Below are 45169 nucleotides of genomic sequence, written 5' to 3'. Positions count from 1 at the left end.
CCGGAGTGGGTGGTGCGCATGAGCGAGCTGATCCTTCCAATCGCGAAGTCGCAGTGGCCGTCATTGGCGCGAAAGAAGCGCCGCGTCTCTTTCGACGGCGCCGTGCGACTCGACCAGTGTTAGCGGCGGAAGAATCCGCTGGCAAAGGTGTGACCTACTACCGGAAGCCGTTGTCCATGCCCACCAATTGGCCGTAGATGTCCATTTCAGGCCTTTGGTCCTCTACGGCGTTGCATCGCACGTGATCTGGCTCTCATGGGCGGGCTCACACCCTGCCCCCCGATCGCTCACGGGGAGCATCGCCCGGTGACACCTCACGGGGCGTCCCAGAGGGCGGTGTTGTGCGCCCCGACCAGTGCCCCGACGCGCCGGAACACCTCCTCCGCGGGCAGCGGATCCGGGCGGCGGCCGTCGCGCAGGCGCAGGGCGATCAGGTCGCCGGCCGCCTCCCTGGGGCCGATCACCGCCTGGTACGGGACCAGCCGGGCCGCGCGGATACGGGCGCCCAGGGTGCCGTGCTCCGGGCCCACGGCCTCCGCGCGCAGCCCCCGGTCGAGGCAGCGCTGCACGAACGCCTCGGCCCGGGGCACCTCCGCCCCGGTGAGCGGCAGGACCGCCAGCTGGGTGGGGGCCAGCCAGGCGGGGAAGGCGCCGCCGTGCAGCTCGATGAGGTGGGCGACGACCCGCTCCATGCTGCCGATGACCGCGCGGTGGACCATCACCGGCCGGTGCTTCTGCCCGTCGGGGCCGGTGTACTGCAGCCCGAACCGCTCCGGCTGGTGGAAGTCGACCTGGACGGTCGACAAGGTCGCCTCACGCCCGGCGCTGTCGGCGACCTGGACATCGATCTTGGGACCGTAGAACGCCGCCTCCCCCTCGACCGCCTCGTACGGCACGCCGGAGGCGTCCAGGACCTCGGTCAGCAGGGCGGCCGACCGCTCCCACAGAGCGGGGTCGGCCACGTACTTCCCGCCGGCGCCGGGCAGGGAGAGCCGGTAGCGGGCCGCGGTGATGCCCAGGGCGGCGTACGCGCGGTCGATCAGTTCCAGCGCTCCGCGCGCCTCGTCGGCCACCTGGTCCGGGGTGCAGAAGATGTGCCCGTCGTTGAGCTGGATGGCCCGCACGCGGGTCAGCCCGCCCAGCACGCCCGAGAGTTCGGAGCGGTACATGCCGCCCAGTTCGGCCATGCGCAGGGGGAGTTCGCGGTAACTGTGGGGCCGGGAACGGTAGATGAGGGCGTGGTGGGGGCACAGGCTCGGCCGCAGGACGACCTGCTCTCCCCCGAGGTCCATCGGCGGGAACATGTCCTCGCTGTAGTGGGACCAGTGGCCGGAGATCTCGTAGAGCTCCCGTTTGCCCAGGACCGGCGAGAAGACATGCCGGTAGCCGGCCCGGCGCTCCGCTGCGCGGATGTACTCCTCCAGGGCGTGGCGCACCGCCGCCCCGTCGGGCAGCCAGTACGGCAGACCCGCGCCGATCAGCGGGTCGGTGTCGAACAGGTCGAGCTCGCGCCCGAGTTTGCGGTGGTCGTGCATCGCGGTCTCCTCGCGTTCGTCGGTGCGAGTGACCACACGGCGAAGCCCCGGGGCACTCGCCCCGGGGCTTCGGACACAGAACAGATGTCAGCGCGCCGGGACACTCTCCGGCGTCGTCGTCATGGCAGAACCAGCGCGCTTCATGTCCCTCACCGTAGCAGACCGCTCAACCACCCGGCGCACAGCGGCCGATGGGCCCCCGTGGCTCGGCCGTCATCGGCAGGGCGTCGGGGCGCAGGACGTTGCTGCGGACGCAGCGGATGCGGTGCTCCGGCACCGGGCGCAGCCGCCAGGCACCGGCGATGGTGCACAGGGCGAGCGTGGCATGGGCCGTTCCCAGGGTGCCGCCGATGCACTGGTGGTCGCCCGCCCCGAAGGGCAGGAAGGCGCCGCGGGGCAGCGTCCTGGCGCGCCCGGGCAGCCACCGGTCCGGGTCGAAGCGCAGCGGGTCGGGGTAGAGATCCGGGTGCCGGTGCAGGGCGTGGGGGCAGAACGCGACGTCCGCCCCGTGCGGCACCCGGTAGCCGGCGAGTTCGATCTCGCGCAGGGCACGGCGCCCCACCAGCGGGGCCCCGGCGAGCCGCAGCACCTCGGTGACGACCCGGCCGGCGTATGGCAGGCGGGCCAGGTCCTCGTGGCGTGCGGGACGGCCGCCGAGCCGGGTGTCGATCTCCTCGTGCAGCCGGTGCTCGACGTAGGGGTGGCGGCCCAGTTCGTGCCAGGCCCAGGCGAGGGTCATGCCGGTCGCGACGGCACCGGCGACCAGCATCTCCAGGGCGTGGTCGAGGACTTGGCGCCGCGACAGCCGCTCGCGGGTGGTCCGGTCGCGGACCTGTGCCAGGACGCCGAGCAGGCCGGCGGGTGTGCTGCCCGGGGGCGGGAGGGTGTCGATCGCGTGGACCAGCATCCGCCGCAGCAGCGCGGCGGCGCAGCGGTACCGGCGCCGGGCCGATGCGGGTGTCCGGGAGAGGAACCCGGTCTCCTCGACCGCCCCCCGGTCGATGTCCAGGATGCGGCGGGCGGGGTCCGAGACGGGCATGCGGGCCGGCCGCTCCCCCGTCAGGACGGACCACATGGCCTCGGCCGCGCAGGCGACGGACTCGTGGACCATGTCGAGCGGCCGCCCCGGGCTCCAGCCGGCGGCGAGACGTGCGGCCACCGGCCCGATGACGTCGGCGTGGCACGCCACCAGCTCCTGCCGGAAGGCCGGTTGCAGCATCCGCCGCCGCGTCCCGTGGGCAGGGCCGGTCGCGCCCAGCAGACCCTCGCCGAGCAGCCGGCCCGGTGCGCCCTCGCGCACGCGGTCCAGCGCGTCCCCTTCGAGGGCGAGCGCCTGGCGGACCGGTTCCGGCTCGGTGAGCAGGTAGACGTCCCTCGGCCCCAGCCGCAGCCGCTGGACCGGTCCCGCCCCGGCGCAGGCGGCGAGCAGTCCGGGCAAGTCCTTCAGGAGCGGCCGTACATGGCCGAGCACGGCACGCGCCCCGGGGGCGACGGGCGGTTTCATCCGGCGAGGCTACCCGTTGCGGAAGACGGTCAAGCGCCGTGCCGGGGCCCGGGCGGGGTGAGCGTGAGGCGCAGGAAGCGCGGGCGGTAGAGGTCCGCGCGGCGGATGACGTCCTGCGGGACGAGGCTGTTGACGTTGTACGAGACGACGAGCTCCCCGCGGCGTTCCAACTCGGGGTGCTCGTGCGGGTTGTAGGCGATGACGTTCGCGTTGCGGTAGGTGCCGTACGGTCCGGCTTCCGGTGCCCTGTACACCGTCCGCGCGTTGCCGAAGGGGCCGAACGGCGTGCGGGACCAGGCCACTTGCAGCTCGGCGCTGAACGGCTGGTCCGTCCGCTGGGTGAGCAGGGCGTACCAGGGGCCGTGCCGGACGACGCTGAGCTCGTCGGCGGTGCGCAGGGCGGTGCCGCCGGGCCCGGTCAGGCGGGCCGCGTCCGCCTCGCGGGCGGACCAGGTGCCGCGGGCCGTCCGGTACTGCCAGGGCCGGCGCAGGTCGGTGCCGGTGACGCGGGCCAGGTGCAGGAAGTTGCCGCCGGAGGGCGCCCGTTCGGTGCCGTAGACATAGATGTGCCCGTCCTGCCGGAACAGCCAGGCGCCCCAGGCGATGCGTGCGGACGACGGCAGCGGGGTGACCGACACCGGCCGGCCGAGCCGGCCGGTGCGGAAGCGGGCGAGCGCGTTGCCGCGCCAGGCGATGTCCAGGGGGCCGGTGCCGGTGGTCTCGTAGCGTGCGTAGACGACCTCCACCGTGCCGGGGCCGTCCGTGGTGCCGGCCCGGGCCCAGTACCAGCCGGATGCGGGGGCGACGAGCGAGGCGGGGGCGCCGTCCGGGTCGTGGCCGACGGCCGTGTGCGGGCCGGAGCGGTTCCAGAGCACGAAGCTGTTGTGGACGAAGGGTGCCGGGGCCCGTGAGCCGTCGGGGTGCACGGTGCCGAGGAACGTGTCGGAGAAGACCCAGAGTTCACCGTCGGCGGTCGGTACGGAGTAGGTGCTGTCACCGCCCGTCCAGTGGGCGGGTGCGGTGCCATGAAGGGCGTATCCGCGGAACGCCTCGGTCAGCGCCGTGTCGGGTCGGGCCTGCGACAGCGCGGGCGGCTCCGCGACCGGTGCGGGGGCGGCGGGCGGTACGAACGCGCAGAGCAGGGCGAGCAGGGCGGAAGCCGCGGGCTTTCCCGGGAAATGTCGCACGGAATCCCCAACGAGCGGGATGTATCCCTTGTTTCCCCCATGGTCCCCCGCAGGCCCGGAACCGGTGCAACGGGGGCCCGGGGAGCCCCCGTTGGTACAGGCGGCGTGTCGCGATGCCGCAAGGCGACCCTCCCCGGTGCGATGAACCGCGCCGCGCCGGGGTAGGCGGCAGGGGCGCCCGATTCCCTGCGAGAGGACGTCGACGATGGTCCTGAAGCATCCCCGCCACCACCGCCATGCCGCCCGGGACATGGAGATCAACCCGGTCTTCGCCCGGGAGCCGGTCCACGTGCCCCGGTACGCCCTGCCGCACGGGGAGATGGGACCGGACACCGCGTACCAGATCGTGCGGGACGAGCTGATGCTGGACGGCAACGCGCGGCTGAACCTGGCCACGTTCGTCTCCACCTGGGCCGAACCGCAGGCGCTGCGGCTGATGGCCGAGTGCGCCGAGAAGAACATGATCGACAAGGACGAGTACCCGCAGACGGCGGAACTGGAGACCCGCTGCGTGCACATGCTGGCCCGGCTGTGGAACGCCCCCGACCCGCACCGTGCGGTCGGCTGCTCGACGACCGGTTCGAGCGAGGCGGCGATGCTGGCGGGCCTGGCGCTCAAGCGCCGCTGGCAGCACCGGCGCCGCGCCGAGGGCGCCCCGACCGACCGGCCGAACCTGGTGATGGGCATCAACGTCCAGGTCTGCTGGGAGAAGTTCGCGGACTACTTCGAGGTCGAGCCCCGGTACGTGCCGATGGAGGGCGACCGCTACCGCCTCGATGCGCAGAGCGCCGTCGCACTCTGCGACGAGAACACCATCGGCGTGGTCACGGTGCTCGGTTCGACGTTCGACGGCAGCTACGAGCCGGTCGCCGACATCGCCGCCGCGCTGGACGAGCTGCAGGCGCGCACCGGCATAGACGTGCCGGTCCATGTGGACGGCGCCTCGGGGGCGATGATCGCCCCGTTCCTCGACCCCGGGCTGTCCTGGGACTTCCGACTGCCGCGCGTGGCCTCGGTCAACACGTCCGGGCACAAGTACGGGCTGGTGATGCCGGGGGTCGGCTGGGCGCTGTGGCGGGACAAGGACGCGCTGCCGGACGATCTGGTCTTCCATGTGAACTACCTGGGCGGGGACATGCCGACCTTCGCCCTGAACTTCTCCCGGCCCGGTGCCCAAGTGGTCGCCCAGTACTACAACTTCCTGCGGCTCGGCCACGAGGGATACCGGCGGGTGCAGCAGACGTGCCGGGACGTCGCGGTGCGGCTGTCGACGGAGATCTCCAAGCTCGACGCCTTCGAGCTGCTCACCGACGGAAGCGAGACACCGGTGTTCGCCTTCCGGGTGCGCGAGGGCATCGAGGCGTTCACGGTCTACGACGTCTCCGCCGCGCTGCGGGAGCGGGGCTGGCTGGTACCCGCCTACACCTTTCCGCGGAACCGTACCGATCTGGCCGTCCTGCGCATCGTCGTCCGCAACGGCTTCAGTCACGATCTGGCCGATCTGCTGCTGGAGGACCTGCGCCGGATCCTGCCCCGGCTCGCCGGCCAGGACAGGCCCTACCGTGGAGAGGACGACGCGGGCGCCTTCGCGCACGGCGTGGAGACCAAGTGCCCGCGGACCCCGGGACCCCACGAGTGAGGAGCCCCCGATGTGCCGTCTGTTCGGCCTGAGCAGTGCTCCGCGGCGCGTGCACGCCACCTTCTGGCTGCTGGACGCGCCCGACAGTCTCAGCGTCCAGAGCCGGCACGAGCCCGACGGCACGGGGCTCGGCCACTTCGCCGCCGACGGCAGACCGGTGGTGCGCAAGGCGCCGCTGGCCGCCTGGCAGGACCGGGAGTTCGCCCAGGAGGCCCGGCGGGTGGAGTCCAGCACCTTCATCGCGCACATCCGCTTCGCCTCCACCGGCGGTCTGCAGGAGCGCAACACGCATCCGTTCGTGCAGGACGGGCGGCTGTTCGCGCACAACGGGGTGATCGAGGGGCTGGACGCACTGGACGCCGAACTCGGGGAGGACCGGGCCCGGGTGCTGGGCGACACCGACTCCGAGCGGTTCTTCGCGCTGGTGAGCCGGGAGATCCGGACCCGTGACGGGGACGTGTCGGCCGGGATCGAGCACGCCGCGCGGTGGGTCGCCGCGCATCTGCCCGTCTACGCCCTGAACCTCGTCCTCGCCACGGCGGACGGGCTGTGGGCGCTGCGGTATCCGGACACCCACGCGCTGTACGTGCTGCAGCGCCCCACGGGCGGCCACCACGGCTGCCGGCACCTGGACCACAGCGGCAGCGCGGGCCGGCTGCGGGTGCACTCGCAGGACCTGGCCCACTCCCCCGCGGTCGTGGTGGCCAGCGAACGCCTGGACGACAACCCGCACTGGCGGCCGATGGAGCCCGGCGAGCTGCTGTACGCCGGTCCCGGCCAGGAGGTCGTCCGCCGCGTGGTGCTGCCCGGAGAGCCCCGTCACCGGCTGGCGCTCGCGGACCTGCGGCCCGAGGCGGCGGCTTCGCAGCATGCGGCCTGACACCGGCCATGCCCGCCACCCGGAAGTGTGAGGCAAATTAAACCCAAGGCCCTGTCGCGGGTACCCTCGGTCACCGACCCTGGAGGGATGTCGCAGAACATATCAACGGCAGCCCTCCCGGCTCCTTCCCCTGCCCGCACGGGGGACGGCGAGGGCCGCCGCACGGGGGCGGGACGGCTGGTCGGTGTGGACCTGGCCCGGGGACTGGCGGTCTTCGGGATGTTCGCCGCCCACGTCGGCCCGGATCCGTCCACCGGGGGGACCACCGGGTTCCTGATGGAGCTCTCGCACGGCCGGGCGTCCGCGCTGTTCGCCGTGCTGGCCGGGTTCTCGCTCGTCCTGATGACCGGCCGGCGGGTGCCGAAGACCGGCCGCGACGGGCAGGTCGCCGTCGCCCGCATCCTGATCCGCTCCGCCGTCCTGCTCGTCCTCGGCACGGCACTGACCATGACGGGTACGCAGGTCGAGGTGATCCTCGCCTACTACGGGCTGTACTTCGTCCTCGCCCTGCCGCTGTACCGGCTGGGTGCCCGCACCCTGGCGTGGCTGGCGGCCGGTGCGGCACTGGTGCTGCCGCAGGCGCTGTACCTGGTGCAGGACTCCATCAGCAGCGGCACCTGGGCCGAGCGGGTCGCCGCTCACGATCCGCTGGCCCGCATCAGCGGCACGGACGGGCTCGTCGACCTGTTCTTCACCGGCAGCTATCCGGTGCTGACGTGGATGCCGTTCGTCCTGGCCGGCATGGCGGTCGCCAAGCTCGACCTCGGCTCACGCGCGGTGCTCCGGCGGCTGGCCGCCGCGGGCGGCGCGCTCGCGGTGCTCGGCTACGGCGGCTCCTGGCTGGCGCTGAACCTGTTCCACAGCATCTCGGCCGCCGTCGGGGCGGTGGGCGACGGGCCGGTGATGTCGGCCTGGTGGTCGGACGCGGTGGGCGACCCGACGGGCGACACCCCCGCCTGGCTGCTGGTGGCCGCCCCGCACAGCGAGACCACCCCGTCCATCCTCGGCAACACGGGGGTGGCCCTCCTGGTGCTCGCGGCGTGCATCGTGGCGGCGGACGCCCTGCCGCGCTTCCGGCGGGCGGCCTGGCCCGTCGTCGCGGTCGGCAGGATCTCGCTGACGGCGTACGTCCTGCACATCGCCGCCATCTGGGCACTGGGCATCGGGGACGTGCCCGGCTCCCCGCTGCCGGTGCTGCTCGGCTTCGTCGCGGCCTTCATGCTGCTGGCCGTCGTCTGGCTGCGCTTTTTCCAGCGAGGCCCGCTGGAGTACCTGATGTACAAGATCACCGGGCTCGCACGGCTCGTGCCCGAGGTCCCGGCGCAGCCGGCCGGGACGCGGTGAGGAGGTCCGTGACGCCGGGGGCCGGTGCGGTGCCCTGACGGGTTTCGCGCCGGTGGTCAGTCCGGGGGCTCGTCCGTCTGCGATTCCCGGGAGCCACCCGTACCGCCGGACCGCTCCCCGGCGTTCCCGGCGCTCTTCGGTTCACGGGGAGTCTCCAGACCCGCCGGGCCCCGCTGCGATGCGGCGCCCGCCTGCTGGTCCTGCATGTCCCGGGGAACGGCCTTGCGGCGCCCAGGAGCCTTCCCGCCGCGTCCGGCGTTCACGACTGGGTCCTCTTGCCGTGCGCCTCACCGCGCGTCCGTTCCTTCTCCGCTCTCCCGCCCCGTGCCCGCACTCCTTCGAGGGCCTGGTCGCGCGCGGTGCCGCCCTCGGTCCGGTAGCCCTCCTGAGCGCTCGCCGTACCCGGCACGGAGCGCTCGCGCGCCTGGCTCTCCCGGCCGGAACGGGCTCCCGGCCCCTTCGGTTCCCGGGACGTCTTCCTGGGCTGCTGACGAGCCATACCGGCCACCTCCGTGGTCCTGAGCGTGCGCCCACCCCGCGGATGCGGGGGGAATCCCCGGGTACCCGCGATCCGGTCACGCATGCGATACCGGCGTAACCGCGCCCCCTATCTCGCCGCTGCCGCCTCGATGCGGTGCAACGTCACTTCCGTGAGCTCGCCGCCGTCCGCCCGAGCTGTCATGTACGTGCGGTAGGGCTGACGGCGCCGGTCGGTGGGCGAGCCGGGGTTCAGCAGGCGCAGGCCGCCGGGGGCGGTGGTGTCCCAGGGGATGTGACTGTGGCCGAAGACCAGCACGTCGGTGGAAGGAAAGCGTTCGGCGCAGCGCTCCTCGCGGCCGCGGGCCGGGCCGGTCTCGTGGACGACCGTGAAGCGCAGTCCGGCGAGCTCGGCGTGGGCGATCTCGGGCAGCCGGGCGCGCAGGCCGGGTCCGTCGTTGTTGCCGTGGACGGCGATGAGTCGGCGGGCGCGGGCGGTGAACAGCTCCAGCGTCGCGATGTCGGTCCAGTCGCCGGCGTGGAGGACGACGTCGGCCCGGTCCATTGCGGCCAGGAGGGGTGGCGGCACGTGCCGGGCCCGGGTGGGGAGGTGGGTGTCGGACGTCAGGAGCAGCCGCATGGACCGCACTGTAGCCATCACGTGCCGAGCGGCCCCGGCACTCGTCCCAGCAGGTGGTCTTGCCGGGTGAGCGATGCACCGCACCGTCCGCAGGGTACGTAGAGGCCCGACTCCCCGCAGACGGTGATCGAAGAGGACGGCATGCCGGCATCCAACCCCCCGCAAGGCGCACACGGCGGGGCCGGCCGCCCGCGGGAGCCACGTGCGGAGCGCGGGCTGCGGGTGCGGCCGGTGTCCTCGTGGTGCGCGGCCGGTTTCAGCGTCGGGCTGGGCCTGACACTGGCCTATCTGGCGGTGCAGACCGTGCTGCGCATCAGCGGCGTCCTCACACTCCTGCTGCTGGCCCTGTTCGTGGCGATCAGCCTGGAGCCGGTGGTGGCCTGGCTGGCCCGGCGCCGTATGAGGCGGGGGTGGGCGGTGACCCTGGTCGTCCTCGCCCTGCTGGCCGTCCTGGGCGGGTTCCTCGCCCTGGTCATCCCCCCGGTCTCCGCCGAGGTCGCCTCGCTCGTCCACACCGTGCCCAAGTGGCTCGACCAGCTGCACGACCACCATTCCTTCCTCGGCCGCCTGGAGGACCGCTACCACCTCGTCTCCAAGGCCCGCCGCCAGTTCGGCTCCGACCTGGGCAAGGCCGTCGTCGGCGGCCTCCTGGGCGCCGGCCACGTCGTCATCAACGCCGTCACCGGCACCGCGCTGGTCGTCGTGCTGACCGTCTACTTCATGGTCGGCATGGAGCAACTCAAGTGCTTCGCCTACCGGTTCATCCCGCTCAGCCGCCGGGCCGGGGCGGTACAGCTCACCGAGGAGATCCTGCTGCGCGTCGGGCGGTACATGCTCGGCAACGTCGTCACCTCCGCCATCGCCGGACTCGCCACCTTCCTCTGGTGCATCGGCTTCGACGTGCCCTACGCGGCGGCGCTCGGCGTCTTCGTCGCGCTGATGGACATGGTGCCCGTCATCGGATCGACCATCGGCGGCATCGTCGTCAGCCTCGTGGCCCTCTCGGTGTCCTTCCCGATCGCGGTGGGCACGGCGTGCTTCTACATCGGCTTCCGGCTCGCCGAGGACTACCTGATCATGCCGAAGGCGATGCGCTACGCGGTCAACGTGCACCCCATCGTCACGGTCGTGGCCGTGGTGGTCGGCGGCGCCCTGCTGGGCATCGTCGGGGCGCTCATCGCCATCCCGGTGGCGGTGGGGATCGGAATCGTGCTGGACGATTCGGTGTTCCCGCGGATCGATGCGGCGTGAGCGCGTCCGCGCAACTGGGCGCGTGCGGGTCACTGATCCGCTTGGGTCCTCGCTCGGATACCGGCCGGGCGGGGTCCCTTTCTCATGCCCTTGGGCGACCTCTGGCATGCACCCAAGAGCATGCCCGGCCGGCGTATCGGCCCCGGCGCCGCCGCACTACCGAATCACCAGGACCGCCCGGTACGGCCTACGGATCCAGTACCGTCCTGCATGACGGACCACGGAGACACCGACCCTTCTCTGTCCGACGCCCAGCCGACACAGGACGACTCCCAGGATTTCGACTACAGCCCCTCCGATGGCGAGCCGGGGCTGTGGCAGCGGCTCAAGGCAGCGTGGCGTGGGGAGATCGAGCGCTAAGCGGCTCTGCCGAAGTCCGCTGCTGATCCACACCTGCGGTACAAACCTGGCCGCCCTTGGTGAACGGGGTCCGGGGCCGAATCCCCCATAGCCCCCGGAACTTTCTGTTCCCGCACCTCAGCGGAGCCGCTCAGGGCCCGTCTCGAAGTCGGGTGTGAGCTTGTGCCAAGATCGCGGGATGCTGCGACTCACAGACTTCATTATCGACTGTCCGGACACCATGAAACTGGCGGCTTTCTACTCCGAAGTGACGAGCCGTCCGATCAAGGAAGGCAGCTCCGAGGACTGGGCCGGCATCCAGTTCGGCGAGATCGAGCTGGCATTCATCCGGGTGGACGACTACCGCGCTCCGCAGTGGCCCGACAGCGAGCACCCCAAGCAGTACCACCTCGACTTCGAAGTGGACGAGATCGAGTCCGAGCAGCGCCGCGTCCTCGACCTCGGCGCGACGCTGAGGCAGGACTTCATCGGCCCCAACGGCTACGGCTGGCAGGTCTACACCGACCCGATCGGTCACCCGTTCTGCCTGTGCCGCAACAAGGGCGTCATCTGGACGGACCAGGGCCCGATCTGGCCCAAGCGCAACTAAGCGGCTCGGATGCGGTTCGTTGCTGACTGTCGGATCCGGTCGCGTCGATGGTTCATGGCCTGGTCGACGGCCTTGCCGATGGCGTCGGTGCTGGTCTGCGTGCGATGCGGGTAGTCCTGCCCCGATCGGGCTCGGGAGCCGGTCAGACTGCCTGGTCGCGCCAGGTGTCGAGAACAGTCTGAACGGCGCTGGAGACCTGGTTCTGCTGAGTGCGATCGGCCCACAGGTGCGCGTCGTGCTCGGTGAGCGTGACCGTCTCGCCCGTGACGTTGGCGGTGAAGTTGAACTGGCGGGTGCGGCCCTCCCAACTCATCGTCGATCTTCACGTACAGTGCGGTGATGACGGTCTCGAGGTCGTTCGTCACACATCGATCAACGAGACCCTCACCCGTTGCGCCCGAAGAGACTTCCCGCTTGCTCGTCGTAGGGAGCACGCCCCTCGGCCCGGTACGCATGCTCCTGCGCCCGCAACCATGCACGGGCCTCTCGGGCCGAGGTGAGTCGGATCACCGTCAGATGAGGCCGGCCGCGGAGCCTGTCACGCGTCCGGGACCGCTTCGCCGCATGCTGTGCCCAGGCCCAGCGGATGGGGTGCTCGGGGTCGAGCCAGTCGCGGAAGCCCTCCCGGTTGCCGTTCCAGAGCTCGCGGCGCGTGAGCGCACGGCTCACGGACCTGCGCAGCACCCGGAACATGACGGTCCGGCGGGGCAGGTCGAGCCAGACGTACGTGTCCGCGCGCGCCAGCAGGAGATCACCGAGCTTGGAGGTGTACTGATCCTCGGTGACCCACCGCGGGCTCGCGGCGAACCGCTCGATGTCGGACCGAAACGCCTCCCGCGGCTGCCAGTTGGGGCCGTGGTGCAGGGCGTCCAGCTCATGGCGCGGCAGCCCGGCGCAGGCCGCCAGGCGCCCAGCCATAGTCGTCTTTCCCGCCCCGGAGATGCCGGCTATCAGTACACGTTCCACGGGAGAACCCTAGACGAGTGAGCCTGAAGCCCTGGTGAACGGTGAAGCCGAGCAGGGACCAGGCGACGGCCAGGTCCGAAGCCCGAAGGACTTCGCACTCATTCGTCCAGGGCGTGTCTCCTTGATGGTGGGTCAGTCGATGAGATGTGTCCGTTCGGTTAGTGATCACTGATGCGATGTGGGGCCGGATAGCGCCGCTGATGCCAGCCGATCCGGTCCGCGGACGACGGTGGGCCGATCACCGCCGCACGCTCGAGGCCATCGCATGGAAGTACCGCACCTGCTCGCCCTGGCGGGATCTGCCGGACGAGCTTGGCTCGTTCCAGACCGCTCACAAACGGTTGGTCGGGTGGGCCGTCGACGGCACGTGGGAGAAGATTCTCGCCGCGGTCCTCGCCGCAACTGATGCTGACAACGACGCTCCGACCTTTGAGATGGTCATGGCTCGCATCCGCGTGCCTCGAACTGGCTCCGGCAGGCCCCGGACCCGGCCAGCGGAACGCCGTCGAACGCTGCATCAACCGCCTCAAGCAGTGGCGCGACCTGGCCATGCGAACCGACAAGCTGGCCCTCGCATATCAGGCCGCAATCCACGTCGCCGCCATCCTCATCTGGGCACGACGATGACCAAGGACAGAGGCGTTCTAGGAATCGGACGGCTTGGGGATGGCATCGCGTAGGCGCTCGAGGAGAACCCGGGCCGCGGGGCTCGAAGGACCGCTGGCCTGCCAGGCGAGCGCGATGCGGGCACGCATCTCGGGCCGGACGATCCGCAGGGTGCGAAGCCGTCCGTCAAGGGGGGACTCGTTTTCTCCGGCAGGTAGCACGGCGATGCCCAGGCCCCGCGCGGCAAGGCGCGAGAGTACGTGTGGGGCTGCCGCCTCGAAGGCAATCCGGGGCCGGAATCCTGCCTGCGCGCAGCCGCGTTCGAGCGCCGCGCGCACCCCGGTGCCGCGCGGCAGGCAGATCAGTGGCCGATCCTGCAGATCGGCGAGTGGGACGCTCGTACCGTCGACGCGATCGAGAACTGGGTCACTTGGCGCGACAGCGGCAACCAGCGGGACATCGATCACCGTCTGAAAGGCCAATCCGGGCGGGGGCACCTCCTCCGCCGTTCCGAGGACGGCGATGTCGAGCTCGCCGGCCAGGAGAGCGGCCTGCATCCGCTCCGTGGCGTCCTCGGTGAGGGCCACCTCCACCGAGGGATGGGAGTCGTGGAAGTCCGCGAGTAAAGCGGCGATGTCGAAGGCGTGGCCGGTGGCGCCGGAGACCAGCCCGAGCCTGACCCGGCCGCGCAGCAGTCCCGTGTACGCATCGACTGTCTGCCGCACCGACTCCGCCGCCGCCAGTGCGGCGCGGGCGTACGGCAGGACCGCCCGACCCACCTCGGTCGGCGTCACCGACCGGCCGGAGCGGTCGAGCAGTGGCTGCCCCAGCTCCTTCTCCAGCTGGCGGATCTGGGCGCTCAGGCCGGGCTGAGCCAGATGCAGCCGGGCGGCGGCGCGAGTGAAACCACCCTCCTCGGCCACCGCGACGAAGTAACGAAGCTGACGAAGTTCCATAACTGATGATTCTAGTGACCAGCAAAACCATCTATTTGAGATATATGGCGGGCGGCGGCACGCTTGATCGCATGGAGAACGCGACAGCCCGCAAGGGGCAAAACACCGAGGTCAGGGCCGCGATCGCAGCGGAACGCCGGGAACTGGCGGACCTGCTCGACAGTCTCCAAGCCGACCACTGGGACGGGCAGAGCCTCTGTGCGGGATGGCGGGTTCGCGAGGTCGCAGCGCACATGTCGATGGGGTTCCGGCTCTCCTTGCCCGCGACGCTCGGCGAGCTGGCCAAGGCGCGCGGCAACCTCCACCGCATGACCGACAGGGTCGCGCGCCGGGATGCGGCCGCCCATTCCACCACCGCACTCGCCGCTTTCCTGCGGGACAACGCCCACCATCCCTGGACACCACCAGTCGGCGGGTTCGCTGCGGCACTCGGCCACGACGTCGTGCACGGGCTGGACATCACCGTCGCCCTCGGCCTTGACCGGCGCGTCCCCGAGAACCGGCTACGCATCCTGCTCGACGGCATCCGGCCCAGCACCCTGAAGTTCTTCGGCGCCGACCTCGACGGAGTGCGGCTGTGCGCCGAGGACCTCGACTGGTCGTACGGCTCAGGCGCGCCCGTGGTCGGCGCCGCCCAGGACCTCCTGCTGCTGGCCTACGGCCGCAGACTTCCAGACGGCAAGCTCCGAGGAGCACCGAGCAACCGCTTCACCCAACCCGCCAAGAAAGCATGAACCGAATGCGCAACCGCCTTCTCCTGGGCCTGTCCCTGCTCTCCACCGGTCTGCTCGCAGGAGCCTTCGGCTACGGCGCCGCCAACCTCGTCCCCACCTTCAACTCCGTGCCGCTCGACATGAGGCTCGACTTCCACACCGAGCTGATGAAGATGAACGGGATCACCATGCAGGGGCAATGGCGGTCCCGGGGCTCAGCACCCTCGCCCCGGCCGCCCTGACACGCGGGCCGGGCCGGGCATCACTCCGTCACGGGCAGGCACTCGGCCAGCAGGTCGACGACGTCGTGCCAGGCTCGCTGCGCATGCCGTGGGTGGTAGCCGACGCCAGGGACCACGGGATGGTCGACCGGCGGGTGGTGGAAGGCGTGCAAGGCGCCGCCGTAGACCACGAGGCGCCAGTCGACGCCCGCGGCCTGCATCTCGGCCGTGAATGCGTCGCGTTGCGCGGGCGGCATGATCGGGTCCTCCGACCCGACCCCGGCCCACACCGGGCAGCGGATGCGCGCCGTCTCGTCCGGTCGGCCGGTGGTCAGTGCGTTGACGGTCCCGATCGCGCGCAGGCCGACGCCGTCGCGCCCGAGTTCCAGCGCGATCGCGCCTCCGGTGCCGTAGCCGACGGCGGCGATCCGGTCGGGGTCGGTCCGCGGTTCGGCGCGCAGCACATCGAGCGCCGCGTGGCCGATGCCCCGCATCCGGTCGGGGTCGTCGAGCAGCGGCAGGCAACGGGCCAGCATCTCCTCGGGATCGCCCAAATAGCGCCCGCCGTGGATGTCGAAGGCAAGCGCCACGTACCCCAGTTCGGCGAGGGCGTCGGCCCGGCGGCGCTCGACGTCGCTGAGCCCCATGCCCTCTGGGCCGAGCAGCACGGCAGGCCTGCGGTCGGTACCGGGCGGGAGCGCGAGGTGCCCGATCATCGTCAGACCGTCGGCCGGGTACTCGACCGTGCGCGTTGTAATCGTCGTCATGAGACTGGACAGTAGTGATCGACGGGCACGGTCGAGCCGGGGTTCACCGCTGGCAGAAGAGCGCGGGTGTCCCTCTGGCAGCGCCGGAAACCGCTGAAGATACGGATGTTCCCCAGCTGCCGTGTCCGTGGGATGTCAGCTGCTGGAGCCGATCCTCCCTGGTGCTGGCTGCCTCGGTAGCGGTGTGACCTTTGCTCGGCCCAGACGGGTCGATGGCAGGCGTGGTGGGTGGCCTGCGGGCAGCGCGTGGAGTCGCACACCCCGATCAGGGGCTTCTTGATCTTCGGAGTCCGGGCGAGCTTCGGACGGAGTGCCCGTGACGGGTCCGTGAACCAGCAGTAGTTGGCGTGTTTGTCATCCGCATCTCAACCTCGACGGACACCCGGTAGTACGCCCTACCTCGGCGGCTGGAAGCCGCCGATCTTGTGCTCGAGCAGCTCGGCCAGCCGCAGCGGGGTGCGGTCCTCGAACATCGGGCCGATGAGCTGCACTCCCACCGGCAGGCCCTCGGGAGAGCGGCCCGCCGGTATGGCGGTGGCGGGCAGGCCGGGCATGGTGGCCAGACCGGCCCAGACGAGCTGGTCGAAGTACGGGTACTCGACGCCGTCGATGTCGATTCGGCGTTCCAGCGGATCGGGGTTGTGGTCGTGCGGGAACGCAGGAGTCGGCGTGATGGGACACACCACGGCATCGAACTCGGCGAAGAGCTGCCGCCAGCCGTGACGGTGGAGTTCGCGACGGCTGTTCGCCTCGATCCAGTCGCGGTGGCTCAACACCATCCCGCGCAGCAGCGCCGCATCCAGACTCTGGTCGTCTGCGCTCAGTCGGGCGGCGCGGGTCCGCAACTGCTCGTAGGAGTCGACGGGAAAACGTGCGGCAGAGCCCGAAAACAGCAACTGCCTGTAAAGCATGGCGGCTTCGGTCAGATCGGGAAGCAGCGGAGTGTGCCGTTCGACGCGGGCGCCGCCGTCGGCAAGCGCGTCGACCACCCGGTTCACGCCCGCCCGCACGGCGGACCCGGTCGGAATGAGCGGATGCTCCTCGAGCGCCAAGACCCGGAAGTCGCCGAGCCGCTCATGGCGCGCGGGCGGCAGCGTCACGTCGTACGCCACACCGTGCGTCATCGGGTCCGGTCCGACCATGACGTCGAGCAGGAGCATGAGGTCGCGGGCGGTGCGCGCCATCGGACCGACGACGGCGAGGTCGAGGTCGACCGGCAATGGCGGTGCCGGCGGCGCGACCATGCCGCGGGTTGCCGCCAGTCCGAGTGTCGGCTTGTGCGCGTAGATGCCGCAGAAATGCGCGGGGGTACGCAACGAGCCGGCGAGGTCGGAGCCGATGGACAGCGCGCCGAACCCGGACGCCAGAGCCGCCGCTGATCCGCCCGAGGACCCACCCGACGTGAGACCGTGATCCCACGGGTTGTTGGTGGTGCCGTAGATCTCGTTGAAGCTCTGGATATCCTGCAGCCCCACCGGCACATTGGTCTTACCGAGCACCACCGCGCCTGCGGCCTTGAGCCGCGACACCTGGACCGCGTCCTCGGTCGGCATGAAGTTCGCCTGCGGCGACATGCCCCAGGTCGTGGGCAGCCCGGCGATGTTGTAGGACTCTTTGACCGTCACCGGAATACCCAGCAGCGGCCGGTCCTCGCCGCGGGCGCGCTCCTGGTCGGCACGGCGCGCGGCGGCCCGCGCACGGTCGAAGTCCGGCACGCAGATCGCGTTGATCGCCTTGTCGTCCCGCTCGATACGAGCGATTGCCTCGTCGGTCAGCTCCACCGATGTCACTTCACCGGCACGCAAGGCGGCCGCGAGTTCTTCTGCAGTCTGAAAGCTCCACTCCATGACGCCGACCGTACCGACCTCTGGAACAGGCCATAAAATGCCGATTCGCACAACGGGGTTGACGTCTCAACTCATCATGCTGCTCTCCGGCCACTGGAAATTCGCCCGACCGCCGGCCATGGCAACGCGCCACGGCCTGGCGCATCTTCGGTCACCGACACCACCGGGAACGGTATGTTCGAGCTCGTCCGCCCCCGTCCGGCCACGGAAGGTCCCTTCATGCTCCCGCAGAAGCCCGCCCTGCGCCCGGTCGTCTGGCAGCCGCCGGCGCGGCCCCCGCGGGCGCGCGTCAAGGCGAGCCGTCCGCCACTACCGCGTGTGCGCAGGCTGCCGCTGGGCGGGAAGGGGCCGGAGGACGTCCGGGTCGACGCCGCGGGGCGGGTGCTGACCGGAGTGGAGGACGGGCGCGTGCTGAGCGTGGACCCGGTCAGCGGGCAGGTGGCCATGGTCACCGACACCGGCGGCCGGCCGCTCGGCCTGTGTCCGCTGCCCGACGGGCGGTTGTTGGTGTGTGACGCGCAGCGGGGGCTGCTGCGCACGGATCCCGCCTCGGGGCGCACCGAGACGCTGCTGCGCGAGGCGGCCGGGCGGCCGTTGACGGTGTGCAGCAATGTGGTGGCGGCCCCGGACGGCACGTTGTACGTCAGTGATGCCAGCCGGCTGCCGCTGGAGCACTGGATGGGCGATCTGCTGGAGCACGCGGGCAGCGGGCGTCTGATCCGGTACGAGCCCGGTACGGGCACCGCCGAAGTGGTGCTCGACGGGCTGCAGTTCGCGAACGGTGTGGCGCTGGCCCGGGACGGCTCGTTCGTCGTGGTCGCCGAGACCGGTGCCTACCGGCTGACGCGGTTGTGGCTCACCGGGCCGAAGGCGGGGCGGCGTGAACTGTTCGCCGAACTGCCGGGTTTCCCGGACAACATCTCCACCGGTCCCGGCGGTCTGATCTGGGTGGCGATGACCGGTCCGCGGGAGCCGCTGCTCGATCTGCTGCACCGCACTTCTCCCGGTCTGCGCCGCGCGCTGTGGCAGCTGCCGACCGCGCTGTTCCGGGGGCCGCGCCCCACGGCGTGGGTCATGGCGCTGGACGCGGACGGGCGCGTGGTGCACGACCTCCAGCGCCCGGCGGACGGTTACCGCTTCGTCACCAGCGTGTGCGAGCACGACGGCGTGCTGTATCTGGGAAGCCTGGTCGAGTCGTCCGTGGGCGTCGCCGGACCGGTGCCGCAGTCCTGACAAGCCGGGGTCTTCGGGGCGTTCCTGCTCCTGCATCACCATCGCTCAACGATCATCTCACCGTTCCTTTGCATTTCGTTCACGGAACGTCCAGCACCGCTCAGCATGCTGTCCGGCGACCATTACGCACCAGTAAGTGCGTGCCGGACGCTCGTCGTTGCGGCACGCCACGTTGCTGACCGATCGTCAGGAGACGCGGCATGCCCGCATACAGCAGACGCCACTTCCTCACCGGCACCGCGGCCGCAGCAGCCGCAACGGCCCTCTCGCTGGGCAGCAGCCGGTTCGCGTCTGCGGCGGCCCTCGACCGTGCCGTGGCCGCCACCGCCGCCCGCGCCGTCCGCACCACGGGCACCACCCTCGAACAGGCCGCCATGGCAACGGGCAGCGGCCCGTACAAGCGCCTCCAGGCCGGGCCGGGCTGGCCGTTGGTGGTGCGCACCGACCTCGCCCAGGCGGCCGCGGCCCGCGACGGGCGGCGTACCGCGCTGGCCTCCTTCGTGCAGTTCACGGACCTGCACCTGGCGGACACCGAGTCGCCGGTGCGCTTCGAGTACCTGGCCCGGTACCTGGACAGCGCGCACCGCCCCCAGGAGGCGCTCACCGTGCGCGGGGCCTCCTCCCTCGTCGAGCGGGTCAACTCGCTTTCGGGCGGCCCGTTCACGGGGAGCCCGTTCTCCCTCGTGATGGCGACCGGCGACAACACCGACAACCACGAGCAGATCGAACTCGACTGGTACCTCACGGTGATGAGCGGCGGCGCGATCACCCCGAACAGCGGCGACACCCGCCGCTACGAGGGCGTGCAGAACTCCGGCAGCGCGCTGTACTGGAACCCCGAGGCGTCCTTCCAGGACTCGTACAAGGCCAAGGGCTTCCCCGGGATACCCGGCTTCCTCTCCGCGGCGGGACGTTCCTTCAACGCCCCCGGCCTGCGCACCCCTTGGTACAGCACCATCGGCAACCACGACGACAGCATCGAGGGCACCCTGCCCGACCTCGGTCTGCTGCACTCGCTCTACACCGGCGACCGCAAGCTGGAGGGGATCGACGACACCGAGGCGGCCAAGCTGGCCGACGCCCTGCGCAACGACCCCGCCTCGGCCGTCCTCCACCTCGCCAAGCTGCTCAAGAGCGGCGGCCCGGTGCGGCACGTCACCCCGGACCCGCGGCGCGCCCCCTTCACCCCGGCCGAGTTCGCCAAGGCCCACCTGGACCCCGCACGCACCGGCCCCGGCCCGGTGGGGCACGGCTTCACCGACTCCGCGGTGGACAGCGGACGGCTGTACTACACCTTCCCGGTATCCGACGGCGTCCTGGGCATCAGCCTGGACACCACCAACCCGGCCGGGTGGGCGGACGGTTCGCTCGGGACCGCGCAGCTGAAGTGGCTGGAGTCCGTGCTGCAGTCCCGCAGCAGCCGCTGGTACGACGCCGACGGCCGCGTCGTGCGCGGCGGACAGTCCGACGAACTGGTCGTGATCTTCAGCCACCACACCAGCACCACCATGGGCAACCTGCTGCCCGACCCGCACCACCCCTTCGAGAAGCGGCACGACGGCAACGAGCTGGTGGCCCTGCTGCAGCGCTACCCGAACGTCGTCGCCTGGGTCAACGGCCACACCCACGAGAACCAGATCCTCGCCCACGGCCACGCGACGCCCGAGCGCGCCTTCTGGGAGATCAACACCGCGTCGCACGTCGACTTCCCGCAGCACGCCCGGATCATCGAGATCGCCGACAACGGCGACGGCACCCTGTCGCTGTTCACCACGCTGGTGGAGTCGGCCGCCCCCTACACGACCGACTTCGGCGACACCTCCGACGCGGGCCTCGCCGCGCTGTACCGGGAGCTGTCCTTCAACGACCCGTACGCCGTCCCGGCGAAGAAGCTCGGCGCCGCGGCCGACCACAACACCGAGCTGCTGCTGGCCAGGCCCGGCCGCTGAACCGGGGACCCCGCGCCGGGGAGCAGCCACGTCAGCCGTGCCGCACCGCACGGAGCGCGTACAGCAGAGGGATCCTCGGCGCGGCGTCCGGCAGCCGCCACCAGCCGTCCCCGGCAGGCTCCATGGCGGCGAAGCGCCGCCACGGCAGCAGGTCCGTCTCCCGCAGCACGTCCACCGTCAGGCCCGCGGCGGTCGCGGCGCCGACGACCTCGCCGACGCCGTGCCGCCACTCATAGCTGACCGTGTCCGACTGCAGGGGCGGGCCGTCGGTGTAGGTGTGCGAGGAGTCGTGGCGGACCGGGCCCCGGCCCGCCAGGTAGTCGTGGCGCAGCAGCAGTTCGTGCTCGCCGGGCTGCGGCACCGGGCCCAGGGCGTGGAGCAGCGGGTGGAACTCCACCACGTACAGCATCCCGCCCGGCCGCAGCAGGTCCCGGACCACCTCCGCCCACCGGTGCAGGTCGGGCAGGTAGCACAGGGCGCCCTTGCCCGTGTAGACGACGTCGAACCGCCGCCCGCCGAGGGCCTCGACGGCCCGGTGGACGTCCGCCCGGACGAACTCCACCTCCCGCCCCGCCTCCGCGGCCAGCCGGCGCGCCTCCGCCACGGATGCGCCGGAGAAGTCGAGCCCGACGGTGTTCGCGGCCCCGCGGCCGGCGAACGCCTGGGTCTCCACGCCCAGGTGACACTGCAGGTGCAGCACGTCCCGGCCCTGCAGGGCGCCGAGGTCGTCCCACTCGAAGGGCGCGAACCAGCCGTCCGGGGAGCGGGACCCGTCCAGGCCGTAGAAGCCGCTGGCGACGTGCACGGGGGTGCGGGCGTCCCAGTTCCGGGCGTTGGCCCGCAGCATGTCCTCGGTCGTCGGCATGTGCTCGTCGGCGGTCATGGACCCTTTCTACTGCCCATCGTGGCGGTGCGGTACGGGCAGGTGTACCCGGCCGCACCGTCGTGCCTTGCCGCGGACCGGTCCGGGCACCCGCATACTGCGGTCGTGATCAGCAGATCGTTCACCGCCAGCGCCACCCGTCGGAGCCTGCTGCGCGCACTCGCGGCCGCCGGGGGCGCCGTCGCAGGCGGCGTGCGTCCCGTGCCGGCGGCCGCGGCACGCCACCCGCTGCCCCGCGCGGCGCGCCGGCACAAGCCCGACCCGGACAAGGCGCACGAGATCCGCTCCGAGTTCGTCCACGCCTGGGAGGGGTACAAGCGGTTCGCCTGGGGGCACGACGAGCTGCGGCCGGTCTCGGGGGGCCACAGCGACTTCTTCGCCCACGGGCACCCCGTGGGGCTGTCCATCGTCGAGGCGCTCGACACGCACCACGTGATGGAACTGGACGCGGAGACCGACCGGTGCGTGCGGTGGATCACCGGCCATCTGGACTTCGACATCGACGCCGACTTCCAGGTCTTCGAGACCGTCATCCGCATGGTCGGAGGCCTGCTCTCCGGCTATCTGGCCACCGGCGAGAAGCGCCTGCTCGACCTCTGCACCGACCTGGCCGACCGGCTGCTCCCCGCCTTCACCACCTCGCCGACCGGCATGCCCTACCGCTACGTCAACCTCCGTACGGGCGAGGTCTCCGGGCCCGTGCTGCCGCTCGCGGAGATCGGCACCAACATCCTCGAGTTCGGGGTCCTGTCCGACCTCACCAACGACTCCCGCTACCGCAAGGCCGCCAAGCGGGCGCTCCGCGCGGCCTATCAGCGGCGCTCGTCGCTCGACCTGCTGGCCACCAGCATCAACATCGAGACCGGCCGCTGGGCCGACCGCGAGGCCGTCTCCTTCAACCCGCCGGTGGACTCGTTCTTCGAGTACCTGTGGGGCGGCTGGGCGATGTTCCGCGACGAGGACTGCCTGAACTGGTTCCGCACCCTGGAACCCGCGGTCAAGAAGCACCAGACCGAACGCATCGGCGAGCTGCTGTGGTTCAAGAACGTCGACTTCCGCACCGGGAACCTGCTCAACAGGCGGCAGTCGTCCCTGGCCGTCGCCATCCTCCCGGTCGGCGGGGACAACACCCTGGCCGCGGACTACTTCCGCTCCTGGACCGCGGTCCTGGACAAGTACGCCGTCATCCCCGAACTCATCGACTACGCGCACCTCGACGTCGTCGACCCGCACAACCAGCTGCGCCCCGAGTACGCCAACTGCGCCTTCGAGCTGTACTGGCAGACCGGCGACCCGTTCTACCGCACCGCGGCCTGGCGCTACTTCAAGAACCTGCGCGCCCATCACCGCGTGCCCGGGGGCTACACGATCGTCACCGACGTCACCCGCAACCCCATGCCCAAGGGCGACCACTGCCCGGCGTACGTCTTCGCCGAGAACTTCAAGTGGCTCTACCTCACGTTCGCGGATGCCCCGCGCTTCGACTACACGCGGGGGTACCTCAGCACGGAGGGGAAGATCCTGCGGGGGCTGCGGCGGGCGTGACGTCCCCGGGGCCATGACACCGACCACACCGACGCGGAACTCCCTGCGGGTCCGCCCCGCCTGGTGAAGGCGTCCCTGGTCGGCGGTGCGGAACTGGCCTGCCCCGAAGGGGCGTCCGCCGAGGTCGACGCCTTCCCGGTCTTCGGCGGCGTCGACCTGACGGTCCCCGCGGGCACCACGGTCGAGGTCCAGGGCTTCTCCCTGACCGGCGGCGTCAAGGTGCGTCAGGAGGGTAGCGGCCGGGGGCCGGCCACCAGGTCTTGCCGCCGGCCCGCAGGGCCCAGCCGTGCTCTGCGCCGGACGGGCGCCGCGCCACGCCGTGCGCCTCATCGAGCGCGACACGATTCATACCGGTATATGTTCATATGCACGGCGCGGGCGGGGACGATCGGACGTGGACCGAGCACTTCCCGCCGCGAAGCCCTCCACTGTCTGGAGTAGTGGCTGTGCACATCGCACTGACGGGTGCCACCGGATTCCTCGGCAGCCGGCTGCTGGTGCAGTTCCTGCGCCGTGGCGCCGAGGTCACCGTGCTGGCCCGGCCCCGGCCGCGCGGAGCCGGGGAACGCCTCGCCACCGTCCTGGCCGCCTCGGGCGCCCCCGGTTCCCTGCTCGACCGGCTCCACCGGCGCGTCCACGTCGTCGAGGCCGACATGTCGCTGCCCCGGCTGGGCCTGTCACCCGTGCACTTCCAGGAGCTGGCCGACCGCGCCGACGCCGTCTGGCACTGTGCCGGCGACATCCGCCTCAATGCCGACCTCGCCGGCCTGCGCGCCGTCAACGTGCACGGCATCCGGCAGATGCTCGCCTTCACCGCAGCAGGCCGACGAGTACCGCGGTTCCACCATGTCAGCACCGCCTTCGTCGCCGGTGCCCGCCGCGAGGGAACCGCCTACGAGCACGAACTCACCGACGCGCACGGCTTCGAGAACGCCTATGAGCAGTCCAAATACGAGGCCGAGCTGCTCGTCCACGCCTGGGCTCGGCAGCAGCACCGGCCCGCCGTGATCTTCCGCCCCAGCATCCTGGTCGGCGACCGGCCTCCGCACCCGGACGTACCAGGGCACCCGCTGCAGTACATCGGCGAGGTCGCCCGGTCCGCCCGGGAGGCGGCTGCCGCCGGCGGTCTGGAGCTGCCGCCCGGGGAGCGTCCGCTCGTACGCATCGCGGGCCGTGCCGACGGACACCTCAATCTGCTTCCCGTGGACTGGGCCGCCGAGGCGATGGTCCGGCTCGCCGAACGCTGCCCCGGCACGGACGTGTCGACCTTCCACGTCGTGCACCCGCGCGACACGCCCATGGCCGTGCTGGTCCGGCTCCTCGAACGGCTCTTTCCCGTGCGTCTCGAACTCCAGGACGCGGACGTGGCCGTGTCCGACGCCACCGAACTGGAGCGGACCGCCGACTTCTACCCCGGCTTCACCCCCTACCTCCGGCACCGGCGCCGCTTCGACGACACCGCCGCCCGCCGGCTGCTCGGCCCACTGCCACCGCCCCCCGACGTCGACCTGCCCTACCTCGTCGCCGGCACCGACCCGGCGGCCCATGACGCCGCCCGCCCGAGGACCTCGCGATGAACCAACTCCTGTCCACTGCAGCGGACTCCGCGGTCACCCGCCGCGCCGTGTGGTACCCCGACCCCGACCGGCCGGCCGCGTACACCACCGCCGACGTGCTGCCGCTCGTCGCACACATCAGGGAACCCGTCCAGCTCGTCGGCGCCCCCGCCGGGCCCGGCATCGGCATCGCCCTCGGCGGCTCGGCCGCCCCCGCCACCGGCCGCACCGGTGTCCCGCACCTCGGCACCCTGCCCCCGCTCTACCCCGAGTGGCTCGGCGACCGCTCCTTCGCGGAGACCCATGGCACCCGGTTTCCCTACGTCGCCGGCGAGATGGCCAACGGCATCGCCACCACCGGCATGGTCATCGCCCTGGCCGAGGCCGGGATGTTCGGCTTCTTCGGCGCCGCGGGCCTGGACCCCGGCCGCGTCGAGGCCGCCGTCCGCGAACTCACCGCCCGGCTCGGCACCCGACCCAACTGGGGCGTCAACCTCATCCATTCCCCGGCGGAGCCCGGCCTGGAGGACCGTGTCGCGGATGTCCTGCTCCGGCACCGCGTACCCGCCGTCTCCGCCTCCGCCTTCATGGAGCTCACCCCCGCCGTCGTCCGCCTCGCCGCCACCGGGCTGCAGCGTGACGCCCGCGGCCGTATCCACCGCCGCACGCGCCTCTTCGCCAAGATCTCCCGCCCCGAAGTCGCCGGCCCCTTCATGTCCCCCGCCCCCGACGACCTCCTGCGCCGCCTCGTCGCCGCCGGCCGGCTCACCGAGGACGAGGCCCGGCTGGCCGCGCACGTGCCCGTCGCCGAGGACATCACCGTCGAGGCCGACAGCGGCGGTCACACCGACAACCGCCCCCTCACCGCCCTGCTGCCCGCCGTCCTCGCCCAGCGCGACGCCCTCGCCCGCACCCACGGCCACGACCGCCCCGTCCGCATCGGCGCCGCGGGCGGCCTCGGCACCCCCGCCGCCGTGGCCGCAGCCTTCGCCCTCGGCGCCGCCTACGTCCTGACCGGCTCCGTCAACCAGGCCGCCGTCGAATCCGGGCTCTCCGCCGACGCACGCGCCCTGCTCGCCGCGGCCGACGTCGCCGACGTCGCCATGGCCCCCGCCGCCGACATGTTCGAACTCGGCATCAAGCTCCAAGTGCTGCGCCGCGGCACCCTCTTCGCCCAGCGCGCCGCCCGCCTCCACGAGCTCTACCGCGACCACGCATCCTGGGAGGACATCCCCCCGCAGCACCGCACCGCGGTCGAACGGGACATCCTCCAGGCCCCGTTCACCACCGTCTGGGACGAGACGCGCCGCTTCTGGCAGCAACGCGACCCCGCCCAGACCGCACGCGCCGAGAGCGACCCCCGGCACCGTATGGCCCTCGTCTTCCGCTGGTACCTCGGCAGTTCCAGCCGCTGGGCCATCGAGGGCCGCACCGCGCGCCGCACCGATTACCAGATCTGGTGCGGCCCCGCCATGGGCGCCTTCAACCGCTGGGCCGCCCACAGCTTCCTCGCCGACCCCGCCCGGCGCACCGTCGTCCAGATCGCCCGCAACCTCCTCGAGGGCGCCGCCGTCCTCACCCGCGCCCACCAGCTGCGCAGTTACGGCGTCGCCGTGCCCCCCGCCGCCTTCGCCTTCCCCCCGCGCCCGCTCGCCTAGGACCGCACGCGCCCCGAGCACACCAGGAGCCGAGCATGCCCGACACCCCACCCGCAGAGCGGGTGCCCGTCGCCGTCACCGGCCTCGGCGCCCTCCTCCCGGACGCCCGCGACGTCGAGCAGAGCTGGCGCCTGATCCTCGGCCGCCACGACGCCATGACCGGCATCCCGCCCTCGCGCTGGCTCGTCGACGACTATTACGACCCCGAACCCGGCACCCCCGGCAAGGTCTACGTCCGCCGCGGCGCCTTCCTGCCCCGGGTCGACTTCGAACCCCTCGCCCACGGCATCCCGCCCTCCGTCCTCGCCTCCACCGACACCGCCCAGCTGCTCGCGCTCATGGTCGCCGACCAGGTCCTGCACGACGCCACCGGCGGCCGCCCCCAGGACCTCGACCGTGAACGGGTCTCCGTCATCATCGGCAGCGGCGCCCTGGAGATGCTCACCCAGTCCGGCCACCGCAACGGCCGCCCCCTGTGGCTCAGCGCCCTGCGGGAACAGGGACTGCCCGAACACCAGGCCCAGGCCCTGTGCGACGCCATCGCCGCCCGCTGCCCGGAACCCGACGAGATGACCTTCCCCGGCGGGCTCGGCAACCTCGTCGCCGGCCGCATCGCCAACCGCTTCGACCTGCACGGCACCAACCACACCACCGACGCCGCCTGCGCCAGCTCACTGGCCGCCCTCTCCTGCGCCCTCGACGAACTCGCCCTCGGCCGCGCCGACCTCGTCCTGGCCGGAGGCGTGGACGCCTCCAACGACATCGGCACCTTCCGCTGCTTCACCACCACCCCCGCCCTGTCCCCGACCGGCGACTGCCGCCCCTTCTCCGCGGACGCCGACGGCACCATGCTCGGCGAGGCCCTCGCCCTCTTCGCCCTCAAACGGCTCGCCGACGCCGAACGCGACGGCGACCGCATCTACGCCGTCATCCGCGGCCTCGGCACCTCCTCCGACGGCCGCGGCACCGCCATCTACGCGCCCCTCGCCGAGGGCCAGGCGCGCGCCCTGCGCCGCGCCTACGCCGACGCCGGCTACGCACCGGGCACCGTCGGACTCGTCGAGGCGCACGGCACCGGCACCCGCGCCGGCGACCAGGCCGAGTTCGGCGCCCTGCGCGAGGTGTACGAGGCCGGAGGACGTCCCGGCGTCCAGTGGTGCGCCCTCGGCTCGGTCAAGTCCCAGATCGGGCACACCAAGTGCGCCGCCGGCGCCGTCGGACTGCTCAAGGCCGTCCTCGCCCTGCACCACAAGGTGCTCCCGCCCACCATCAAGGCCGACCGCCCCCACCCCGACCTGCACATCGGGACCAGCCCCTTCTACCTCAACACCGCGGCCCGCCCCTGGATCCGCCCCGCCGGCCACCCCCGCCGCGCCGCCGTCTCGAGCTTCGGCTTCGGCGGCAGCAACTTCCACACCACCCTCGAGGAAGCCCCGCCCGGCGCGCCCCGGCCGCCCCGGGCCCGTACCCACCCCACCGAACTCCTGCTGCTCAGCGGCGCGTCCGCCGACGAGCTGCGCGAGCGCATCGCCGCTGCCCACGCCGCCGCCGACGCCGGCCGCACCGACGACGGCTTCCGGATCGCCGACCTGGCCCGCCACAGCCAGGAGGCCTTCCGCGCCACGGATCCCCTGCGGCTGGCCGTCATCGCCGCCGACGCCGAGGAACTCGCCGCACGGCTCGACCGGGCCGCCGCACACCTCGCCACGGCGGGGGAACGACAACACCTGTCCGAACGCGGCGAGTTGTACTGCACCGCCGGGGCGCCCGGGACCGGCCGGATCGCCTTCCTGTTCCCCGGCCAGGGCTCCCAGTACCCGGGCATGGGCGCCGACCTCGCCGTGCACGAACCGGCCGCGCAGGCCGCCTGGGACGCGGTCGCCGGTGAGGACGCCGCCGAACCGCCCCTGCACCGCGTCGTCTTCCCGCCGCCTGCCGCCGACGACGCCGCTCGCGTCGCCCAGCAGGCCCTCCTCACCGAGACCCGCTGGGCCCAGCCCGCCCTCGCCGCCCACAGCGTGGCCCTCCTCGCCGTCCTCCGCGAGCACGGACTGCGTCCCGACTGCACCGCCGGGCACAGCCTCGGCGAGCTCACCGCCCTGTACGCCGCCGGGGCCTACGACGCCGGCACCCTCCTGCAACTCGCCCGCCGCCGTGGCGCGTCGATGCACGACGCGGCGGCCGACGCCCCCGGCGGCATGGCCGCCGTCGCGGCGGGGCCCGAGGAGACCGCGGAACTCATCGGCGGCGCCGGAAACGGGCTGTGGATCGCCAACCACAACGGCCCCTCCCAGACCGTCCTCTCCGGCACCGCACAGGCCCTCGCGGCCGCCACCGCACGGCTCGACGCCGCCGGCGTCGCCGTCACCCCGCTGCCGGCCGCGGCCGCCTTCCACAGCCCCCTCGTCGCCGCGGCCCGCGCGCCCTTCGAGGAGGCCTTGCGCACCGCCGCCGTACGGGCCCCCGAGGCGGAGGTCTACTCCAACACCGACGCCGCCCCCTACCCGCCCGACCCGGAGGCCGTGCGCGCCCGGCTCGCCGCCCACCTCACCGCGCCCGTGCGCTTCGCCGACCAGATCGAGGCCATGTACGCGGCCGGGGTGCGCGTCTTCGCCGAGGTCGGCGCCGGCAGCGTGCTCACCCGGCTGACCGGCCACATCCTCGGCGACCGCCCGCACCTGGCCGTCTCCTTCGACCACCGCGACGGGCACGGGGTGACGGCCCTCCAGGACGGCCTGGCCAGGCTCGCCGTCCACGGCGTCCCCCTCGACCCCGGCCCCTCCTGGCGCCACTACCGCCCGCCCGCAGAACCCGAGCAGGAGCAGCGAACCACCATGACAGTGAAGATCGATGGCGGGAACCACGGCAGGACCTACCCTCCCCAGGCCGCCGACAGCACCCCGGCGGGCAGCACCCCCGCCCCGGCGGAGACCGCTCCGCCGCCCGTCTCCGTGCCCGATGTGACGCCCGTCGCCCCGGCGGGCGCCCCCGAGGCCGTGGTGCGGCTCATCGAGGACGCCCAGCGGCAGACCGCCGAGGCCCACGCCGCGTACCAGCGCATGATGACGGAGTCCCATCTCGCCTTCCTGAAGCTGTCCGAGGCGTCCTTTGCAGCCCTGCTCGGCGACGCACCGGCCGGCGTCCTTCCGCAACTTCCCGATACACAGGCGCCGTTCCTCTCCGCCCAGCCCGTCGAAACCGGTGCACCACCGCCGACCAGGCAGGCCGTCGAGATGCCCGCCGCACCGCCGGCCGCCGAGCCCGTCGTCGTGCCGGACGTCCCTCCGGAGTCCGGGCCGGACGCCGGACAGCCCACGGAGCAGCAGGACATCGGCGCCGTGCTGCTCTCCGTGGTGGCCGAACGCACCGGCTATCCCGTCGAGATGCTCCGCCTCGACATGGAGCTCGAAGCCGACCTCGGCATCGACTCCATCAAGAAGGTCGAGATCCTCTCGGCCCTGCGCCGGCACCTGGGCGAACTGCCGCAAGGCGACCCCGCCGAGCTCGTCGTCCTGCGGACGCTCGGCCAGATCGCCGACAGGATCCGCACCCTGGCGGACACGACCGGATCACCCCCGCCCACCGGGCCCGTCCCCCTCGACGCCGAACCGGCCCCCCTGGGCGAACTCCCGCCGTCCGACGGGGACATCGGGGAAACGGCGGCCCCTCCCCCGCCGGTCCCCGCCGCTACCGTGCACACGGCCCGGTACGTCCTGCGCGCCGTTCCCGTCCCCGCCGCCGGGCTGGCGATGCCGGGGCTCACCGAGCAGGTGCTGACCGTCGTGGACGGTGGTTCCGGGCTCGCCAAGCTCGTCGCCGAGCGGCTCACCGCCCGCGGAGCCGCCGCGGAGGCCGTCGAGAGCGCCGAGTCGCTGACTCCCGACACCCGCGGGGTGCTGCTGCTCGGCGGCCTCCGCCGGGACGCCTCCGTCGAGGAGCTGCTGCAGGTCCAGCGCGCGGCCTTCCGCGCCGCGCGGCTGGTCGCGCCGCGCTTCGCCACCGAGGGCGGCGTCTTCGTCACCGTCCAGGACACCGGCGGCGACTTCGGACTCGGCGGCACACAGGGCGCCCGTGCCTGGTCCGGCGGGCTCGCCGCCCTGGCCCGCACCGCGGCCCGCGAATGGCCCGCGGCCGCGGTCAAGGCCGTCGACTGCGCGTGCTCCGGCCGCACCCCCGAGGACGTCGCCGAGGCGATTGCCGCCGAACTCCTCACCGGGGGACCGCTTCTGGACGTCGGCCTGCCTGCCGAGGGCGGCCGCACCACCCCGCTGCCCGTTCCGGCACCCCTCGCCGCGGACGACGGCGGGATCCCCGCCGAAGGGACGGGGCCCGGCCCCGACGACGTCATCGTGGCGACCGGCGGCGCCCGCGGTGTCACCGCGGCCGCCCTGCTCGCCCTCGCCCGGGCCCGCCGCCCCCGCATCGCGCTCCTCGGCCGTACCGAGGTCGACGAGGAGCCGCCCGGCCTGCCGGACACGCGGGACGAGGCCGAACTGGTGCGCGCCCTCGCCGAGTCGAACCCCGCCGCCGCGCCGGCGGAGCTCACCGCCCGCGCCCGGCACGTCCTCGCCGTCCGCGAGATCAAGGCCGTCCTGGCCGCTCTTGAGGACGCCGGTGCACCGGCCCGCTACTTCCCCGCCGACGTTCGCGACCCGCACGCCCTGACCGGCGCGCTGCACGCCGTCCGCGACGCCTGGGGGCCCGTCACCGGCATCGTCCACGGCGCCGGGGTCCTCGCCGACCGCCGGATCGCCGACAAGACCGACGCGGACTTCGACCAGGTCTTCGGCACCAAGGCCGAAGGACTGCGCACGCTGCTGGAGGCCACGGCCGGCGACCCGCTGCGGACCGTCCTGCTCTTCTCCTCCGTCTCCGCCACCCACGGCAACGCCGGGCAGAGCGACTACGCCATGGCCAACGAGACCCTCGCCCAGGTGGCCTCCGCCGAGGCCGCCGAACGCCCCGGCTGCCACGTCCGCTCCCTCGCCTGGGGTCCCTGGGAAGGCGGCATGGTCACGCCCGCGCTCGCCGGCCGCTTCGCCGCCGCCGGTGTGCCGCTGCTGAGCATGGAGGCCGGCGCCCGCGCCTGCGTCCGCGAACTCACCACTGCCGACCATGGATCCCGCATCGTCCTCACGGCGGCCGCCGGACCGGCCGCGGAACAGCCCCCCGCCCCGGGCACCGCGCTCCAGCCCGCACAGGTGCGCGCCACCCGGCACAGCCACCCGCACCTCGCCGACCACGTCATCGACGGCACGCCCGTCCTGCCCATCGCCCAGGCCCTGGAGTGGTTCACCGCCGCGGCCGGCGCCTGGGCCCCCGCCGCCCCGCAGCCCGTTCTGTGCGACCTGCGCGTCCTGCACCCGGCTGTCCTCGACGGACTCGACGGCGACGGGGACTCCTTCACCCTGCACGCCCTCGCCGACCCGCACGAGCCGGGACGGCTCGCCGTCGAACTCCGCGGCGCCGGAGGCCGACTGCACTACGGCGGCACCCTCCACACCGACGGCGGGATCCCCGTGCACGGCGACGGGCCCGCGAACGTCCCGGACCTGATGCCGCCCCGGGACGGGGAGCACTACGACGGCACGGTCCTCTTCCACGGCCCCCTGCTGCGGTCCCTCGCCTCCGTCGACGGCCTCGGCCCGGCGGGCGCCCGGGGCACGGTGCACGGCCTCACCGGCCTCGGCTGGTCCGCAGGGCCCTGGCACACCGACCCCGCCGCGCTCGACGGCGCCCTCCAACTCGCCGTCCTGTGGGCCCTGGAGGCGCTCAAGGGCGCCACGCTGCCCATGGCCGTCGGCGCCTTCCGCCTCCACCGGCCCGGACCCGCCCGCGGCCCCCTCCTCTGCGAGGTACGACCTCTCTGGGCCGAAGGCGCCCACGCCCAGTGCCATGTGCACCTGTCCGATGCCGACGGCGCCCCCTTCGCCGAGCTCCACGACGTGGAGCTCGTCCGACGCCCCGACTGAGCGCTCCGCCGGAAGTCCGCCACGTCATCTGCGGGTAGGTCGTGGCCGGCCGCACCGGACTTCGCCAAGCCCGCTTAGGGACACCGCATGGGATTCGAACCGATCGCCGTCGTCGGACGCGGCTGCGTCCTCCCCGGCGCCCTCACCCCCGGCCGCTTCTGGGAGAACGTCGCCGCCGGGCGCAGCGCCCTCGGCCCCGCCCCGCCGGGCCGCCGGCGGCTGCCGCCCGGGTCCGACATCCGCGCAGGCACCACACCGGACGGCCGCGACGGCGTCCCCTGCGACGCCGGCGGCTACGTCCACGGCTTCGCCGACGCCTTCGACCCCACGGGCTTCGCCCTCGACAGCGCCGACATCCGGCGCCTCGACGAACTCGTCCCCTGGGTGCTGCACGCCGGGCGGCAGGCCCTGCACGAGGCCGGCCACCCCGGGCCGGCCCCGCACGGCACCGGCCTCGTCCTCGGCAACCTCTGTCATCCCTCCGACGCGGCCGCCCGGCATGCCGAACACGTCTGGGCCCGGTACCAGCAACCACCCGTCCGGGAGGCCCTGTTGGGCATCGCGGGCAGCCCGCCCGATCCGCGCAACCGCTTCAGCTCGGGTCTGCCCGCGCTGTTGGCCGCCCGTGCCCTCAGCCTGGACGCCGGCGCCTTCGCCCTCGATGCGGCGTGCGCCTCCGCGCTCTACGCCGTCAAACTCGCCTGCGACCGGCTCCACGACCGCACGGCCCGCCTCATGCTCGCCGGCGCCGTCAACCGGGCCGACAACCTCCTCGTCCACAGCGGCTTCGCCGTCGTATCGGCCCTCAGCGCCACCGGGCGCAGCCGCCCCTTCCACCGCGACGCCGACGGCATCGTCCCCGCCGAGGGCGCCGCGCTCGTCGCCCTCATGCGGCTGGCCGACGCGCTCGCCGAGGACCGGCCCGTCCTCGCCGTCATCCGCGGCATCGGCCTCGGCAACGACGGCCGCAGCACCGGCTTCCTCAGCCCCGACCCGGCCGGCCAGGAGCGCGCCATGCGCCTCGCCTACGCCGCGGCGGGCCTCGATCCCGCGACCGTCGGCCTGCTCGAATGCCACGCCACCGGCACCGCTGTCGGCGACGCCGCCGAAATCACCGCCACCGGACGTGTTTTCGCCGGCCACTCCGGCCTGCCCATCGGCTCGGTCAAGTCCAACGTGGGCCATCTGCTCGCCCCCGCCGGAGCCGCCGGTCTGCTCAAGGTCATCGGCGCCCTCGCCACCGGGCTACGCCCTCCGACGCTCGGCGCCGACGTCCCCGCCCCCGCCCTCGCGGGGCAGCCCCTACGGCTCCTCACCACGGCGGAGGACTGGCCGGGGCCCCGGCGCGCCGCCGTCAGCGCCTTCGGCTTCGGCGGCGCCAACGCCCACCTGATCGTGGACGCCTGGGACGGGACGGGGGCCCAGCCCCCGCCGCCACCCCCGCCCGCCGGGGGCCACCACCGGGGCGAGCCCGGCGCCGACCGCCGCCGGGACGCCGGGGGTGCCGTCGGCCGCGGCGGGGACGACGAGACCGCCACCGGGCACGACCCGGACCACGCACCGGTCAATGGCCACCACCCGCACGAGCCTTCCACCAGCCACCACCGGGCCGAGCCCGGCGCCGACCACCGCCCGAACCCCGAACCCACCCTTCTCCCCCACCGCCAGGACGATCAGGCCGCCGTCGGCCACCGCCCCGACGAGCCCTCCGTCGCCCACCACCCGGGCACGCCCACCACCCCCCGCCCCCCGGACGCCGGCCCCGCCGCCCGCCACCGCCGGTGCGGTGAGGACGCCGCCGGCCACCGCCCCGACCGCGGTTCCCCTGCCGGCCCCCGTCCGCCCGGCGGCCCCGTCGCCGTCGTCGCCCTCGCCGTCCGCACCGGCGACGACGCCGACACCACCGCCGCCTTCACCCGCGCCGTCCTCACCGGCAGGGCGACCCGCGCGCCCCGTACGGCCGTCTCCACCGCCCTCGACGGGCTGCGCTTCCCGCCCGTCGACCTGGCGGACACCCTCCCGCAGCAGATCCTCGTCCTCGACGCCGCCCGCGAGGCCGCGCGCGGCCTGGCATTCCCGCGTGAACGCACCGCCGTGCTCATCGGCATGGGCGACGACCCCCGGATCCCGCGCTACGCCCTGCGCCGCCGGATCACCGCCGCGTGGGAGCAGGCGGGGCTCCCCGACCCGCCCGGCACGGCCGACCGGCTGCGCGAGGCCTGTCACGCCCCCGTCAGTGCCGCGGCGGCCATCGGCAGCCTGCCCAATGTCGTGGCCAACCGCATCAACGCCCAACTCGACCTCGCCGGGCCGGGGTTCACGGTCTCCTGCGAGGAGGCGTCCGGTCTCGTCGCCCTCCGGCTGGCCGCGCGCGCCCTGCGCGCCCGGGAGGCCGATGCGGCGCTCGTCGGAGCCGTCGACCTCTCCCACGACGAGGTGCACACCGCGGCACTCGATGGCCTCGGCCTGTCCCGGGCACCCGGCGACGCCGCCGTCGTCCTCGTCCTCAAGCGCCTGGCCGAGGCCGAGCGGGACGGCGACCACGTCCTGGCCCTGCTCGACGACGACGCCGGGCGGGCGGAACCGGACCTGCGCTTCGGCGCCAACGTCGCCGACGAGGGAGTGTGCGACGTCACCGGGATGTTCGGCAGCGCGCACGCCGCCTGCGGGCTGCTCGCCGTCGCCACCGCCGTCACCGCCCTGCACCACCGCGTACGGCCGCGCCCGGTGGCCGGGGCCGAGCCCGCACCCGATGTGGAAACGGCGGAGGTCGTCGTGCCGGTGCTGGCCGGGCCCGTCCACCGGGTGCGGCTGCGCGCCGCGGCCGTCGCGGATGCGGAGGCGCCGGCCCCGGACGCCGGACCGGACGGCCCTCGGGTCGGCGTGCCGGCCCATGTGCCGCCCCTCCGCTTCCCCGAACCCGGCCCGCCGCCCGGCGTCATGGAGCCCGCACCCGCGCTGCCACCGGTGCTCGACGGCGCCACGCCCGTCCTCGTGCCGGCCGGTGCCGGCGGCGGTGACCCGGCCATGACGGCAGCCCTGCGCCACGGCGCCCGGGTCCGTGCCCTCCATCAGGATCACCTGGCCGCGCGTACGCACGCCCACGTCCACTTCCTGCACGGCAGGCGACGGCTGACCGCCGCCCTGGCCGCCGCGCCCCCACAGGCACTCACCGTGCCCGCCCGCCCGATCGCCCCCGCCCCGCCCGGGCCCGTGCTCGGCCGGGCGGAGCTCGAACGCCTCGTGACCGGCCCCGTCTCGGCCGTCCTCGGCGCCGCCTTCCGGCCGCTGGACGGCCGGGCCCGCCGCAATCGGCCTCCGGCACCGCCCTTCCTGCTGCTCGACCGGATCCTCGGCATCGACGGCCGGCCCGCCTCGCTCGGCACCGGAACGATCCGGAGCGAGACCGAACTGCCGCCCGGAAGCTGGTTCCTCGGCGCGGACGGCCGGATGCCGGCAGCCCTCCTCACCGAGACCTGCCAGGCCAACCAAGTGCTGCTCGGCTGGCTGGGCCTGGACCTGCTGCACTCCGGCGACCGCGTCTACCGCGCCCTCGGCTGCGAGGTGACCTTCCACGGCAGCCTTCCCCGCGCCGGGGAGACCCTGCGCCACGACATCCGGGTCGAGCGCCACGTCCGCCACCCGCAGGGCGCCCTTCTCACCGTCTTCCACGCCGACTGCCGTGTCGGCGACGAGCTCCGGTTCACCGTCCGCAACGCCCAGGCCGGCCTCTTCACCGACGCCGAGCTCGCCGCCGCCGACGGCGTCCGCTGGCAGCCTCCCGCCGCGCCGCCCCCGGACGTGCCCCACGACCCGCCGCCCCCGCCCCCCGCCGTTCCCCGCGGCTTCCCGGCCGAGGCCGTGCGCGCCTTCGCGGACGGGCGGCCGCACGACTGCTTCGGCCCCGGGTGGTCGCGGGCCCGCGACCACCGTCGCACTCCCCGCATCGACCCCGGCCGGCTGCTGATGATCGACCGCGTCACCGGCTGGGACCCGGCCGGCGGCGCCTGGGGCCGCGGCCTGCTGCGGGCGGAGGCCGACATCCGGCCCGACGCCTGGTACTTCGCCGCGCACTTCCCCAACGACCCCTGCGTGCCCGGCAGTCTGATGATGCACGGCGCCCTCCAGGCCATGGCCTTCCAGCTGGCGGCCCTCGGGCTCACCCTCGACCACGACGGCGCCCGCTTCGAACCCGTCCCCGGCCTCACCGCCGTGACCCGCTGCCGCCGCCAGGCCACACCCGCGCACCGCACGCTCGTCTACGAGGTCCACACCGCCGGGGTCGTCGCCGGCCCCGAACCGGCCCTCTACGCCGATGTCCTCGTCTCCGTCGACGGCATCCCGGCCCTCCACGGACAGGGCCTCGCCCTGCGCCTCGTCCCCGACAGCGGACCGCCTGTCCGTACGGGCCGTCGCGAGGAGACCGTCGACCCGGACACCGACACCTGGGTGCGGGACCACTGCCCGACCCTCACCGTGCCCGTCCTGCCCATGATGTCGGTCGTCGACCGGCTCGCCGCAGCCGCCTGCGACGCCACCGGCAACGGACCCGAAGGACTCGCCCTGCGCGACGTGCGGATCCGCCAATGGCTCACGGTGGACCGGCCGTTGCGGCTCACGACGCAGGTCCGCACCGTGCCCGGCGGCGCCGAGCTCACGCTGCTGCGCTGCCGACGGGCGGACCCCGTCGCGCAGTTCGAGCCCGCCGCCTCCGCCCGGCTCGACCTCACCGGCACCCGGCAGCGCCCCCGCCCGTTCCCCCCGCTCACCGACGCCGCCCCCACGCCGCTGCCGTACGCCACGGGTGCGGTCTTCCACGGCCCCGCCTTCCACTACGTGACGTCCCTGAGCACGGGGTCCACCGGCGCCACCGCCGTCCTCGACGCCGGGCATCCCGGCGTGCCGCGCGGCCGGCTCCACCAGGGCCTGCTCGACGGCGCCCTGCACATCGCCCCGTTCAGCGAGCTGTGGCGCTGGGCACCGGAGGCCGCGGCCGACGGCAGCCTCGCCTACCCCTGGCGGCTGGAGAGCTTCGACTTCTACGAGCAGCTGCCGCACACCGGCCCCGTGACCGCGGAAGCACGCTTCCGCGGCTTCCACCCCGACGGCCCCTCCTTCCCCCTCATCGACTTCCAGCTCCAGGCCGGCGGCCGCGTCCTCGCCGCGTTCCGCCTCATCGCCATCCTGCTCGGCGGCGGCCCGCACGGCCGCATCCCGCTCGCCGACCGCCTGGCCTTCGCCCGTGACCGCCGCTACCTGCGCGGCGCCGGCGTCTCCCGCACCGAACAGGGCGTCACCACCCTCACCCTGGCCGAGGCCGAACGCCACGACTGGCTCCCCGGCACCGTCCAGACGCTCTACGGGCTCCCCACGGACGTCCCCCTCGCCGACCATCTGGCCGCCCTCGCCGTCAAGGACCATGTCGCGCGGCTCGCCCGCGTCCACCCCTGCACCGTGCAAACAGCCCCCGACCTGCGCAGCGCCCGAACGGACAACGGCACCGGCCGACGCTACGGGATCGTCGTCACCCGCGAGGGCGACGGCGTCCGCGTCGTCACGGCCGACGGCCCGGGGTGACGGTCACCGGCCACCCCGCAGCCATGCCGGCGCCCACCAGTTGGCGCGCCCCGCGAGCCGCATGACCGCCGGGACGAGCAGTCCGCGCACCACCGTCGCGTCCAGCAGCGCCGCCAGCGCCAGCCCGACGCCCACGGCCTTGAGGAACACCAGCCCCGACGTCGCCAGCGCGGCCATGACCACGGCCAGGATCAGGGCCGACCATGTGAAGAGACCGGCCGTGCGGTCCACCCCGCGCGCAACGGACAGCACCGTGCCCGCCCCGCGGCGATGCTCCTCCACGATGCGCGACAGCAGGATGCACTCGTAGTCCATCGACAGCCCGAACGCGATGCAGAAGACCACGATCGGCAGCAGCACGTCCGTACTTCCCGTGACCGTGAAATCGCCCACCAGACGGCGCAGATGCCCCTCCTGGAAGACGAAGACCAGCGCGCCGAAGGTCGCGCACAGGCTGAGCGCGTTGAGCACGAGCGCCTTGAGGGCCAGCACCGGGTACCGGGTGAGCGCCAGCACCAGCGCGAACATCCCTGCCGCGATCAGGGCGAGCGCCAGCGGCAGCCGGTCCTGCACCGGCCGCTGGGCGTCCACCACCCGCGCCCCCATGCCGCCCACCCAGGCGCGGGCCGGCGCCGGCAGGGCCCGGATCCGGCGGACCCGCTCGGCGTTCGCCGGATCCGCGGGCTCCCCGCGGCCCGCCACCGACAGGAACACCCCGTGCGGGGACGCGAACTGTTTGGAGGCCCGCGTGGGCTTCGCACTGCGCCTGCCGCCCCGGTACGTCCCCGTCGGGCCGTCCACCTGCACCACCCCCCGCACGCCCGAAATCCGGCGGGCGTAGCCGTCCAGCTCCGCCCGCCGGGCCCGCGGGTCGAACGACGGCAGCACGACCGTCGTCGCCCCGATCCCGCTCGTCGCGAAGTCGCGGCGCAACGCCGTCCCCACCTCGCCGGCGGCCGTGTGCTCCGGCAGCACCCGGTCGTCGAAGAGCCCGAAGCGCGCCTGTGTGAAGGGCATCGCCAGCAGCACCAGCAGACAGGCGACCGGGATGCCGCCGAGCAGCGGTCTGCGCATCATCGCCCGCGCGATCCGGCCCCAACGGCCCATGGCCGGCCGGCCGTCCGGCCCGTCGCCGCCGTGCCGCCGCCACCGGGCGAAGACGTCGAAGCGCTCCAGGCGGTCGCCCAGCAGGGCCAGCACGGCGGGCAGGACCACCAGGCTGCCCAGCGCCGCCATCAGCGTCACCGCCATGCCCCCGCAGCCGATCGACCGCAGCACGGGGTGCGGGAAGACCAGGAGGGCGGCCATGCCGCCCGCCACCGTGGCCGCCGAGACCGCCACCGCCCGGCCCGCCGTGCGCAGCGTCGTGTGCAGCGCGGGTGCAAGGGCCGCCCCGCCCCGGCGCTCCTCGCGGTAGCGGCTGATGAGGAACAGGCAGTAGTCGATGGCCAGTCCGAAGGCCAGGGCCGTGCTGATGTTGAGTGCGTACGCCGACACCTCCGAGACGTCGGCGAGCCGACGCAGCACCGCCGTCGTGCCGAGCGCCGCGAAGATTCCCACGAACACCGGCAGCACGGCGGCCGCGGGCGAGCCGAAGACCAGGAGCAGCAGCGTGGCCGTCACCGGAAGTGCCACCAGCTCGCTCAGGTTCGCGTCGTGCGACGCCTGCCGTGCCACCTCCGCCCGTACGGCCGCGTCGCCCCCGGCGGCCACCTGCAGCGGGCCCCTGTGCCCCGTCACCCGTGGCATCACCCGTTCTGCGACCTTCCCGGTGGCCAGGTCGTTGCCGCGGAACCAGGCCAGCAGCAGCGCACTGTGCCGGCCCGCCGACCGCAGCGCCTTCGGGCGTCCCGCCGTCCAGTACGAGCGGACCCGTACGACGTCCCGCTCGGCCGCCAGGCGCCGCTCCAGCGCCCGCCCGGCCGCTGCGGCCTCCTTGCTGTCCACCGTCGCGCCGTGCCGGCCCCCGGCACGGGCCAGCAGCACGAAGTCCGGTGTGTCGGCCCCGAAGTCCCTGCCGAGGATCTGCTCGGCGTGCAGCGACTCCGCCTGCGGGGGCACCATCCCGCCGGAGGACACCCGGCCGGCAACGTCGTGCCCGGCCCACCCGGCCAGCACCGCCACCACCACGGCGAGCCCCGCCACCAGATGCCGGCGCCGCACGGCGAACGGCGCCCGCGGCGGACCGTCTTCGCCGCCGCTCGCGGATACGGTGTCGTCGGGCTGCGGCGGGGCTGTCTCGGTGGTCATGCCCCTTACTTCGGCCACCCGCCCCCGTCGGCTGAGTCCGCGAAACGAGTGGACCGGCCGGTGCCCGGGCGGCAACGGGGTGATCCGCACGTGGCGCGGCAGACTCGCCCTCGACGCGGTGCGGGGGTGCCATTCGGCACCCCCGCACCGCACCGGGAAGCCGGATTACAGCGCACGTTCCAGACGGTCCGCCATCAGCTTCACGAAGCGGGCCGGGTCCTTCGGCCGGCCGCCCTCGGCGAGTACTGCCAGGCCGTGCAGGAGCTCGGCCGTCCCGGCGAGCTCCGTGTGGTCCTCGCGTTCCCGGTAGGCCTGGTGGAGGCCCTTCACCAGCTGGTGGTCCGGGTTGAGTTCCAGGATCCGCTTGGCGCGCGGCACCTCCTGGCCCATCGCGCGGTACATGTTCTCCAGGGCCGGAGTCAGGTCGTTCGCGTCGGAGACGATGCAGGCCGGGGAGGCGGTGAGGCGGGAGGACAGGCGCACTTCCTTGATGTCCTCGTCCAGTTGCTCCGTCATCCAGCCGAGCAGCCCGGCGAATTCCTCGGTCTGCTTCTCCCTCTTCTCCTTCTTCTCCTTCTCGGCGTCGTCGGTGCCGTCGTCCCCGGCGTCGAGGTCGATGCGGCCCTTGGCGACGGACCGCAGCTTCTTGCCCTCGTACTCCCCGACCGCGTCGACCCACACCTCGTCGACGGCGTCGGTGAGCAGCAGCACCTCGATGCCGCGGTCCCGGAACGCCTCCATGTGCGGGGAGTTCTCGATGCTCTGCCGGGATTCGCCGGTCAGGTAGTAGATGTCCTCCTGCCCGTCCTTCATCCGCTCCACGTACTGCTTGAGCGTGGTCGGCTCGGTGTCGTGGTGCGTGCTCGCGAACGACGCGATGGCGAGGAGGGCGTCGCTGTTCTCCGTGTCGGTGACCAGTCCCTCCTTCAGGACGGCGCCGAACTCCCGCCAGAACGTGGCGTAGCGGTCCTGGTCCTTGGCCATCATGTCCTTGACCGTGGACAGGACCTTCTTCGTCAGGCGTCGCCGCATCATCTCGATGTGGCGGTCCTGCTGAAGGATTTCGCGGGACACGTTGAGCGAGAGGTCGGCCGCGTCGACGACGCCCTTGACGAAGCGGAGGTACGGCGGCAGCAGCGCCTCGCAGTCGTCCATGATGAACACGCGCTTGACGTACAGCTGCACGCCGCGCTTGACGTCCCGGGTGAACAGGTCGTGCGGGGCGTGGGCGGGGAGGAACAGCAGGGCCTGGTACTCGAAGGTGCCTTCCGCCTGGAGCCGGATCGTCTCCAGCGGGTCGCGCCAGTCGTGGCCGATGTGCTTGTACAGCTCGTGGTACTCGTCCTCGGACACCTCGTCGCGCGGGCGTGCCCACAGCGCCTTCGTCGAGTTGAGCGTCTCGGGTGCGGGCGGCACCTCCTCGTCGCCCGTGCCGTCCGCCGCGGCGGCCCCCTCGGGCACCATCCGGATGGGCCAGGTGATGAAGTCCGAGTAGCGCTTGATGATCTCCCTGATCTTCCACGGGGAGGTGTAGTCGTGGAGCTGGTTCGCGGGGTCGGCCGGCTTGAGGTGGAGCGTGACGGAGGTGCCCTGCGGCGCGTCGTCGACCGGCTCCAGCGTGTACGTGCCCTCGCCGCGCGACGTCCAGCGGGTGCCCCGGCTCTCGCCGGCGCGCCGGGTCACCAGGGTGACCTCGTCCGCCACCATGAAGCCGGCGTAGAACCCGACGCCGAACTGGCCGATGAGGCCCTCCGCCCCGGCCGCGTCCTTGGCCTCCTGCAGTTCCTTGAGGAATGTCGCGGTGCCCGAGTTGGCGATGGTGCCGATGAGTTGCCCGACCTCGTCGTACGACATGCCGATGCCGTTGTCCCGCACGGTGAGGGTGCGGGCGTCCTTGTCGACGTCGATCTCGATGTGCAGGTCGGACACGTCGGCGTCGAGTGCGTCGTCCCGCAGTTTCTCCAGACGCAGCTTGTCCAGCGCGTCGGAGGCGTTGGAGACGAGCTCCCGCAGGAAGACATCCTTGTTCGAGTAGACCGAGTGGATCATCAGCTGCAGCAGCTGACGTGCCTCTACCTGGAACTCAAACGTTGCGGTCGACATATGCGTGAATACCTCACAGGTCTATCGCCGAAGCTGATCGGAGCCACTGTAAAGCACCACGTCAGGGCGGTGGCCGCCTACACTCCCATCACATCGCGCGCCCGCCGTCGCGGCACCATGCCCAGCTGCCAGGCCTGCCAGCCGCGTTCGGGCTCGACGCCCTGCTGCAGCACCAGCGCGTACGCCCCCGCCGCCTCGCTCAGCGCGGGGTCGGCCGGCCAGTCCGCGGCCTCCGACTCCCGGCGCAGCTGCGCCAGTTCCTCCTCGGCCACCGCCGCCCCCACCACCGTGCCGCCCGGCGAGGCGAAGGGGAGGAGCGTGCAGCGCAGGAAGCGGGCCCAGGCCGCGCCCCGCCGGTCGCCGTAGCCGTCGAACAACCGGGCGGCCTCGTCGGCCAGTTCGAGTGCCGGGCCGGTGCGGTCGTTGCCCGCGTCGACGACGGCGAGCTCCACGCAGGACCAGGCCTCGCCGTGCGGGACGCCCGCGCGCTGGAAGTCCGAGCGGGCCTCCTGCAGCAGCTGCCGCGCGAAGCCGCTGTTGCGCAGCGAGCCCGTCTGGGCCGCCCGCTGGTCGCGGGTGACGCGGCCGGAGTGGTGCCGGGTGCAGGCCAGCCCGTACTGGTCCCGCATCCGGTTGAACATGACGCGGGCGCGCTCCAGTTCGCGCACCGCGGAGGCCAGGTCGCCGAGCTCCTCCAGGGCCTGGCCCAGGTAGTACAGCGTCCAGGCCTCGCCGCGGGCGTCCTCGTTCCGCCGGTGCCGGGCCGCGGCCTGCCGGAACTGCTCGGCGGCGGACGCGGCGTCCCCCTCCAGCAGGGCGGTGCGGGCGAGCTGGGTGAGGGCCCAGGCCTCGCCGCGGGCGTCCTGGGTGCGGCGGTAGAGCTCCAGCGCCCGGCCCAGTTCCTCCCGCCCCGGCTCGGTACGGCCGCGGCACAACTGCACCTGGCCGAGCTGGAAGTGCGCCCACGCCTGGCCGTGCACGCTCTCGCTGTCGCGGTGCAGCTCCAGAGAGTCGGCCAGCATCTTCGCCGCCTCTGCGAGCCGTCCGCGGTCCCGCTCGACGGCCGCCAGCGCGTGCAGCGTCCAGGCCCGGTCACCGCTCAGCTCGGGGGACGCCTGCAGTTCCAGCGCCTCGCACAGCTTCTCGCCCGCCTCGCGCAACTGGCCCTGGTGGTGCAGGGTGACGCCGAGGTCGCGCAGGGCCCGGGCGGCCCCGGCCTGGTTCTGGGCCTCGAGGTACAGGTCGACCACCGAGGTCAGGGTCGCGCGGGACTTGTCCAGCTCGCCGAGCTGACGGGCGGCGACACCGGTGCGCCACTGCACCGAGCGCATCAGCAGGCCCCGGTCCATGGCCTGGGTCAGCTCGCTCAGTTCGCCGAGGCGGTGGAGGTCGCCGCGGAGCAGGCAGTAGTCGCACAGCGCGCCGAGCAGGTGGAGCACCACGGCCTGCTCCACGCCCTCCGCGTGCCGCAGGGCCGCCGTGATGAAGCCGGACTCCTCGTCGAGCCAGCGCAGCGCCGCGTCCAGCGAGGTGAAGCCGTGGACGCCGCCGGGTCCGCGGGCGAACATGTCGGCGCGGGTGGAGGTCTTGCCGTCCACCATGCGGATGACCGAGTCGGCCAGTTCGGCGTAGCTGCGGAACAGCCGTTCCTGTGCGGCGGCGCGCTCGGCGGGCGTGTCCTCCTCGTCCAGCCGGGCCTGGGCGAAGGTGCGCACGAGGTCGTGCATCCGGTAGCGGTTGGCGCGGACGGGCTCGATCAGTCCGGCGCGGGCCAGGGCGGCCAGCCCGTGCGCGGCTTCCTGCTCGTCCTCGCCGAGCAGGGCGGCCGCGGCCGCCGGGCCCAGCGAGGCCCTCCCGGCCAGGGCCAGCCGGCGCAGCAGCCCGCGGGATCCGTCGCCCTGGTCCAGGTAGCGCAGCCACAGGGCGCGCTCGACCGGGTCCTGCCGCCCGGAGGCGGCCAGTTCGGCGCCGAGGACGTGCAGGGTGCGCGGGCCCAGCGCGGAGCCCGCCACCCGCAGCGCCAGCGGCAGGCCGCCGCACAGCTCCCGCACCCTGTCCAGTGCGTCCGCCTCGAACGGGCTCTGCGGGGGCTCCTCGGCGACGGCGCGCAGCAGTTCCCCGGTGCCGGCCGCGTCCAGGGGTCCGAGCGGCAGTTCGTACGTCCAGGCGATGGTGTCCTCGGGCAGGGACAGCGGGGTGCGGGCGGTGATCAGGACCAGGCTCTCGGAGCGCTGCGGGATCAGCCGGCGCACCTGCTCGGCGTCGGAGGCGTCGTCGAGCACGATCACCGCGGGCAGGCCCGCGAGGTGCTGCTCGTACAGCTCGGTCAGGCGCTGGAGGTGCTGTTCCTGCGAGGAGCGTTCCCGGAAGAGGAGTTGTTCACGGGGGGCGCCGAGCTGGTTCAGCAGCTGCATCAGCGCGTCGCGGGCGGGCAGCGGCTGTTCGCCGGGGCTCTCGCCGCGCAGGTCCGCCACGCCGACGCCGCGGAACTGGTCGCGCAGGTGGTGGGCGGCCCGGAGGGCGAGCGTGGAGCGGCCGGAGCCGGGCATGCCGTAGAGCACGACGACCGTGGGCCTGGTCTCGGTGTTGGCCCGGGACTGCTGCACCCACTGGCCGATGCTGTTGAGTTCCTTGAGGCGGCCTGCGAACGGTCCGACGGCCTCGGGCAGATGGTCGAAGGACCGGCCCAGGAGGTTGCGCCGCTGGGCCGCCGCGCTGCGGTCGACGCCGCGCAGCGCGGGGCCGCGGCCGGTGACGCCCGTGGCGCGGTCGGGGCGTGCGGTGCGGCCGCGGGTGGAGCCGGTGACCATGCGCTGGTGGTCCAGGAAGGGGCGGATGCCGCGCACTTCGACGGCCGTCAGCCACTGCAGCCGCAACTGCTGGGCGCCGCCGGGCTGTCCGCGCCGCGCGGCGCGGCCGTGCGCGGCCGACCAGTGCCCGGAGGTGAGCCCGAGGACGGTG

General features: G+C 73.3%; 29 protein-coding genes and 1 pseudogene. 16 read left to right on the top strand and 14 right to left on the bottom strand.

Annotated elements, in window-relative coordinates:
* Nucleotides 1–314 precede the first annotated feature (314 nt).
* The 3 genes from thrS to HG542_RS29825 form a co-directional block, all read right to left on the bottom strand.
* A complete protein-coding gene (thrS, locus tag HG542_RS29835; RefSeq protein WP_171086900.1) occupies nucleotides 315–1535 on the bottom strand; it encodes a threonine--tRNA ligase in 1221 nt (406 codons plus the stop codon).
* A gap of 166 nt (nucleotides 1536–1701) precedes the next feature.
* A complete protein-coding gene (locus tag HG542_RS29830; RefSeq protein WP_171086896.1) occupies nucleotides 1702–3039 on the bottom strand; it encodes a cytochrome P450 in 1338 nt (445 codons plus the stop codon).
* A gap of 29 nt (nucleotides 3040–3068) precedes the next feature.
* On the bottom strand, nucleotides 3069–4226 hold the full coding sequence (locus HG542_RS29825) for a DUF5005 domain-containing protein (protein ID WP_229922478.1): 1158 nt from the start codon (nucleotides 4224–4226) through the stop codon (nucleotides 3069–3071).
* Nucleotides 4227–4431: 205 nt separating this feature from the next.
* Here HG542_RS29825 and gad point away from each other — a divergent pair, with 205 nt between their 5' ends.
* The 3 genes from gad to HG542_RS29810 all read left to right on the top strand — a co-directional run bounded on the left by gad (nucleotide 4432) and on the right by HG542_RS29810 (nucleotide 8089).
* The gene (gad, locus tag HG542_RS29820; RefSeq protein WP_171086892.1) at nucleotides 4432–5865 is read left to right on the top strand and encodes a glutamate decarboxylase; all 1434 of its coding nucleotides are present in this window, start codon (nucleotides 4432–4434) and stop codon (nucleotides 5863–5865) included.
* Between the two features lie 10 nt (nucleotides 5866–5875).
* Nucleotides 5876–6745 carry a class II glutamine amidotransferase gene (locus tag HG542_RS29815; protein WP_171086891.1) on the top strand — a complete coding sequence of 290 codons (870 nt, stop codon included), beginning with the start codon at nucleotides 5876–5878 and terminating at the stop codon, nucleotides 6743–6745.
* A gap of 87 nt (nucleotides 6746–6832) precedes the next feature.
* Nucleotides 6833–8089 (top strand): DUF418 domain-containing protein, encoded by a 1257-nt coding sequence (locus tag HG542_RS29810; RefSeq protein ID WP_171086890.1) that lies wholly within the window; start codon nucleotides 6833–6835, stop codon nucleotides 8087–8089.
* Nucleotides 8090–8348: 259 nt separating this feature from the next.
* Here HG542_RS29810 and HG542_RS29805 read toward each other — a convergent pair whose 3' ends face one another.
* Nucleotides 8349–8588 carry a hypothetical protein gene (locus tag HG542_RS29805; protein ID WP_171086853.1) on the bottom strand — a complete coding sequence of 80 codons (240 nt, stop codon included), beginning with the start codon at nucleotides 8586–8588 and terminating at the stop codon, nucleotides 8349–8351.
* A 108-nt stretch (nucleotides 8589–8696) separates the two neighbouring features.
* Complete coding sequence (locus HG542_RS29800) at nucleotides 8697–9206, bottom strand: metallophosphoesterase family protein (protein WP_171086889.1); 510 nt, start codon at nucleotides 9204–9206, stop codon at nucleotides 8697–8699.
* A gap of 141 nt (nucleotides 9207–9347) precedes the next feature.
* On the opposite strand from HG542_RS29800, the gene HG542_RS29795 reads away from it, so the two are divergent.
* From HG542_RS29795 to HG542_RS29785, 3 genes are all read left to right on the top strand, one after another.
* Nucleotides 9348–10457, top strand: coding sequence for an AI-2E family transporter (locus HG542_RS29795; RefSeq protein WP_171086888.1), 1110 nt, complete (start codon nucleotides 9348–9350; stop codon nucleotides 10455–10457).
* A gap of 210 nt (nucleotides 10458–10667) precedes the next feature.
* The gene (locus HG542_RS29790; RefSeq protein WP_171086887.1) at nucleotides 10668–10817 is read left to right on the top strand and encodes a hypothetical protein; all 150 of its coding nucleotides are present in this window, start codon (nucleotides 10668–10670) and stop codon (nucleotides 10815–10817) included.
* Nucleotides 10818–10995: 178 nt separating this feature from the next.
* Complete coding sequence (locus HG542_RS29785; protein ID WP_171086885.1) at nucleotides 10996–11406, top strand: VOC family protein; 411 nt, start codon at nucleotides 10996–10998, stop codon at nucleotides 11404–11406.
* 142 nt (nucleotides 11407–11548) lie between these two features.
* Here HG542_RS29785 and HG542_RS29780 read toward each other — a convergent pair whose 3' ends face one another.
* Together HG542_RS29780 and HG542_RS29775 are read right to left on the bottom strand one after the other, a co-directional pair.
* On the bottom strand, nucleotides 11549–11719 hold the full coding sequence (locus tag HG542_RS29780) for a hypothetical protein (RefSeq protein WP_171086883.1): 171 nt from the start codon (nucleotides 11717–11719) through the stop codon (nucleotides 11549–11551).
* 71 nt (nucleotides 11720–11790) lie between these two features.
* On the bottom strand, nucleotides 11791–12372 hold the full coding sequence (locus HG542_RS29775; RefSeq protein WP_176607128.1) for a P-loop NTPase family protein: 582 nt from the start codon (nucleotides 12370–12372) through the stop codon (nucleotides 11791–11793).
* 146 nt (nucleotides 12373–12518) lie between these two features.
* Between HG542_RS29775 and HG542_RS29770 the strand changes: the two are divergent.
* Nucleotides 12519–12999 (top strand): annotated as a pseudogene (locus HG542_RS29770) (transposase).
* Between the two features lie 17 nt (nucleotides 13000–13016).
* Here HG542_RS29770 and HG542_RS29765 read toward each other — a convergent pair.
* Nucleotides 13017–13934 (bottom strand): LysR family transcriptional regulator, encoded by a 918-nt coding sequence (locus tag HG542_RS29765; protein ID WP_171086881.1) that lies wholly within the window; start codon nucleotides 13932–13934, stop codon nucleotides 13017–13019.
* Nucleotides 13935–14005: 71 nt separating this feature from the next.
* Here HG542_RS29765 and HG542_RS29760 point away from each other — a divergent pair, with 71 nt between their 5' ends.
* Entirely contained in the window at nucleotides 14006–14668 is a 663-nt protein-coding gene (locus HG542_RS29760) for a maleylpyruvate isomerase family mycothiol-dependent enzyme (protein WP_171086878.1), read from the top strand.
* Nucleotides 14669–14673: 5 nt separating this feature from the next.
* Complete coding sequence (locus tag HG542_RS29755) at nucleotides 14674–14889, top strand: hypothetical protein (protein WP_218039090.1); 216 nt, start codon at nucleotides 14674–14676, stop codon at nucleotides 14887–14889.
* Between the two features lie 20 nt (nucleotides 14890–14909).
* Here HG542_RS29755 and HG542_RS29750 read toward each other — a convergent pair whose 3' ends face one another.
* Nucleotides 14910–15635: a dienelactone hydrolase family protein gene (locus HG542_RS29750; protein ID WP_171086876.1), complete on the bottom strand. Its 726-nt coding sequence runs from the start codon at nucleotides 15633–15635 to the stop codon at nucleotides 14910–14912.
* A gap of 395 nt (nucleotides 15636–16030) precedes the next feature.
* A complete protein-coding gene (locus tag HG542_RS29745) occupies nucleotides 16031–17482 on the bottom strand; it encodes an amidase (RefSeq protein WP_171086874.1) in 1452 nt (483 codons plus the stop codon).
* Nucleotides 17483–17701: 219 nt separating this feature from the next.
* Here HG542_RS29745 and HG542_RS29740 point away from each other — a divergent pair, with 219 nt between their 5' ends.
* Nucleotides 17702–18715, top strand: a complete 1014-nt coding sequence (locus HG542_RS29740) for an SMP-30/gluconolactonase/LRE family protein (protein ID WP_171086872.1) — start codon at nucleotides 17702–17704, stop codon at nucleotides 18713–18715.
* Nucleotides 18716–18915: 200 nt separating this feature from the next.
* Nucleotides 18916–20664 (top strand): TIGR03767 family metallophosphoesterase, encoded by a 1749-nt coding sequence (locus tag HG542_RS29735; RefSeq protein WP_171086870.1) that lies wholly within the window; start codon nucleotides 18916–18918, stop codon nucleotides 20662–20664.
* Nucleotides 20665–20695: 31 nt separating this feature from the next.
* On the opposite strand, the gene HG542_RS29730 is transcribed toward HG542_RS29735, so the two are convergent.
* Nucleotides 20696–21547, bottom strand: a complete 852-nt coding sequence (locus HG542_RS29730; RefSeq protein ID WP_171086868.1) for a class I SAM-dependent methyltransferase — start codon at nucleotides 21545–21547, stop codon at nucleotides 20696–20698.
* Between the two features lie 105 nt (nucleotides 21548–21652).
* On the opposite strand from HG542_RS29730, the gene HG542_RS29725 reads away from it, so the two are divergent.
* The 5 genes from HG542_RS29725 to HG542_RS29705 all read left to right on the top strand — a co-directional run bounded on the left by HG542_RS29725 (nucleotide 21653) and on the right by HG542_RS29705 (nucleotide 37855).
* Nucleotides 21653–23092 (top strand): glycoside hydrolase family 47 protein, encoded by a 1440-nt coding sequence (locus tag HG542_RS29725; RefSeq protein WP_171086866.1) that lies wholly within the window; start codon nucleotides 21653–21655, stop codon nucleotides 23090–23092.
* A gap of 440 nt (nucleotides 23093–23532) precedes the next feature.
* Complete coding sequence (locus HG542_RS29720) at nucleotides 23533–24669, top strand: SDR family oxidoreductase (protein ID WP_229922477.1); 1137 nt, start codon at nucleotides 23533–23535, stop codon at nucleotides 24667–24669.
* Nucleotides 24666–26306, top strand: a complete 1641-nt coding sequence (locus HG542_RS29715; protein ID WP_171086864.1) for a PfaD family polyunsaturated fatty acid/polyketide biosynthesis protein — start codon at nucleotides 24666–24668, stop codon at nucleotides 26304–26306. The genes HG542_RS29720 and HG542_RS29715 overlap by 4 nt, the downstream gene beginning before the upstream one ends.
* Nucleotides 26307–26341: 35 nt before the next feature.
* Entirely contained in the window at nucleotides 26342–32278 is a 5937-nt protein-coding gene (locus HG542_RS29710; RefSeq protein WP_171086862.1) for a type I polyketide synthase, read from the top strand.
* Between the two features lie 87 nt (nucleotides 32279–32365).
* Nucleotides 32366–37855 (top strand): hotdog fold thioesterase, encoded by a 5490-nt coding sequence (locus HG542_RS29705; protein WP_171086860.1) that lies wholly within the window; start codon nucleotides 32366–32368, stop codon nucleotides 37853–37855.
* Between the two features lie 3 nt (nucleotides 37856–37858).
* Here HG542_RS29705 and HG542_RS29700 read toward each other — a convergent pair whose 3' ends face one another.
* The 3 genes from HG542_RS29700 to HG542_RS29690 all read right to left on the bottom strand — a co-directional run.
* A complete protein-coding gene (locus HG542_RS29700) occupies nucleotides 37859–40105 on the bottom strand; it encodes an MMPL family transporter (RefSeq protein ID WP_171086858.1) in 2247 nt (748 codons plus the stop codon).
* 165 nt (nucleotides 40106–40270) lie between these two features.
* The gene (htpG, locus tag HG542_RS29695) at nucleotides 40271–42208 is read right to left on the bottom strand and encodes a molecular chaperone HtpG (RefSeq protein WP_171086857.1); all 1938 of its coding nucleotides are present in this window, start codon (nucleotides 42206–42208) and stop codon (nucleotides 40271–40273) included.
* A gap of 77 nt (nucleotides 42209–42285) precedes the next feature.
* On the bottom strand, nucleotides 42286–45169 hold a 2884-nt coding region (locus tag HG542_RS29690), incomplete at its 5' end, for a tetratricopeptide repeat protein (RefSeq protein WP_171086855.1).

The sequence above is a fragment of the Streptomyces morookaense genome, from assembly GCF_013030945.1.
Classification (GTDB): Bacteria; Actinomycetota; Actinomycetes; order Streptomycetales; family Streptomycetaceae; genus Streptomyces; species Streptomyces morookaensis.
Note: the sequence above shows the minus strand (reverse complement) of the source record. Positions and strands in the feature narration are given on the sequence as shown.

Coding starts and splice junctions, on each gene's coding strand:
- HG542_RS29755 (WP_218039090.1), top strand. CDS start 14,674: ATGCGCAACCGCCTTCTCCTGGGCCTGTCCCTGCTCTCCACCGGTCTG.
- thrS (WP_171086900.1), bottom strand. CDS start 1,535: ATGCACGACCACCGCAAACTCGGGCGCGAGCTCGACCTGTTCGACACC.
- HG542_RS29790 (WP_171086887.1), top strand. CDS start 10,668: ATGACGGACCACGGAGACACCGACCCTTCTCTGTCCGACGCCCAGCCG.
- HG542_RS29715 (WP_171086864.1), top strand. CDS start 24,666: ATGAACCAACTCCTGTCCACTGCAGCGGACTCCGCGGTCACCCGCCGC.
- HG542_RS29730 (WP_171086868.1), bottom strand. CDS start 21,547: ATGACCGCCGACGAGCACATGCCGACGACCGAGGACATGCTGCGGGCC.
- HG542_RS29785 (WP_171086885.1), top strand. CDS start 10,996: ATGCTGCGACTCACAGACTTCATTATCGACTGTCCGGACACCATGAAA.
- HG542_RS29815 (WP_171086891.1), top strand. CDS start 5,876: ATGTGCCGTCTGTTCGGCCTGAGCAGTGCTCCGCGGCGCGTGCACGCC.
- HG542_RS29705 (WP_171086860.1), top strand. CDS start 32,366: ATGGGATTCGAACCGATCGCCGTCGTCGGACGCGGCTGCGTCCTCCCC.
- HG542_RS29780 (WP_171086883.1), bottom strand. CDS start 11,719: ATGAGTTGGGAGGGCCGCACCCGCCAGTTCAACTTCACCGCCAACGTC.
- HG542_RS29760 (WP_171086878.1), top strand. CDS start 14,006: ATGGAGAACGCGACAGCCCGCAAGGGGCAAAACACCGAGGTCAGGGCC.
- HG542_RS29740 (WP_171086872.1), top strand. CDS start 17,702: ATGCTCCCGCAGAAGCCCGCCCTGCGCCCGGTCGTCTGGCAGCCGCCG.
- HG542_RS29700 (WP_171086858.1), bottom strand. CDS start 40,105: ATGACCACCGAGACAGCCCCGCCGCAGCCCGACGACACCGTATCCGCG.
- HG542_RS29795 (WP_171086888.1), top strand. CDS start 9,348: ATGCCGGCATCCAACCCCCCGCAAGGCGCACACGGCGGGGCCGGCCGC.
- htpG (WP_171086857.1), bottom strand. CDS start 42,208: ATGTCGACCGCAACGTTTGAGTTCCAGGTAGAGGCACGTCAGCTGCTG.
- HG542_RS29735 (WP_171086870.1), top strand. CDS start 18,916: ATGCCCGCATACAGCAGACGCCACTTCCTCACCGGCACCGCGGCCGCA.
- HG542_RS29805 (WP_171086853.1), bottom strand. CDS start 8,588: ATGGCTCGTCAGCAGCCCAGGAAGACGTCCCGGGAACCGAAGGGGCCG.
- HG542_RS29800 (WP_171086889.1), bottom strand. CDS start 9,206: ATGCGGCTGCTCCTGACGTCCGACACCCACCTCCCCACCCGGGCCCGG.
- HG542_RS29765 (WP_171086881.1), bottom strand. CDS start 13,934: ATGGAACTTCGTCAGCTTCGTTACTTCGTCGCGGTGGCCGAGGAGGGT.
- HG542_RS29710 (WP_171086862.1), top strand. CDS start 26,342: ATGCCCGACACCCCACCCGCAGAGCGGGTGCCCGTCGCCGTCACCGGC.
- HG542_RS29745 (WP_171086874.1), bottom strand. CDS start 17,482: ATGGAGTGGAGCTTTCAGACTGCAGAAGAACTCGCGGCCGCCTTGCGT.
- gad (WP_171086892.1), top strand. CDS start 4,432: ATGGTCCTGAAGCATCCCCGCCACCACCGCCATGCCGCCCGGGACATG.
- HG542_RS29830 (WP_171086896.1), bottom strand. CDS start 3,039: ATGAAACCGCCCGTCGCCCCCGGGGCGCGTGCCGTGCTCGGCCATGTA.
- HG542_RS29810 (WP_171086890.1), top strand. CDS start 6,833: ATGTCGCAGAACATATCAACGGCAGCCCTCCCGGCTCCTTCCCCTGCC.
- HG542_RS29750 (WP_171086876.1), bottom strand. CDS start 15,635: ATGACGACGATTACAACGCGCACGGTCGAGTACCCGGCCGACGGTCTG.